General features: G+C 68.3%; 54 protein-coding genes and 1 pseudogene (1 of these 55 only partly in view). 28 read left to right on the forward strand and 27 right to left on the reverse strand.

Annotated features, from left to right (window positions below):
• The 7 genes from AB0B45_RS25465 to AB0B45_RS25495 form a co-directional block, all read right to left on the reverse strand.
• Window positions 1-994, reverse strand: the 5' portion of a protein-coding gene (locus AB0B45_RS25465) for a sugar phosphate isomerase/epimerase family protein (RefSeq protein WP_358134928.1). Its footprint begins 14 nt before the window's first position; 994 of the gene's 1,008 nt are visible here — the first part of the coding sequence; the start codon lies at window positions 992-994; the stop codon falls past the left edge of the window.
• Window positions 991-2,133, reverse strand: a complete 1,143-nt coding sequence (locus AB0B45_RS25470) for a Gfo/Idh/MocA family oxidoreductase (protein ID WP_358134930.1) — start codon at window positions 2,131-2,133, stop codon at window positions 991-993. Before AB0B45_RS25470 ends, AB0B45_RS25465 begins: the two co-directional genes overlap by 4 nt.
• The gene (locus AB0B45_RS25475; protein WP_358134933.1) at window positions 2,133-3,179 is read right to left on the reverse strand and encodes a substrate-binding domain-containing protein; all 1,047 of its coding nucleotides are present in this window, start codon (window positions 3,177-3,179) and stop codon (window positions 2,133-2,135) included. The genes AB0B45_RS25470 and AB0B45_RS25475 overlap by 1 nt, the downstream gene beginning before the upstream one ends.
• Entirely contained in the window at window positions 3,176-4,171 is a 996-nt protein-coding gene (locus tag AB0B45_RS25480) for an ABC transporter permease (RefSeq protein WP_358134935.1), read from the reverse strand. Before AB0B45_RS25480 ends, AB0B45_RS25475 begins: the two co-directional genes overlap by 4 nt.
• Entirely contained in the window at window positions 4,168-5,652 is a 1,485-nt protein-coding gene (locus AB0B45_RS25485; RefSeq protein WP_358134938.1) for a sugar ABC transporter ATP-binding protein, read from the reverse strand. Before AB0B45_RS25485 ends, AB0B45_RS25480 begins: the two co-directional genes overlap by 4 nt.
• Window positions 5,646-6,803: an ROK family transcriptional regulator gene (locus AB0B45_RS25490; RefSeq protein ID WP_358134940.1), complete on the reverse strand. Its 1,158-nt coding sequence runs from the start codon at window positions 6,801-6,803 to the stop codon at window positions 5,646-5,648. Before AB0B45_RS25490 ends, AB0B45_RS25485 begins: the two co-directional genes overlap by 7 nt.
• A gap of 187 nt (window positions 6,804-6,990) precedes the next feature.
• Window positions 6,991-7,863 (reverse strand): SDR family oxidoreductase, encoded by an 873-nt coding sequence (locus tag AB0B45_RS25495; protein WP_358134942.1) that lies wholly within the window; start codon window positions 7,861-7,863, stop codon window positions 6,991-6,993.
• Window positions 7,864-8,044: 181 nt separating this feature from the next.
• Here AB0B45_RS25495 and AB0B45_RS25500 point away from each other — a divergent pair, with 181 nt between their 5' ends.
• Window positions 8,045-9,103, forward strand: a complete 1,059-nt coding sequence (locus AB0B45_RS25500; RefSeq protein ID WP_358134945.1) for a dihydrodipicolinate reductase — start codon at window positions 8,045-8,047, stop codon at window positions 9,101-9,103.
• Window positions 9,104-9,124: 21 nt separating this feature from the next.
• On the opposite strand, the gene AB0B45_RS25505 is transcribed toward AB0B45_RS25500, so the two are convergent.
• Window positions 9,125-9,637, reverse strand: a complete 513-nt coding sequence (locus AB0B45_RS25505) for an NAD(P)H-dependent oxidoreductase (RefSeq protein WP_358134948.1) — start codon at window positions 9,635-9,637, stop codon at window positions 9,125-9,127.
• 80 nt (window positions 9,638-9,717) lie between these two features.
• A complete protein-coding gene (locus tag AB0B45_RS25510) occupies window positions 9,718-10,776 on the reverse strand; it encodes an MBL fold metallo-hydrolase (RefSeq protein ID WP_358134951.1) in 1,059 nt (352 codons plus the stop codon).
• 132 nt (window positions 10,777-10,908) lie between these two features.
• On the opposite strand from AB0B45_RS25510, the gene AB0B45_RS25515 reads away from it, so the two are divergent.
• The 3 genes from AB0B45_RS25515 to AB0B45_RS25525 all read left to right on the forward strand — a co-directional run bounded on the left by AB0B45_RS25515 (window position 10,909) and on the right by AB0B45_RS25525 (window position 15,660).
• The gene (locus AB0B45_RS25515; RefSeq protein ID WP_358135129.1) at window positions 10,909-11,025 is read left to right on the forward strand and encodes a hypothetical protein; all 117 of its coding nucleotides are present in this window, start codon (window positions 10,909-10,911) and stop codon (window positions 11,023-11,025) included.
• Window positions 11,026-11,169: 144 nt separating this feature from the next.
• Window positions 11,170-11,814 (forward strand): phenylalanine--tRNA ligase beta subunit-related protein, encoded by a 645-nt coding sequence (locus AB0B45_RS25520; protein WP_358134954.1) that lies wholly within the window; start codon window positions 11,170-11,172, stop codon window positions 11,812-11,814.
• Between the two features lie 204 nt (window positions 11,815-12,018).
• Entirely contained in the window at window positions 12,019-15,660 is a 3,642-nt protein-coding gene (locus tag AB0B45_RS25525; protein ID WP_358134957.1) for a multifunctional oxoglutarate decarboxylase/oxoglutarate dehydrogenase thiamine pyrophosphate-binding subunit/dihydrolipoyllysine-residue succinyltransferase subunit, read from the forward strand.
• A gap of 65 nt (window positions 15,661-15,725) precedes the next feature.
• On the opposite strand, the gene AB0B45_RS25530 is transcribed toward AB0B45_RS25525, so the two are convergent.
• Genes AB0B45_RS25530 through AB0B45_RS25540 form a run of 3 tightly spaced genes read right to left on the reverse strand, consistent with a single transcriptional unit; the run spans window position 15,726 to window position 18,187 of the window.
• Window positions 15,726-16,529, reverse strand: coding sequence for a hypothetical protein (locus AB0B45_RS25530; RefSeq protein WP_358134960.1), 804 nt, complete (start codon window positions 16,527-16,529; stop codon window positions 15,726-15,728).
• A 19-nt stretch (window positions 16,530-16,548) separates the two neighbouring features.
• Entirely contained in the window at window positions 16,549-17,610 is a 1,062-nt protein-coding gene (locus tag AB0B45_RS25535; protein ID WP_358134963.1) for a CU044_5270 family protein, read from the reverse strand.
• Window positions 17,603-18,187, reverse strand: a complete 585-nt coding sequence (locus AB0B45_RS25540; RefSeq protein ID WP_358134966.1) for an RNA polymerase sigma factor — start codon at window positions 18,185-18,187, stop codon at window positions 17,603-17,605. Before AB0B45_RS25540 ends, AB0B45_RS25535 begins: the two co-directional genes overlap by 8 nt.
• 157 nt (window positions 18,188-18,344) lie before the next feature.
• On the opposite strand from AB0B45_RS25540, the gene AB0B45_RS25545 reads away from it, so the two are divergent.
• From AB0B45_RS25545 to AB0B45_RS25555, 3 genes are all read left to right on the forward strand, one after another.
• Entirely contained in the window at window positions 18,345-18,524 is a 180-nt protein-coding gene (locus AB0B45_RS25545) for a DUF6104 family protein (protein WP_354921593.1), read from the forward strand.
• A gap of 100 nt (window positions 18,525-18,624) precedes the next feature.
• The gene (locus tag AB0B45_RS25550; RefSeq protein WP_358134968.1) at window positions 18,625-19,425 is read left to right on the forward strand and encodes a DUF4097 family beta strand repeat-containing protein; all 801 of its coding nucleotides are present in this window, start codon (window positions 18,625-18,627) and stop codon (window positions 19,423-19,425) included.
• Complete coding sequence (locus AB0B45_RS25555) at window positions 19,422-20,177, forward strand: PadR family transcriptional regulator (RefSeq protein ID WP_358134971.1); 756 nt, start codon at window positions 19,422-19,424, stop codon at window positions 20,175-20,177. Before AB0B45_RS25550 ends, AB0B45_RS25555 begins: the two co-directional genes overlap by 4 nt.
• On the opposite strand, the gene AB0B45_RS25560 is transcribed toward AB0B45_RS25555, so the two are convergent.
• The 4 genes from AB0B45_RS25560 to AB0B45_RS25575 all read right to left on the reverse strand — a co-directional run bounded on the left by AB0B45_RS25560 (window position 20,166) and on the right by AB0B45_RS25575 (window position 24,413).
• Window positions 20,166-21,005 carry an oxygenase MpaB family protein gene (locus AB0B45_RS25560; protein WP_358134973.1) on the reverse strand — a complete coding sequence of 280 codons (840 nt, stop codon included), beginning with the start codon at window positions 21,003-21,005 and terminating at the stop codon, window positions 20,166-20,168. The two genes, AB0B45_RS25555 and AB0B45_RS25560, sit on opposite strands and share 12 nt — an antisense overlap.
• A 78-nt stretch (window positions 21,006-21,083) precedes the next feature.
• Complete coding sequence (locus tag AB0B45_RS25565) at window positions 21,084-22,040, reverse strand: zinc-binding dehydrogenase (protein ID WP_358134975.1); 957 nt, start codon at window positions 22,038-22,040, stop codon at window positions 21,084-21,086.
• Between the two features lie 9 nt (window positions 22,041-22,049).
• A complete protein-coding gene (locus AB0B45_RS25570; RefSeq protein WP_358134978.1) occupies window positions 22,050-22,925 on the reverse strand; it encodes a hypothetical protein in 876 nt (291 codons plus the stop codon).
• 54 nt (window positions 22,926-22,979) lie between these two features.
• Window positions 22,980-24,413 carry an acetyl-CoA synthetase gene (locus tag AB0B45_RS25575; RefSeq protein ID WP_358134980.1) on the reverse strand — a complete coding sequence of 478 codons (1,434 nt, stop codon included), beginning with the start codon at window positions 24,411-24,413 and terminating at the stop codon, window positions 22,980-22,982.
• 276 nt (window positions 24,414-24,689) lie between these two features.
• Between AB0B45_RS25575 and AB0B45_RS25580 the strand changes: the two genes are divergently transcribed.
• Entirely contained in the window at window positions 24,690-25,808 is a 1,119-nt protein-coding gene (locus tag AB0B45_RS25580; RefSeq protein ID WP_358134983.1) for a serine protease, read from the forward strand.
• Window positions 25,809-25,848: 40 nt separating this feature from the next.
• Here AB0B45_RS25580 and AB0B45_RS25585 read toward each other — a convergent pair whose 3' ends face one another.
• From AB0B45_RS25585 to AB0B45_RS25595, 3 genes and pseudogenes are all read right to left on the reverse strand, one after another.
• Complete coding sequence (locus tag AB0B45_RS25585; protein ID WP_358134986.1) at window positions 25,849-25,998, reverse strand: hypothetical protein; 150 nt, start codon at window positions 25,996-25,998, stop codon at window positions 25,849-25,851.
• Window positions 25,999-26,034: 36 nt separating this feature from the next.
• A pseudogene (locus AB0B45_RS25590) lies at window positions 26,035-26,088 on the reverse strand (hypothetical protein); the annotation flags it as partial.
• 152 nt (window positions 26,089-26,240) lie between these two features.
• Window positions 26,241-26,579 carry a YciI family protein gene (locus AB0B45_RS25595; protein ID WP_358135131.1) on the reverse strand — a complete coding sequence of 113 codons (339 nt, stop codon included), beginning with the start codon at window positions 26,577-26,579 and terminating at the stop codon, window positions 26,241-26,243.
• On the opposite strand from AB0B45_RS25595, the gene AB0B45_RS25600 reads away from it, so the two are divergent.
• Entirely contained in the window at window positions 26,578-26,877 is a 300-nt protein-coding gene (locus AB0B45_RS25600) for a hypothetical protein (RefSeq protein ID WP_358134988.1), read from the forward strand. The two genes, AB0B45_RS25595 and AB0B45_RS25600, sit on opposite strands and share 2 nt — an antisense overlap.
• Here the strand turns inward: AB0B45_RS25600 and AB0B45_RS25605 are convergent.
• On the reverse strand, window positions 26,874-27,572 hold the full coding sequence (locus tag AB0B45_RS25605; RefSeq protein WP_358134991.1) for an SSI family serine proteinase inhibitor: 699 nt from the start codon (window positions 27,570-27,572) through the stop codon (window positions 26,874-26,876). The two genes, AB0B45_RS25600 and AB0B45_RS25605, sit on opposite strands and share 4 nt — an antisense overlap.
• 198 nt (window positions 27,573-27,770) lie before the next feature.
• Here AB0B45_RS25605 and AB0B45_RS25610 point away from each other — a divergent pair, with 198 nt between their 5' ends.
• From AB0B45_RS25610 to AB0B45_RS25645, 8 genes are all read left to right on the forward strand, one after another.
• Window positions 27,771-28,841, forward strand: coding sequence for a trypsin-like serine protease (locus tag AB0B45_RS25610; RefSeq protein ID WP_358134993.1), 1,071 nt, complete (start codon window positions 27,771-27,773; stop codon window positions 28,839-28,841).
• A gap of 294 nt (window positions 28,842-29,135) precedes the next feature.
• Entirely contained in the window at window positions 29,136-30,293 is a 1,158-nt protein-coding gene (locus tag AB0B45_RS25615) for a hypothetical protein (RefSeq protein ID WP_358134995.1), read from the forward strand.
• A 304-nt stretch (window positions 30,294-30,597) separates the two neighbouring features.
• On the forward strand, window positions 30,598-31,242 hold the full coding sequence (locus AB0B45_RS25620) for a hemerythrin domain-containing protein (RefSeq protein ID WP_358134997.1): 645 nt from the start codon (window positions 30,598-30,600) through the stop codon (window positions 31,240-31,242).
• Between the two features lie 471 nt (window positions 31,243-31,713).
• Window positions 31,714-33,306: a hypothetical protein gene (locus tag AB0B45_RS25625; protein ID WP_358134999.1), complete on the forward strand. Its 1,593-nt coding sequence runs from the start codon at window positions 31,714-31,716 to the stop codon at window positions 33,304-33,306.
• A gap of 452 nt (window positions 33,307-33,758) precedes the next feature.
• Complete coding sequence (locus AB0B45_RS25630; RefSeq protein ID WP_358135001.1) at window positions 33,759-35,408, forward strand: hypothetical protein; 1,650 nt, start codon at window positions 33,759-33,761, stop codon at window positions 35,406-35,408.
• A gap of 180 nt (window positions 35,409-35,588) precedes the next feature.
• Window positions 35,589-37,130, forward strand: a complete 1,542-nt coding sequence (locus AB0B45_RS25635) for a hypothetical protein (protein ID WP_358135004.1) — start codon at window positions 35,589-35,591, stop codon at window positions 37,128-37,130.
• 249 nt (window positions 37,131-37,379) lie between these two features.
• Window positions 37,380-37,640, forward strand: a complete 261-nt coding sequence (locus AB0B45_RS25640; protein WP_358135007.1) for a type II toxin-antitoxin system prevent-host-death family antitoxin — start codon at window positions 37,380-37,382, stop codon at window positions 37,638-37,640.
• Entirely contained in the window at window positions 37,637-38,071 is a 435-nt protein-coding gene (locus AB0B45_RS25645; protein WP_358135010.1) for a type II toxin-antitoxin system VapC family toxin, read from the forward strand. Before AB0B45_RS25640 ends, AB0B45_RS25645 begins: the two co-directional genes overlap by 4 nt.
• Before the next feature lie 85 nt (window positions 38,072-38,156).
• Here the strand turns inward: AB0B45_RS25645 and AB0B45_RS25650 are convergent, their stop codons facing one another.
• Together AB0B45_RS25650 and AB0B45_RS25655 are read right to left on the reverse strand one after the other, a co-directional pair.
• Window positions 38,157-39,515 (reverse strand): hypothetical protein, encoded by a 1,359-nt coding sequence (locus AB0B45_RS25650; RefSeq protein ID WP_358135013.1) that lies wholly within the window; start codon window positions 39,513-39,515, stop codon window positions 38,157-38,159.
• A 165-nt stretch (window positions 39,516-39,680) separates the two neighbouring features.
• On the reverse strand, window positions 39,681-40,889 hold the full coding sequence (locus AB0B45_RS25655) for an NADP-dependent malic enzyme (RefSeq protein WP_358135016.1): 1,209 nt from the start codon (window positions 40,887-40,889) through the stop codon (window positions 39,681-39,683).
• Window positions 40,890-41,024: 135 nt separating this feature from the next.
• Between AB0B45_RS25655 and AB0B45_RS25660 the strand changes: the two genes are divergently transcribed.
• Window positions 41,025-41,441, forward strand: coding sequence for a CGNR zinc finger domain-containing protein (locus AB0B45_RS25660; RefSeq protein ID WP_358135019.1), 417 nt, complete (start codon window positions 41,025-41,027; stop codon window positions 41,439-41,441).
• Here AB0B45_RS25660 and AB0B45_RS25665 read toward each other — a convergent pair.
• Window positions 41,411-41,707, reverse strand: a complete 297-nt coding sequence (locus AB0B45_RS25665) for a S24 family peptidase (protein ID WP_358135022.1) — start codon at window positions 41,705-41,707, stop codon at window positions 41,411-41,413. The two genes, AB0B45_RS25660 and AB0B45_RS25665, sit on opposite strands and share 31 nt — an antisense overlap.
• A 75-nt stretch (window positions 41,708-41,782) precedes the next feature.
• On the opposite strand from AB0B45_RS25665, the gene sodN reads away from it, so the two are divergent.
• The 3 genes from sodN (at window position 41,783) to AB0B45_RS25680 (ending at window position 43,511) form a co-directional block, all read left to right on the forward strand.
• Window positions 41,783-42,184, forward strand: a complete 402-nt coding sequence (gene sodN / locus AB0B45_RS25670; RefSeq protein WP_358135023.1) for a superoxide dismutase, Ni — start codon at window positions 41,783-41,785, stop codon at window positions 42,182-42,184.
• Between the two features lie 119 nt (window positions 42,185-42,303).
• A complete protein-coding gene (locus tag AB0B45_RS25675; protein WP_358135025.1) occupies window positions 42,304-42,714 on the forward strand; it encodes an anti-sigma factor in 411 nt (136 codons plus the stop codon).
• A gap of 17 nt (window positions 42,715-42,731) precedes the next feature.
• Window positions 42,732-43,511 (forward strand): RNA polymerase sigma factor SigF, encoded by a 780-nt coding sequence (locus AB0B45_RS25680; protein WP_358135028.1) that lies wholly within the window; start codon window positions 42,732-42,734, stop codon window positions 43,509-43,511.
• Here the strand turns inward: AB0B45_RS25680 and AB0B45_RS25685 are convergent.
• Window positions 43,508-43,882 (reverse strand): hypothetical protein, encoded by a 375-nt coding sequence (locus AB0B45_RS25685; protein WP_358135031.1) that lies wholly within the window; start codon window positions 43,880-43,882, stop codon window positions 43,508-43,510. The two genes, AB0B45_RS25680 and AB0B45_RS25685, sit on opposite strands and share 4 nt — an antisense overlap.
• A gap of 262 nt (window positions 43,883-44,144) precedes the next feature.
• Here AB0B45_RS25685 and AB0B45_RS25690 point away from each other — a divergent pair, with 262 nt between their 5' ends.
• The gene (locus tag AB0B45_RS25690; protein WP_358135034.1) at window positions 44,145-45,086 is read left to right on the forward strand and encodes a diacylglycerol kinase family protein; all 942 of its coding nucleotides are present in this window, start codon (window positions 44,145-44,147) and stop codon (window positions 45,084-45,086) included.
• A gap of 276 nt (window positions 45,087-45,362) precedes the next feature.
• Window positions 45,363-45,617, forward strand: a complete 255-nt coding sequence (locus AB0B45_RS25695; protein WP_358135037.1) for a WhiB family transcriptional regulator — start codon at window positions 45,363-45,365, stop codon at window positions 45,615-45,617.
• 196 nt (window positions 45,618-45,813) lie between these two features.
• Here AB0B45_RS25695 and AB0B45_RS25700 read toward each other — a convergent pair whose 3' ends face one another.
• Window positions 45,814-47,331 (reverse strand): PAS domain-containing sensor histidine kinase, encoded by a 1,518-nt coding sequence (locus AB0B45_RS25700; RefSeq protein WP_358135040.1) that lies wholly within the window; start codon window positions 47,329-47,331, stop codon window positions 45,814-45,816.
• A 356-nt stretch (window positions 47,332-47,687) separates the two neighbouring features.
• Between AB0B45_RS25700 and AB0B45_RS25705 the strand changes: the two genes are divergently transcribed.
• The 3 genes from AB0B45_RS25705 to AB0B45_RS25715 all read left to right on the forward strand — a co-directional run bounded on the left by AB0B45_RS25705 (window position 47,688) and on the right by AB0B45_RS25715 (window position 49,453).
• Window positions 47,688-48,407, forward strand: a complete 720-nt coding sequence (locus AB0B45_RS25705; protein ID WP_354921679.1) for a GntR family transcriptional regulator — start codon at window positions 47,688-47,690, stop codon at window positions 48,405-48,407.
• 370 nt (window positions 48,408-48,777) lie between these two features.
• A complete protein-coding gene (locus tag AB0B45_RS25710) occupies window positions 48,778-49,056 on the forward strand; it encodes a type II toxin-antitoxin system prevent-host-death family antitoxin (RefSeq protein ID WP_358135044.1) in 279 nt (92 codons plus the stop codon).
• A complete protein-coding gene (locus tag AB0B45_RS25715) occupies window positions 49,049-49,453 on the forward strand; it encodes a type II toxin-antitoxin system VapC family toxin (RefSeq protein ID WP_358135046.1) in 405 nt (134 codons plus the stop codon). The genes AB0B45_RS25710 and AB0B45_RS25715 overlap by 8 nt, the downstream gene beginning before the upstream one ends.
• 21 nt (window positions 49,454-49,474) lie before the next feature.
• On the opposite strand, the gene AB0B45_RS25720 is transcribed toward AB0B45_RS25715, so the two are convergent.
• Entirely contained in the window at window positions 49,475-50,080 is a 606-nt protein-coding gene (locus AB0B45_RS25720; RefSeq protein ID WP_358135049.1) for a hypothetical protein, read from the reverse strand.
• Between the two features lie 96 nt (window positions 50,081-50,176).
• On the opposite strand from AB0B45_RS25720, the gene AB0B45_RS25725 reads away from it, so the two are divergent.
• Window positions 50,177-50,950, forward strand: coding sequence for an SAM-dependent methyltransferase (locus tag AB0B45_RS25725; protein WP_358135052.1), 774 nt, complete (start codon window positions 50,177-50,179; stop codon window positions 50,948-50,950).
• A 45-nt stretch (window positions 50,951-50,995) separates the two neighbouring features.
• Entirely contained in the window at window positions 50,996-52,642 is a 1,647-nt protein-coding gene (locus AB0B45_RS25730) for an acetolactate synthase (protein WP_358135053.1), read from the forward strand.
• A 4-nt stretch (window positions 52,643-52,646) separates the two neighbouring features.
• Here the strand turns inward: AB0B45_RS25730 and AB0B45_RS25735 are convergent, their stop codons facing one another.
• Window positions 52,647-54,251 (reverse strand): serine/threonine-protein kinase, encoded by a 1,605-nt coding sequence (locus AB0B45_RS25735; protein WP_358135056.1) that lies wholly within the window; start codon window positions 54,249-54,251, stop codon window positions 52,647-52,649.
• Window positions 54,252-54,429 lie beyond the last annotated feature (178 nt).

Genomic DNA, 54,429 nt, shown 5'->3' on the forward strand with positions numbered 1-54,429 from the left:
AGGCCGCGTCGAACGCCGCCGTCGGCGGGGTGATCGCGTTCAGCTTCCTGATGTAGGCCAGCGCCTCGGGCGCCCCGTCCAGCCTGTCCATCCCCGCGTCCTCCCACTCGATCGAGATGGGTCCGCCGTACCCGATCGAGTTCAGCGCGCGGAAGCAGTCCTCCCACGGCACGTCGCCCCGCCCCGTCGAGACGAAGTCCCAGCCGCGCCGCAGGTCGGCCCACGGCAGGTGGGACGACAGCCGGCCCTTGCGCCCGTCGCCGACCCGCACCTTGGTGTCCTTGCAGTCGACGTGGTAGATCCGGTCGGCGAAGTCGAGGATGAAGCCGACGGGGTCGAGGTCCTGCCACACCATGTGGGAGGGGTCCCAGTTGAGTCCGAAGGCGGGCCTGTTCCCGATCGCCTCCAGGGTCCGCTGGGTCGTCACGTAGTCGTAGGCGATCTCCGAGGGGTGCACCTCGTGCGCGAACCGCACGCCCACCTCGTCGAACACGTCGAGGATAGGGTTCCACCTGTCGGCGAAGTCCTGGTAGCCGGCCTCGATCATGGACGGCGGGACCGGGGGGAACATCGCGACCGTGTGCCAGATGGACGACCCGGTGAACCCGACGACGGTGTCGACGCCGAGCAGCGCGGCGGCACGGGCGGTGTTCTTCAGCTCCTCGGCCGCGGCCAGCCGTACCGACTCGGGGTCTCCCGAGCCCCAGACGCGCGCGGGCAGGATCGCCTGGTGGCGGGCGTCGATGGGGTGGTCGCAGACCGCCTGTCCCGCCAGGTGGTTGGAGATGGCCCACACCTTGAGGCCGTGCTTGTCGAGCTGGGCCCGCTTGGCGGCGATGTACGACGGGTCGGCGACGGCCTGGCCGACGTCGAAATGGTCGCCCCAGCAGGCGATCTCCAGGCCGTCGTAGCCCCATTCGGCGGCCAGCCTGCACACCTCGTCGAACGGCAGGTCGGCCCACTGGCCCGTGAACAACGTGACTGGTCTCGTCATGAGATCTCCTTGTAGCAACCCTCGGCCGCGCTCTGCTCGACGGCCGCCAGCACCCGCTGCACCCTCAGCCCGTCGGCGAATGACGGGGAAGGGTCCGTCCCGTTGCCGACCGCCTCGAGGAAGTCCTTGATCTCGTGCGTGAACGTGTGCTCGTAGCCGAGCCCGTGCCCCGGCGGCCACCACGCACCCACGTAGGGGTGGTCGGGCTCGGTGACGAGCACGCGCCTGAAGCCCGTGTCGCCCGAGGACACCCACAGCTCGTTCATGGCCTCGAAGTCGAAGGCCAGGCTGCCGAGCGACCCGTTGACCTCCAGGCGCAGGGCGTTCTTGCGCCCCGTGGCGAACCTGGTCGCCTCGAAGGAGGCCAGCGCCCCCTGCGACATCCGCCCGATGAACAGCGCCGCGTCGTCGACGGTGACCGTCCCCTTCTCGGCGGTACGGCTGCCGCCGAGCCCCGAGGAGGCCGACGCCAGCGGGCGTTCCCTGACGAAGGTCTCGGTGAGCGCCGAGACGCCCACGATCGTCTGCCCCGTGACGAACTGGGCGGTGTCGATGATGTGCGCCCCGATGTCGCCGAGCGCCCCCGAGCCCGCCTTGTCCTTCTGCAGCCGCCACACGAGGGGGAACTCGGGGTCGACGATCCAGTCCTGCAGGTACTGCGCCCTGACGTGCCTGATCTGCCCGAGCTCACCCGCGGCGACCATCCGCTGCGCCAGCGCGATGGCGGGCACGCGCCGGTAGTTGAAGGCGACCATCGACCTGCCGGTCGAGGCGGCGGCCGCCGCCACCATGGCCTGCGCCTCCTCGACCGTGTTCGCGAGCGGCTTCTCGCAGATGACGTGCTTGCCGGCCTGGAGCGCCGCGATGGCGATCTCGGAATGAGAGTCGCCGGGCGTGCAGATGTCGACGATCTGCACGTCGTCGCGGTTGACCAGCTCTCTCCAGTCGGTCTCCACCGCGGCCCAGCCCATCCGTGCCGCGGCGTCAGTGGCGGCCTCGAGCGACCTGCCGGACAGCGCCGCCATGACGGGCGTCACCGGCAGGTCGAAGAAGGCCGCCACGTTACGCCAGGCCTGGGAGTGGACGCGTCCCATGAACGCGTAGCCCACCATGCCGACGCCGATGGTCGTTCGTGTCATCAGGATTCAAACCCCAGAGGTAGGTACTTCTGCACGTTCTCCTTCGTGATGGTCTCCGAAGCGAGCGTGATCGACTGCGGAACCTGGTTCTCCACGAGGTCGCTCATGCCCTTTCCCTGGGCTATCAACCTCGCGAGCTTGACGGCCGACGAGGCCATGGTCGGGCTGTAGGTGACGGTCGCCTCCAGCACCGAGTTGCCCGACTGGATCTCCCGCATGGCGTTGGCCGAGCCGGCGCCGCCCACCATGAAGAACTCGTTCCGCCCCGCCTCCTTGATCGCCGCGAGGACGCCGACGCCCTGGTCGTCGTCGTGGTTCCACATCGCGTCGATCTTCTTGTGCGCCTGGAGCAGGTTGGCCGCGACCTTGTTGCCCGTCTCGACGGTGAACTGGGCGTCCTGCTTGGCGGTGACGCTGAAGCCGTACGTCTTGAGCGCGTCGGCGAAGCCCTTGCTGCGGTCCTGGGTCAGCGGCAGGGTGGCGATGCCCTGGATCTCGACGATCACGGGGTTGATGACGCCCTTGTCCTTCAGCTTCTTGCCGATGTAGTGGCCCGCGGCGACACCCATGCCGTAGTTGTCGCCGCCGATCCAGGTGCGGTAGGCGAGCTTGTCGGGGAAGACGCGGTCGAGGTTGATCACGGGGATGCCCGCGCCGGTGGCCTGGAGCGCGATCTGATTGAGCTGCTGGCCGTCGTTGGGCAGGAGGACCAGGGCGTTCACCTTGGCCGCGATCAGCGACTCGACGGCAGAGATCTGCGCGTTGATGTCGTTGGTCGGCTCGACCGGCTTGAACTCAACGTCGGGGTACTGCTTGGCGGCGGCCTCGGCGTTCTTGGCGATGGCCGCGATCCACCCGTGGTCGGCGGCGGGCGCGGAGAAGCCGATGACGACCTTCGTGCCCGGCTGGTCGTTGCCGCCGGCGGCGGGGGCGGGCGCGGCGCTCTGCGCGGACGGCTGGGCGGCGGGCTGGTTGCTGGTGCATCCGGTGGCCAGCAGGACGGCCCCGCCAACGAGGAAACCTCTGCGCGCGACTTTCTCGGTCATGGTGCTCTCTCCTTGAGGTTTCGCCGCTGGAGAAGGACGGCGATGACGATGATCAGGCCCTTGGCGATCAACTGGTCGCTGGTGTTGAGCCCGTTGAGGATGAACAGGTTGGTGATCAAGGTGAAGATCAGCAGGCCGAGGATGGAGCCGATGATCGTGCCCCGGCCGCCGGTGAGCAGGGTGCCGCCGATGATGACCGCGGCGATCGCGTCCAGTTCGTAGAGGTCTCCATGGGTGGAGGAGCCCGTGGTGGTCCTCGCCATGATCAGGATGGCGGCGATCCCGCAGCAGAACCCCGACAGCGCGTACAGCAGCATCGTGTGCCGCCGCACGTCGATTCCGGCCAGCCGCGCGGCCTCGGGGTTGCCGCCGACGGCGTAGGTGCGGCGGCCGAAGGTGGTGCGGTTCAGCACGATCCAGCCGACCGCGACCACCAGCGCGAAGATGTAGACCAGCAGGGGGACGCCGAGCACCCTGGTGGTCGACAGCGCGACCACCGCCTCGTTGCCCTGCTGGATGAGTTGCGTCTTGCGGTCCGACATCCGCTGGGCCAGACCGCGGGCGGCCACCAGCATGGCCAGCGTGGCGATGAACGGCACCATCCGCCCGTAGGCGATCAGCAGGCCGTTGACCAGGCCCGCTCCGGTGCCGACGAGGACGGCGCAGAGGCCCATGACGAACGGCCCGTAGGACTGGGTGGCGAGCGTGGTCGCCCACACCGAGGCCAGCGCCATGATCGCGCCGACGGACAGGTCGATGCCACCGCCGATGATCACGAAGGTCATGCCGACGGTGATGACCCCGATGGTCGCGGCCAGCGAGAGGATGCTGATCAGGTTGGAGGGGGTGGCGAAGTTCCCCGGTACGGTCACCAGGCCCACGACGGCCAGCAGCACCAGCGCCGCCACCAGGCCCAGATGTCGCACCTCGCCGAACCTGGCGAACACGCCGCCGCCCATGCCCGCGGTCGCGGGAACGCCTTCGGACTTCACGCCGCACTACCTTCCATGATCATGTCCAGCACCGCGTGCTCGTCGAGCTCCTGGGCGGCGGCCGAGTGGATGACGCGGCCCTCGCGGACCACCAGCACGCGGTCGGCCAGACCCAGCACCTCCGGCACCTCGCTCGAGACCAGCAGGACTCCTATGCCCTCGTCGGCCAGCTTTCTGATCACCGCGTACAGCTCGGCCCTCGCGCCCACGTCCACCCCTCTGGTCGGCTCGTCGAGCAGGAGCAGCTTGCGGTCGTTGAGCAGCCACCTGGCCAGCACCGCCTTCTGCTGGTTGCCGCCGGACAGCGTCTTGATCGGCCGCTGCGGATCGGCCGGCCTGATGTCGAGCAGCTGCACGAGCTGCCTGGCCTCGGCGTCCTCGCGGGCCCTGTCCAGCCAGCCGAACCTGGCGTAGCGGCCGAGGCTGCCGAGCGTGATGTTGACCGTCACCGTCTGGTCGAGCAGCAGCGCCTGCGCCTTGCGTTCCTCGGGGGCCAGGCCCATGCCCTGCCGTACGGCGCGGGTGGTGGACCTGGACACGGGGCTGCCGTCCAGCAGGACCCGGCCCGTGGCGCGGCGCGCGCCGTACACGGCCTCGAGGATCTCCGAGCGGCCCGAGCCGACCAGTCCCGCCAGCCCGACGATCTCGCCGGCCCGCACCGAGAAGGAGACGTCGGCGAACACGCCGGGCGCGCCGAGGTTCTCCACGCGCAGGACCTCCGCGCCAGGGGCGGCGCCCGAGCGCGGCGGGAAGACGTACTCCACGTTGCGGCCGGTCATGAGCGAGACGACCTGCGAGGTCGGGGTGTCGCGGGCGGGCAGGCCGACCGCGACCGTCCTGCCGTCCTTGAGCACGGTGACCCTGTCGCCGATCTCCCTGATCTCCTCCAGGCGGTGGGAGATGTAGACGACGGCCACGCCCTGCGCGGTGAGCTCCCTGATGATGCGGAACAGGTTGCCGACCTCGTCGTGGGCGAGCGCGGCCGAGGGCTCGTCCATGACGATCACGCGGGCGTCGTGGGAGAGCGCGCGGGCCATCGAGACGACCTGCTTGGCGGCCGGGGAGAGCCTGCCGACCTCCTTCGACGGCCTGATCTCGCCGTGGCCGAGCCTGGTGAGGATCTCGGTGGCGGTGCTCCTGAGCGTCTTGCGGCGGGTGAAGCCGAGCCGGGTGGGCTCGTGGCCGAGCATGATGTTCTCGGCCACGCTGAGCCCGTCCACGAGGTCGAGTTCCTGGTACATGGTGGCCACGCCGAGCCTGATGGCGTCGACGGGACTGCTCGGCGCGATGGTCGTGCCGTTGAGCTCGATGGTCCCCGCGTCGGGCCGATGAACCCCTGCGAGCACCTTGATGAGCGTGGACTTGCCCGCGCCGTTCTGGCCGAGCAGGCAGTGGACCTCTCCCGCCCGCACGTCGAGGTCCACTCCGTCCAGCGCCCGCACGCCGGGGAACTGCTTGACGATGCCATTCATGATCAACATGTGAGGATCCTGTTGATGTTGTCGGGAGCGAGGTAGTGCTCGATGGCCAGCGTCCCCGCGCCCAGCGCCGCCGCCTCGACCCCGGTACGGCTCGTCACGATGACCAGCTCATGGGTGGCCAGCGGGAGCGAACGCCGGTAGACGGTCTCGCGGATGCCGGCCATCAGGTGCTCGTGCGCCGTGGCCAGCACGCCGCCGATGACGATGACCTCGGGGTTGAAGAAGTTGACGAGCCCGGCGAGCACCTCGCCGATGACCCTGCCCGCCTCCCTGACCAGGCGCAGGGCCTGGGTGTTGCCCTTCTGGACGAGCGCGACGACGTCGGAGCCCGTCTCGGCGGCGAAGCCGAGCTCGGTGAGCCTGCGGGCGAGCGCGTGACCGCCCGCGACCGCCTCCAGGCACGCGGTGTTGCCGCAGTGGCAGGCCGCGTCGTCGTGGCCGCTCACCCTGATGTGCCCGATGTCGCCGGCCGAGCCCTGCGCGCCCCTGTGCAATGCGCCGTCGGCCACGATGCCGCAGCCGATGCCGGTGCCGACCTTGACGAACAGCAGGTGCCTGACGGCGGGGAAGGCGTTGCGGTGCTCCCCCAGCGCCATCACGTTGACGTCGTTGTCGACCAGGCTCATGGCGGCGAAGTGGTCGCGGATCGGGTAGCCGTTCCAGCCCGGCATGATCGGCGGATTGTTCGGCCTGCCCGTCGCGAACTCGACCGGCCCCGGCACGCCGACCCCCATCGCGCTGAGCGCCTCGTGCGGGCGTCCTGTGCGGTCGAGCAGGTCACGGATCCTGCGGTCCACGTGGTCGAGCACGGCCACGGGTCCTTCGCCGATGCGGATCGGGTCCTCGGCCTCGGCGATCACCTGCCCCGTGAGGTCCATCAGCGCGATCCTGCAGTGGGTCGCGCCGAGGTCGACGCCGGCGACCGCGTGGTCCTCGGTGTGCAGGCGCAGCCGGCGCGGCGGCCTGCCACCCGTGGAGTCGCCCGCGTGCGTCTCCTCGACCAGCCCGCGCTCGATGAGCGCGTCGACCCGCTGGGAGATCGTGGACCTGGCCAGGCCCGTGATCCTGGCGAGGTCCGACCGTGTGGTGGCCGAGCCGTTGCCGATCAGCGTCAGAACATCGCCCGGCGAGCCGGGGACGTCACCCGTCATGCCGCGACCATAAGAGGGTACTTATGACGAAAGCAAGGGATCATGAGCCTGTAATGCGACTGATATCTGCACTTCTTCTGCTGAGGATCGAACAAAGTTGGGTCTTGACCGGCAGAACCTGTGGATCTACGACCGAAAAAGGGGACCACCCCTCCAACGAGGTGATCCCCTGGGCGTCCGAGGGCGGCTAGAGCATCGCCTTCATAGAGTCGGCCGCCGACAGCACGTAGGGCTGCTCGACCATGATCGAGTCCCAGTTGTCGGCGATCGTCTCCGGCGTCAGGTCGTCGGCCTTCCACCCCGGCCCCTCGGCGACGAACACCCTCGCCACCTTCCCGCCGCCGACGGTGAACACCTCGCCCGACACCTCGCACGTGTCGTGCGCGAGGAAGGCCACCAGCGCGCTCACCCGCTCCGCCGTGAACTTGGCCTCGAACTCGGCCGGCAGCAGCGCCTCGGTCATGCGCGTCCAGGCGACGGGCGCGATCGCGTTGGCCTTGATGCCGTTGCGCGCGCCCTCGATCGCCAGCGTCTTGGTCAGCCCGACCAGGCCCATCTTGGCCGTGGAGTAGTTGGCCTGGCCGAAGTTGCCGAACAGGCCCGCGGGCGAGGAGGTGTTGACGACGCGCCCGTAGCCCTGCTCCTTGAGATAGGGGTAGGCGGCCTGGCTGACCAGGTAGGAGCCGCGCACGTGCACGGCGAGCACCGCGTCGAACTCCTCGACCGTCATCTTCCCGAACGACTTGTCGCGCAGGATGCCCGCGTTGTTGACGACGATGTCGATCTTGCCGAACGCGTCGACGGCGGACTGGACGATCGCCTTGGCGCCCTCGGGGGTGGCGACGTTGTCGGTGTTGGCGACGGCCTCTCCGCCGTTCTTCCTGATGAGCTCGACGACCTCGGCCGCCGGACCCGCCGAGGCGCCGGTGCCGTCGAGCGCGCCGCCGAGGTCGTTGACCACGACCCGCGCGCCTCTCTCGGCCAGGAGGAGCGCGTGCGAGCGGCCGAGACCGTGCCCGGCGCCCGTGATGATCGCGACCTTGCCGTCGAACCGGAGCATGCGAACCCTCCACCGTAGGAGAACAACATTCTAGTAAGAGCACAATATCTCGATGGAGCTGTTGCGGACAGTGATCAGTCATGCGGATTTCTGCTAGAGTTCTTGACCCCGCTAGGGCGGCGGTCAAGGACGACACCCCTCCCTGTACGGCCCCGCCCACCATCCGGGCTGGAGGCCTCGCATGCCCACACAGCCGCCCCTCCGCGTGGTCCAGTGGGCCACGGGCGCTGTCGGCAGCTTCGCGCTGCGGAGTGTGCTCACCCGACCGGAGTTCGAGCTCGCGGGCGTTCTCGTCTACGACCCGGACAAGGTTGGCATGGACGCGGGCGAGCTGGTGCGCATGCCGGAGACGGGCGTCACGTGCACCGACGACGTGGAGCGGATCATGGCCCTCGACGCCGACTGCGTCCTGCACATGCCGCTGCCCGCCTCCTACTTCGGCCGCGACCAGACCTCGGACATCGAGACGATCTGCGCGCTGCTCGCCTCGGGCAAGAACGTGATCACCACCACGGGCTTCGTCTACCCGCGCTCCTACGGCCCCGGCGTCGTCGAGCGCATCGAGCAGGCCTGCAAGAAGGGCGGCACCTCGCTCCACGGCACCGGGATCAACCCCGGTTTCATGAGCGACTTCCTTCCGCTGGCGCTGACCGGGCTCTCGAGCAGGGTCGACCACGTCTACGTGCGCGAGTCGTCCGACTTCCGCGGCCACCCGTCCCGGCAGGTGGTGGTGGACCTGATCGGCTTCACCCGCTCGGCCAAGGACTACACCGCCGCCGTCCGGCCGTACCGGGCCTTCCAGCGCTCGCTCTTCGCGGAGAGCGTGCAGCTGGTGGCCGACGCGCTCGACGTGCGGCTCGACGAGGTGGAGGAGAGCGACGAGTTCGAGCTGGCGACCGAGGAGTTCGAGATCGCGGCGGGGCTGGTCCGCGAGGGCACGGTCTGCGCCTCCCGCTGGGTCTTCTCGGGGCTGGTGCGGGGGCGGCCGTTCATGACCATCGAGTGCGTCTACAAGGCCGACTCGACCAAGGTGCGCCGCTGGCCCGAGCCGGGGTTCGCGATCCACATCGAGGGGGTGCCGCAGATAATGGTGACCGTGGACGAGGTCTCCCACGGGCTCGCGGCGGCCGCGGCGCGGGCGGTCAACAACGTGCCCGCCGTGTGCGCGGCGCCGCCCGGCATCCGCACCATGCTCGACCTGCCCGTCCCGACCGGCCGTCACACCGTCACCCGCCACTGACCGCCGTCGGCGGCCGGCGGGTCAGCTGAGCGCGCCCTCCCTCGACAGGATCTGCGGCACGACCACGTCGGCCCAGGCGGCGAGCACCTCGTCGCCCGGCAGATCGGCCTCGAGCAGCGCGAGCCCAGGCGTGGGCACGGCCGCCCCGAGCTCCACCAGCAGCGGGCGGAAGTGGGCCTCCACGGCGAGGGCGTGCCTGGGGTCGCCCATGACCAGCACGGGCAGCGCCGTCTTGCCCGCCAGTGCCCTCGGCGGCAACCGGTCGAGGAACGCCTTGAGCAGCCCCGTGTAGGTGGCCTTGTAGGTGGGGCTGACCAGCACGACCACCGACGCGCTCCGCACCAGGTCAAGCGCCACCTCCAGGCCGGCGTGCGCGCCGGGGTCGAGGAGGAGGGGGGCGAGGGCCGACAGGTCGACCACGTCCCGCCCCCCTTCGTGACCGAGCCTGGCGGCGATGGCATCGGTGGCCGCCACTGCGGCGCCATGGGTTCTGGATCCCGCTCGCGGGTTGCCGACGACGGTGACGATGCTCATCGCTCTCCTCTGGCCGCTGCTCAGCCTTCGCGACCGACGCTACGCATGCGGTGAGAGTAAGTCAATTTTTCCTACTTGATTTACATAGAATGCCAGACGTCCCGCTCTCCGCGGGCGCACCTGACCCTGCCCCTGGCCTCCAGCCAGACCAGATGCGCGAGCGTCTCGTTGTTGGCCGCGCGGCGCATGAACGGCTGGATCGTCTCCCACGGCCGCGACCACGTCAGCCTGGTGGCGATGTCCCAGCAGGTGATGCCGTCGTGGGCGGCCACCACGCCCTCGATCTCGGCCAGCCGCTCCTCGTGGTGGCCGATCACGTAGTCCACCCGCTCGGCCAGTTCCATGAAGCGGTACTCGTGCGCGGGCAGCACCTCCTCCACGTCGAGCTTGCGCACGGCGAGCAGCGCGTCGAGGTAGTCGGCCAGCGGGTTGGGCCCTGACTGCGGGTGCACCGCCACGATCGGGGTGATCTTGGCGAGCACGTGGTCGCCGGAGAACAGCACCTTGCGCTCGTCGGAGACGAAGCACAGGTGTCCCGGCGAGTGCCCCGGCGTCCACACCGCCCGCAGGTCCCAGCCGGGCAGGCCCAGCCGTTCACCGTCCTCGACCAGCCGGTCGGGCCGTGCCATCGTCACCATGTGCCTGATCATCATGGACGCGCCCGCCAGCTCGCCCAGCGTGGCCTCGGGCACGCCCGACCTGACCAGCAGCGCCCTCTCCTTCTCCACCAGCGACTCGACGTACTCGTCGTCGTAGCGGTCGCTCAGCAGGCTCGCGTCGGCGGGGTGGAGCGCGATCCACGCGCCGGACGCCTCGCGGATGCGTCCGGCCAGCCCGTAGTGGTCGACGTGGATGTGGGTGACGAGCACGGCCTTGACGTCGGTGATCGCGTAGCCGGCGACCGCGAGGCCCGCGGCCAGCGCGTCGTAGGCCTCGTCGGTGTTCCAGCCCGCGTCGATGATCGCCACTCCGTCGGGCAGTTCGAGGGCGTAGACGAGGACGTAGCGCAACGGATTGATCGGGATCGGCACCGGGATCGACCACAGGCCCGGACGGACCTTCTCGACCACGGGAAGCGTCCCGTCCAGCCAGGCGGCCCGTTGAGCCTCGTTCGCCGCCGTCACCACAAACTTCGACATCTCACCATTGTTCCAGAACCATGTTCGGTTTTGGTGGCCCATGGATGAAGCCTCCAGGGCAGGACATCCGCGACAGCCCCACTGGAGGTCGTCGCCCAGGCCGCGGACGGCAGGTCCGCCGTCGACCTGGCGCTGTCGCACCGCCCCGACGTGGCCGTGGTCGACCTGGAGATGCCCGCCCTCGGCGGGCTCGAGGTCAGCGCCGAGCTGGCCGCCACGTGGATCCCGGGCTGGCCGCCGACGCCCTGACCGCCCCCGAGTGCCCGCTCACGCCGCGCGAACTGGAGGTGCTGCGGCCGGCGGGTTCGACACGCCGGTGGCGGTGATCGCCCGCCGTACGCACCTGTCGGGCGGGACGGTCCGCAACCATCGGAGTCCTTCTAGGCTGGAGAGATGATTGAAGACGTTCGCGTCCACCCTGAGATCTTCGAGCTGAGGCCCGACTTCGCCGTGCTGGTCATGACCGCGTACGGCCTGCGCAACGGTCCCACGGACGACCGCTCGCGCGCCTGGCTCGAGGAGGCGTCGTCGCATGCCGTACGGCAGGAGAAGATCGACCCGTGGCGCGAGGCCTACCGGGCCTTCGGCGCCAAGCCGCAGCGGACCAGGCCCTCGGTCGACGCGCTGACCCGCCGTCTGCCGCTACCCGAGATCAACCTCGTGGTCGACGCCTACAACGCCGTCAGCGTCAAGCACGTGCTGCCGATCGGCGGCGAGGACCTGGGCCACTACCGGGGCGCTGCGCACCTGATGCGGGCCAGGGGCGACGAGCCTTCTGAGGAGGCGCTCGGCACGCCCGACGCGGGCGAGGTGATCTGGCGCGACGACGTCGGCGTCACCTGCAGGCGCTGGAACTGGCGTCAGGTGGTGCGCACCAGGATCACCGAGGAGACCACCGACGCGCTGTTCCTCCTGGAGCGGCTCGAACCGCTCTCGCTGGAGGAGCTGAAGGAGGCCGGGGAGGAGCTCGCGGAGCTGCTCACGCGGATCACATCGGACATTAAGGTCGAAACCCGACTCATTGTTAGCAGGAGGTAAAACCTCCCCCTGATCGTTGATACCGAATGGTAACAATGGCTGCACCCCCAGGAATGACTAGGGAGGCGTGACCACTTTGGACTCTCCTGAGAGGATCAGGCGGAGTGGTGTGGCCTCAAGGGCGCACTCTGCCGGTCGAGGCGAGTAGCCTTGGACAGGTTCTCTATCATCAACGCCGATCTGCGGAAGAGGGCGATTTCCGCCGTGTCGTCTGAGTCGTCGCGGACAAACCCGCTGGCAAGCTTTGGGCAGAATGAATGGCTTGTCGACGAGCTGTACCAAAAGTATCTCCAGGACCCCGAGTCTGTAGACAAGGCTTGGTGGAACTTCTTCGCTGACTACAACCCTGACTATGGACCGGGCAGAACCCCGGCCAGGGAGGCGGCGAACGGCACAGCGACCGCGCCTGCCCCCGCTGCTCCTAAGGCCGCCGTGACTACCACCGCTACTGAGAAGCCCAAGGTCTCCACTCCCGTGCCCGCCGGCGCGGAAGAGGTCAAGCTGCGCGGTGCCTCGGCCCGCACGGCGGCGAACATGGACGCCTCGCTGGTCGTGCCGACGGCCACCAGCGTCAGGGCCATTCCCGCCAAGCTGCTCATCGACAACCGCATCGTGATCAACAATCACCTCGCGCGCGGTCGCGGCGGCAAGATCTCCTTCACGCACCTGATCGGCTACGCCATCGTCAAGGCGCTGAAGACCATGCCGGAGATGAACTTCTCCTACGCCGAGGTCGACGGTAAGCCCACGCTGGTCAAGCCCGAACATGTCGGCTTCGGCCTGGCGATCGACGTGCAGAAGAGCAACGGCGAGCGCCAGCTCCTCGTGCCGTCGATCAAGGCCGCGGAGGACATGGACTTCCGCCAGTTCTGGATGGCCTACGAGGACGTCGTCCGCAAGGCCCGCTCGGGCAAGCTCGGTGTCGACGACTTCGTCGGCACCACGATCTCGCTGACCAACCCCGGCACGATCGGCACCGTCCACTCGGTGCCGCGCCTCATGCCGGGACAGGGCACGATCATCGGCGTCGGCGCGATGGACTACCCGGCCGAGTACCAGGGCGCCTCGCCCGACACGCTCTCGCGCCTGGCCGTCTCCAAGGTGATGACCCTCACCAGCACCTACGATCACCGGATCATCCAGGGCGCCCAGTCGGGCGACTTCCTGCGCACGATCCACCGGCTGCTGCTGGGCGAGGGCGGCTTCTACGACGAGATCTTCGAGGCGCTCAGGATCCCGTACGAGCCGGTCCGCTGGACGCGGGACGTCTCGGCCTCCCACGACGACGACGTGGCCAAGTCCGCCCGGGTGATCGAGCTCATCCACGCCTACCGGGTCCGCGGCCACCTCATGGCCGAGACCGACCCGCTGGAGTACAAGCAGCGCAAGCACCCCGACCTCGACATCCAGTCCCACGGCCTGACGCTGTGGGACCTGGAGCGCGAGTTCGCCACCGGCGGTTTCGGCGGCCGCCCGCTGATGAAGCTGCGCGAGATCCTCGGCGTGCTGCGCGACTCCTACTGCCGCACCGTCGGCATCGAGTACATGCACATCCAGAACCCGGAGGAGCGGGCCTGGATCCAGGCGCGGGTGGAGAAGCCGCACGCCAAGCCCGACCGCGAGGAGCAGCTCCACGTGCTCGCGCGCCTCAACACGGCGGAGGCGTTCGAGACCTTCCTGCAGACGAAGTTCGTCGGCCAGAAGCGCTTCTCCCTGGAGGGCGCCGAGTCCCTCATCCCGCTGCTCGACTCGGTCATCAGCGAGGCCGCAGGCGAGAGCCTCGACGAGGTCGTCATCGGCATGGCCCACCGCGGCCGGCTCAACGTGCTGGCCAACATCGTGGGCAAGTCCTACGGCCAGATCTTCGGCGAGTTCGAGGGCAACATCGACCCCCGCACCGCCCACGGCTCCGGCGACGTGAAGTACCACCTGGGCGCCAGCGGCACCTTCACCGCGCCGACCGGCAAGACCATCGTCTCCTCCGTGGTCGCCAACCCCTCCCACCTGGAGGCGGTCGACCCGGTCCTCGAGGGCGTCGTCCGCGCCAAGCAGGACCTGCTGGAGCGCGGCGAGGAGGGCTTCTCCGTCCTGCCCGTGCTCGTCCACGGCGACGCCGCCTTCGCGGGCCAGGGCGTCGTGGCCGAGACGCTCAACCTGTCGCAGCTGCGCGGCTACCGCACCGGCGGCACCGTGCACATCGTGGTCAACAACCAGGTCGGCTTCACCACCTCGCCCGCCTCGTCGCGAAGCAGCGTCTACGCGACCGACGTGGCGCGGATGATCCAGGCGCCGATCTTCCACGTCAACGGCGACGACCCCGAGGCCGTCGTCCGCGTCGGCAGGCTGGCCTACGAGTACCGCCAGACCTTCCGCAAGGACGTCGTCATCGACATGGTCTGCTACCGCCGTCGCGGCCACAACGAGGGCGACAACCCGGCCTACACGCAGCCGCTGATGTACGACATCATCGACGCCAAGCGTTCGACCAGGAAGCTCTACACCGAGGCGCTGATCGGCCGCGGCGACATCACGGTCGAGGAGGCCGAGTCGGCGCTGCGCGACTACCAGGCGAAGCTGGAGCAGGCCTTCACCGAGGTCCGCGAGGCTGCCAAGCACCCCGCCGACTCCGGCGAGCTGCAGGTGCGCACCACCGAGATCGTCAAGTGGTCCCACGCGGACACGCCGACGGCGATCTCCGACGAGACGCTCAAGCGCGTGGTCGACACCCAGCTCAACCTGCCCGAGGGCTTCACCCCTCACCCGCGTCTCGCGCCGATCATCCAGCGTCGCGGTCAGATGGTGGAGCAGGACAGCATCGACTGGGCCATGGGCGAGACCATCGCCTTCGGCTCGCTGCTCATCGACGGCCACCCCGTCCGGCTGGTCGGCCAGGACTCCCGCCGCGGCACGTTCGTCCAGCGCCACGCGGTGCTGGTCGACCGTCTCACCGGCGAGGACCACACGCCGCTCAAGACCTTCAACCATGGCACGACCAAGTTCTACGTCTACGACTCGCTGCTGAGCGAGTACGCGGCGCTGGGCTTCGAGTACGGCTACAGCGTGGTCAGGCCCGACGCGCTCGTCGCGTGGGAGGCGCAGTTCGGCGACTTCGTCAACGGCGCCCAGACGATCATCGACGAGTTCATCTCCTCCGGTGAGCAGAAGTGGGGCCAGAAGTCCGGCGTCGTGCTGCTGCTGCCGCACGGCTACGAGGGTCAGGGCCCCGACCACTCCTCGGCCCGCATCGAGCGCTTCCTTCAGGTCTGCGCGCTCGACAACATGACCGTCGTCCAGCCGACCACCCCTGCCAACTACTTCCACCTGCTGCGCTGGCAGGTCGAGTCGGGCAGGCACAAGCCGCTGGTCGTCTTCACGCCCAAGTCGCTGCTGCGGCACAAGAAGGCGACCTCGAGCGCCGCCGAGTTCACCTCCGGCACCTTCCAGCCGGTCATCGGCGACACCACGGTCGACCCCGGCAAGGTCACCAAGGTCGTGCTGTGCTCCGGCAAGGTCTACTACGACCTCGCCGCAGCCCGCGAGAAGTCGCCCGCCGCCGACAACACGGCGATCGTCCGCATCGAGCGGCTCTACCCGTTCCCCGAGGACGAGCTCAACGCCGAGCTCGCCCGCTACAGCCCCACAGTGGAGCTGGTCTGGGCGCAGGACGAGCCGGTCAACATGGGGCCGTGGCCGTACCTCACGCTGAAGCTGGCGGAGAACCCAGACCTGTTCGGCGGCCGCCGCCTGCGCAGGGTCTCCCGCACGCCCAACAGCTCCCCCGCGACCGGCTCCCACGCCGCTCACGACAGGGAGCTGGAGGAGATCCAGCACGCGCTGTTCGGCTGACGCACGATCGAACGCCCCGGCCTGTGACAGGCCGGGGCGTTCGGCTTTCCCGAGGGTGCCGGGTTCTACCAGGTGAAGGCCAGGCCGTATTCGGCGTAGACCTTCTGCTGGAGCTTCCATGCCTGCGGCGCGTAGGCGGCGTAGAAGTCCTTGCCGCATTCCAGGTCCTCGAGCGCGGCCTTGACCTCCTTCTTCAGGTACGGCCTGGCCTGCGCGGGCGTCATGCGCGGGAACACGATCTTGGCCTGGGCCGGCGCGCGTACACCCTGCTCACGAGCGACCTCCGTGCGCTCGTCAAGGAAGGCCTTGCGGCCCCGCTCGGCCAGGTCCGTCGGCTTGGCCGAGGTGACCTTGAGGCAGGTGGCGAAGGACCCGCCCAGCTTGATCAGGTTCGGGGCGCCGTTCAGCTCGGTTTCGGCCAGCTTGTCGTAGGCGCCGTCGAGCTGCGTGTAGTAGTCATCAGTCGAGCTGACGTCCTTGCCGAGAACGGTCTTGACCGACTCGACGAAGCACTTGTCCTGAGCGGCCTGGTATGCCTTGTGCTTCGATTCGGGCAGGGCCAGGATGATCTTGTCGTTCGGGTGATCCTTTCCTTCGTGGCTCTTGGGGTAGACGTGCCACGACCAGACGCCGAAGCCCTCCTTGGCCCGCTTGGCGCGCATGGCGGCGTAGTCGCCGTTGAGGGCTTTGCGGTCGGCGTCGCTCCTGGTGTCCTTGTCGATGTCGGCGGGCAGGTACTCCAGGCCCGCCGCCTTCATGCAGGAGACCTGGGCCTGCTCCAGCTTGACCGCGTTGGCGTGGGCGGTGTCGTACTCGGGTGAGGGGGTGACGGCGACAGCCGCCACCAGCAGGGCGTTGAGCAACAACATGGTGCGTGTTCTTCCTTTCCTAGCAAGGAATCTGGAGACGGGAAGCGTTGGGTGACGGCTCGGGCATCGAGGCGGCCGCCTCGACCCCGAGCAGGGCGGTGCCGGTGACGGTGCCCTTCGGCACGACGTACGCGCGGCCGCCGGGTGTCTCTGTCTTGTCCTTCGTGATGACGTAGCGGATGCCGAGGTAGCGGTAGGTCTCCTTGTCGAAGACCAGCTCGGAGCGCATGTACTCGTCCTCGGCCATGCCAACGGCAATGCCGGGCCTGCCCGCGGCGTCGGTCACGTCGGGGAAGAGACTGATGCCCTCGAGCCCCGACGCCACCTCGAACAGGGGCGCGGCCAGGCTGGGCCTCGCGGCCGACATGCGGATCAGGTCACTGATCGTCAGCCACAGGCGAAGGTGGCCGGGTCCTCCCTGTTGCGCGGCGACCTGCTCGATCCTGGCGCGCAGGGCGGTCGGGTCGGTGGGCCAGTCGCCGAGGCGCAGGTAGGAGAGCCGGTCGTCGGGGGCCTTGTCACAAGAGGACGTGTAGACGCTTTCGTCGAGGCCGTACCCTCCCTGCACCAAGGGGACGGGCCTGCTGCCCGGGTTGGGGGTGGCGCCCTTCCGCTGCTCCCTGACGAGCCACGGCTTGCCCGGCTCCGTGGGCTCCCACATGTCCTCGGCGACCGTGAAGGACAGGTGGTCGGTGCCGGTGCGGTCCTCACGCACGATCGCCGTGTGGCGTGCACCCAGCGACCTGACATGGAGGTACTGCCCCGGCTTCAGCTTCAGGTCGACCTGTTCCGACGCGGCACCTGCCGCCCTTTCGAGTAGTTCCTGCGCGCTCGCGGGCGGAGCGCCACCGGGGACGAGCTGGGCGGCCATGACGATCGCGGCCGCCGCGAGGACGACGGCCACGCCCTTCGACAGCAGGCCCGGCTGTCTGGCCGCCATGCGGGGGAGCCGGCGCGGCCCCCGCGCGGGCCGGTCGTCCGTGTAGGCCCGTTCCATGAGGGCGCGGGAGCCGGCGAGGTCCTGTGCCGACCCTTCGGGCGTGCCCGCCCACAGGCGGCGCAGCGCGTCCATTTCATCCATCGAGACCGTCCTTCTGTGTCGTGTCCTCGAGTGCCTGGCGGGCCTTCTTCCTGGCTCTGTTGAGCCGCGACCGGACCGTCCCCACGGGGATGTCCAGAGCCCGCGCGACCTCCTCGTAGCTCAGTCCCACCCACGCGATCAGCAGCAGCACGTCGCGGTCGCCGGACTTCAGCCCGGCCAACGCGGCGACCAGCGGCCGGTTCACCGTCAGCGTCGTCACGCTGTCTTCTACGAGGCCGCCGGTGATCTCCATGGGGTCCACGCCGCCGCGCACGTAGGCGCGGTAGCGGGTGACCTCCTCCCTGCGCCGCTTGCCGATCACATTGGAGGCGATGCCGTACAGCCATGGCCTGGCGTCGGCATGCTCCAGGTCGTACCGGTGGCGGTTCTGGAAGGCGGCCAGGAACGTCTCGGAGACGATGTCCTCCGCGGCGTCGAGTCCGAGCCGCCGCACCGCATACCTGTGCAGCGGCGGGGCGTGGCGGTCGAACACCGCGGCGAACGCCTCGGGCTCCTGCCACGACCACCGGATCAACTCGGCGTCGGCGACCTGGGTGGTCGCGGCGGACTGCGACATATGGTGCCTTTCGGTGCGGGTGGGGCGAACGCCTGTACTTACCAGCCCGCGCACAAAAGGTTCACGGCGGGCCGAGGGGCAGGCGGAGCACCTCCGGCCACTCGTTAGAGTTACTTCACGGTCGCGAGACCGCCTCGACCGAGTGAACAGGAGAGCGATGTACTTCACCGACCGGGGGATCGAGGAGCTCGTCGAGCGCCGCGGCGAGGAGGAGGTCAGCATCCTCTGGCTGGGCGAGCGGTTGCGCGAGTTCGTGGACCTCAACCCCGACTTCGAGACGCCGATCGAGCGCCTGGCCACGTGGCTGGCCCGCCACGACTCCGACGACGACGAGTGACGCCTGGTTCTCGACACGCCAAACGCGATACATCTTGATGTTTCGCCAAACGCGACATATCGTGTCTTGTATGGGACGTGTCGGGACGAAGGACGGAACCATGTCGCAATGGACGATCGAGAGCCCCCAGCAGCTCACGTTCGACGCCGTGCGCGCTCTCAACGTGCGGGTGGTCGCGGGAAAGCTGGCCGTCCTGGCCAGCGAAGGACCACCGACGCTCGAAGTCGCCGAGATCGACTCCTCACCGCTGATCGTCACCCATGACGAGGACGGCACGCTCACCGTCGCCTACAAGGACCTCACATGGGACGGCCTGCTCGGCTGGCTCAAGCGGTCGGGCAAACGCGCGACCACCCTGACGATCACCGTTCCCAAGGACTGCCCGCTCAGCGTCGGCGTCGTCTCCGCCTCGGCCGTCGTCGCGGGGTTCGAGCACCGCACCAACGTCCGCAGCGTCTCCGGCGAGATCGTCCTGGACGGCGTCAGCGGCGACGTCAACGCCGAGACCGTCTCCGGCGACGTCGAGAGCAGGGCGATGGAGGGCGACCTGGCGTTCAAGAGCGTCTCCGGCGATCTCGCGGTCGCGGGCGGCACGCCGAGGAGGCTGCGCGCCAACACCATCTCCGGTCGCATCACCGCCGACCTGGCCCTGCGCCCGACCGGGCATGTCACGTTGACCAGCGTCTCCGGCGACATCATGGTCCGCCTGCCGTACGACGTGGAGAGCGATGTCACGATCCGCTCCACCTCGGGGCGCCTCGACTCGGCCTTCGAGGAGCTGCGCTCGGGCGGCAATCCCGCGGCCAAGTCGCTGTCAGGAAGGCTGGGTGGTGGAATGGCCTCTCTCACGGCCAACACCGTCTCGGCCGATGTCACGTTGCTCAAGGGGGAGAAGGAATGAGCCCGGTATTCGGCCACGGCAGGCTCCGGCTGTACCTGCTGAAGCTGCTGGAGGAGAGCCCTCGCCACGGCTACGAGGTGATCAGGCTGCTCCAGGACCGCTTCCTCGGCGTCTACTCCCCCTCGCCAGGCACGATCTACCCGCGGCTGGCCAGGCTGGAGGAGGAGGGCCTGGTCACGCATGAGCTGGTCGACGGCAAGAAGGTGTTCTCGATCACCGACAAGGGCCGCGCCGAGCTCAACTCCCGCCTGGACGAGCTGGCCGACCTCGAGCAGGAGATCACCGACTCGGTCCGCGACATCGCCCGCGAGGTCAAGGAGGACGTCCGCGAGACCGTCAAGACGCTCCGCGAGGAGCTGACCGCGATGGCCAAGGACGTCAAGAGGGGCGGCCGCGACGAGGGCCGCCGCATCCGCGAGCAGCAGAAGGCCGACGTGCTGCGGATCAAGGAGCAGCAGAAGCGCCAGTGGATGGAGCACGCCGCCCAGTGGCAGAGCCAGGGCGAGCGGCTGAGCAGGGAGTGGCGGCGCGTCTGGACCCAGGTGTGGAGCGATCTCGGCGGCTCGCCCGGCGACAGCACACCCGACAACACGGCCGGACTCGACGCCGAGCTCGGCGAGCTGCTCGCCGACTTCGTCGCCAAGGTCCGAGAGGAGGCCTCGGAGAGCCGCCTCACCCGCGAGACGCTGTCCGACTGCCGGGAGGCGCTCGACGCGGCCGCGGAGCGGATCCGCGACTCGCTACGCGGATAGCAGTTCCCGCCGGTCGCGCGCGGCCCGCCTGGCCCGGTAGGCGATCGGCATGTAGCGGACCCGCTCGGGCAGGCGAGGCGTCAGCGCCGCGACCGCCCGCCCGAGCCGCCGCAGCCGCCGCTCGTCCTTCTGCGACCACTCGAGCCCGAGCACCTCCCGTACGGCAGGCGGCAGGGTCCCCACGGTGACGAAGTAGTTGAACTCGCCCGACCCCATCCCCACGGGCCGCCAGACTCCGCGCAGCGGTCTGGGCACCATCGGCGGCGCGGGCGTGCCGCGCATGGTGGCCAGCACCTCCAGCGCGGTCGGATGCGGTTCGAGCCGCTCGGCGACCATGCGGTCGAAGTAGAGCCAGAAGTCGTCCAGCGTCGGCGGCACCTCCCGCTCCGGCACCCGCAGGATCTGCCCGAGCCGCCGCGACTCGGCGTAGAGCCTGCGCTCCTTCTCGCCGGAGTACGGCGTGCCGAAGTAGCGGTTGAGCACGACGAAGCGCTCGAACAGCGTGAGGTGCACCCACGCGTAGGCCTCGCCGTTGAGCGCGTGGTAGGAGCGGCCGCGCTCGTCGGTGCCGCTGATCCGCGCGTGCATCTGCCTCAGCCGCCTGCCCTCGCGCTCGGCTTCGGCGCCGCCGTACACCCACTTCTGGACGGAGGTCAGGGTGCGGGTGAGCCGTCCCCACGGGTCCTGCTTGTAGGTGGAGTGCTCGGCCACCGCCGCGCCCACGGCGGGGTGCATCGTCTGCAGGACGAGCGCGCTGCCCGCCACGAGCAGGTTGCGGTATTCGCCTGCGGTGTCCCAGTGGATCGTGCCGGGACGGAACGGCTCCATAGGTCATGACCTCCCGGGTGATACACCTTCTCTCTCTTTGTATCACCCGGGAGGCGGCGAAGTAACCCGTCACTTATCTCAGAGGGTGAACACGACCTTTCCGAACAGCTCGCCCTCGTGCATCGCGGCGAACCCGTCACGCGCCTCGGCCATCGGCATGGACCTGTCGATGAGCGGGCGCACGCCGGTCTGCTCCAGGAAGACCGCCAGGCGGCTGAGCTGGTCGCGGGTGCCCATCGTCGAGCCGACGACCGACAACTGCAGGAAGAAGACCCTGTTCAGGTCGGCGGGCGGCACCGCGCCGCTCGTCGCGCCGGACACGACGATCCGCCCTCCGGGGCGCAGCGACTTCAGCGAGTGGTCCCACGTGGCCTGACCCACGGTCTCCATCACCGCGTCGACCCGCTCAGGCAGCCTGGCGCCAGGCTCGAAGACCTGGTCGGCGCCGAGCCGGACCGCCCGCTCGCGCTTCTCCTCCGAGCGGGAGGTGGCCCACACCCTGAACCCGGCCGCCCTGCCCAGCGCGATGACCGCGGTGGCGACGCCGCCGCCCGCGCCCTGCACGAGCACGGTCGAGCCCGGCTGGAGTCCTGCCTTGTCGAACAGCATCCGGTAGGCGGTCAGCCAAGCCGTCGGCAGGCACGCGGCCTCCTCGAAGCTCAGCGCGGCAGGCTTGGGCACCAGGTTGCGGCGCGGCACCGCCACCTTCTCCGCGAACGTGCCGTCGTGGACCTCCGACAGCAGCGACCGCTTGGGGTCGAGCGTCTCGTCGGCGCCCTGCCCGATGACGGAGTGGACGATGACCTCGTTGCCGTCCTCGTCCACGCCCGCCGCGTCGCAGCCGAGCACGATCGGCAGCCGGTCCTGGCGGATGCCGACACCCTTGAGCGTCCACAGGTCGTGGTGGTTGAGCGCGGCGGCCCTCACGGACACCGTGGTCCAGCCGTCGGGCGCCTGGGGATCTGGATGCTCACCGAGCGTCAGCCCGGCCAGCGGGTCGTCGGGATCGGTCTGTGTAGCGGTAACGGCGAACATGGCCGCACCCTACTCGGTGAGCTTCACCTTGATCCCGCGCAGCGCCGCCCGTACGAACGCTTCCTGCCCCGCGGCGGAGACGAAGACGTCGCCCCTGCACACCCCGTCGGCGTACGTGGCGTCGCGCCGGAGCTCGGGCGGGATGCCGCTGTTGCGCTCGCAGTCGGGGGTCAGCACCAGGGACACCAGCTCGTCCCGCCCTCCGAGCAGCTCGCCGCCGAACAGCAGGCCGGGGCCCGCGGGCTCGCCGCCGAGCCGGTCGCCCGGCTTCGACAGGTGGACGGGATCCCTGGCCGACAGCACGAGATAGCCTTCGCGGGTCACCCTGCCCTTGAGCGCGTGGGCCCACTCCATCCGCTGCTCGAAGGTCAGCCCATCGCGGCGGTCCTGCAGGGCGATCCGCCACCTGCCGAACTCGAAGATCAGCACCTGCCCGTCGCGGGCGGTCCACAGGGAGACGTTGCCGGTCATGCTCCTGATCCGCGTGCCGCCCTCGGGCAGCCCGTCGAGGGGCGCGTAGAGCTTGCGGAACATCGCCCGCTCGCCGCTGATCCACGCCCCCTGATAGGGCCTGGACCCTCGCGCGGCCAGCCGCAGCACGGCAGGGTAGCGGACCCCGGCCTTCGTTCCGTCGGGGAAGACCACGTCGATGCTCTCCTCGTCGCCCACGGTCCTCGCCTCGGCGCGCAGGATGTTGGGCGCACGGTCCTGCCGGTCCGTCGCGGACCCTGGAGCGGCGGCCGGCGGGGGCCCCGCGGCCGGCCGGTCGTCCGGGCCCCTGCTGATCAGCAGGCTGACGGCGGGGACGGCGAGGACGGCCGCCAGGACCACGATGCCGATCCATCGCCTGCGCCTGGGTGTGCCTGCCTCTATGACGTCGCGCACACCTCCATTCAGTTGACCTCCGCCGCTCCACGCAAGACCTCCGGCATGATCGGTTCACCATACGGCCGTGTTGACCTTGCCGTCGGTCGTCAGCCGCACCCTCTGGCCCACCAGCTGCCTGTCTATGGCGTCGGCCAGCAGGTCCGCCTGCCGTACCCATGCGTGGGCGCGCCCGCCTTCGGGCAGGTCGACCACGAGCAGCCCCTTCGACGCGGACCCGTCGCGCTCGTGCGCGACCGTGTACCCGGCCACCGTCGCCTCTCCCGCGTAGGCGGACACGATCGGGACGGGCGGCGCGATGTGGACGGGCTCGGCGCTGCCGAGCCTCCCGCCCGGCACGCTGGACCACACGGCGTAGGCGTGCTTGGTCAGGTGCATGCCCACGCCGCTGACCAGGCCGTGCCCGCCGTCCCTCAGCACTCCGGCCATCGTCGCCGTCGAGTGCAGGACGTAGCCGCTGGCCGGCCCGCCCGCGTACGGCAGGCCGCCGGTGACCGTCAGCCCCCGCCGGTCCAGCGGGTCCAGCTTCAGCGCGTCGCACGCCATCCGCAGCGCGACGGCGAAGCAGCTGTAGACGTCGAGCGCGACCAGATCGTCCAAGGACAGCCCCGCCCGCGAGAACGCCGTGGCCGCCGCCGCGCCGAGCGCGACAGAGGAGCCGAGCGAGGGCCTGGCCGCCACCTCCCACGTGTCCTCGGCGTATGCCCACCCGCGCAGGTAGGTCCGCTGGTCGCCGGGCACCCCGAGCCGGTCGGCCAGCCCCGTGCTGACCAGCACGAGCGCCGCCGCCTGGTCCACCTCCATGACCGCGACGGTCTTCTTCGTGTACGGCCAGCCGACGAAGCGGTTGTCAGGACCCGGCGTCACCAGCTCGTCGGGCGACAGCACGGAGCGGTGCCAGGCGTGCGGGTTGACCGCCGCGACCTCGGTGAACGGGGAGAGCAGCTCGCCCCGCGTGGCCCGCTCCTCCGCGATCCCCTCCCGCCGGGCGGTCTCCATGATCGCGTAGGTGTGGACGGGCAGGAAGAGCTCGTGCGCCAGCTCGGCCTGATGCGGCCCCCTCTCCCATCCGTAGGGCGGCTTGGGGTCGGCGGGATGGCTCCACTTCACGTGCTCGCCCGCCTTGCGGTAGGCGCGCCTGGTGGCCAGCGCCTCGGCGCCCACGACCAGCGCCGCGTCCATCTCCCCCGCGGCGATCCTGCCCGCCGCCTCGCCGATGAGCAGGTGCGGCGCCGTACCGCCGACTCTGGAGTAGGCCCGGTGGCGTGGGGCGGCGCCGAGCCGTTCGGCCAGGCGCGCCACGGGGTCGTCGTACTGCCACGAGTCGGTGTAGACGATCTGGACGGAGTCGAGCCGCGCGCCGGTCAGCCGCGCGTCGGCCAGCGCCTGCCGCGCCACCGTCTCCCACAGGGCCAGCGGCTCGGGTCCCGGCTGGTCGCGAACGGTGAGCTGGGCGACTCCGACAAGGCAGGGGGTGCGTGGATCCATGGCGCCGATACAACCAGAGCAATGTTCGGTATGTAAAGACTGAGACATTTGTTAATGGTGTGGCCGGCGATATTCAACGCCGCCCGCCACCTGCGGAAATACCATTCTTGAATACATGCGGATTGGTTATTTCAATAACGGAATGGAACCGGCCCAGACTTTTTCACGTCGTTTCCTGGTTCACGCCTTGCGCCATTCAGTAGCGTCCTCAACGTTTTCCTGGCCCACCGGGGCACCGTTCCCCGCTCTGGGCCGCCGAGAACCGGAAGGAGCTCCATGTTTTCCCGAGCAAGGCACCTCACGGTCGGCGTCGTGGCCATCGGTATGGCCGCGGGTCTGATCAGCGCGACCGCGGCCGAGGCCGCGGCCCCCAGCGACGTCGTCTCCAAGGACGCGACCACCTCAGCAGGCAGCGCCATCGCGTTCTGGACGCCGGACAAGCTCCGCGCGGCCACCGACATCGACGACGACCTGTCCATGGACGTGAGGGGCGCGAAGGGCGCCAACTCCACCCCTGACGGCCCTCCCGGATCCGTCCCGCCGATCGGCCAGGAGAAGGCCAAGGCCACCAAGACCAAGCAGGTCAACCTGCCCAACACGGTCGGCCGCATCTTCTTCACGCTGCCCGGCGCCAACGAGAACGACAGCAGGAGCTGGAAGTACTGCTCAGGCACCTCGGTGCAGGGCAAGTACCGCAACCTCGTCGCCACGTCGGCCCACTGCGTCTACGACGTCAAGCACAACGTCTTCTACGACAACTGGGTGTTCATTCCGTCGTACTGGGACGGCAACAACAAGTGGGACGGCAAAACCCCCTACGGCATTTACGCCGCCAAGACGTTCAACGCTCACGACGACTTCGTCGTGAAGGAGGACTACGACTACGACTACTCCTTCGTCAACGTCTACAACGGCTTCAAGCCGCAGTGGCAGAAGGACGACAAGGGCGTCTGGCGCGTCGTCAAGAAGAACGTCGGCAGGCTCGGCGACAACGTCGGCGGCCAGGGCTTCACCTGGAACCGCAGCACCAAGGCCAAGGTGTTCTCCTTCGGGTACCCGGCAGGCGAGCACCCCGACGGTGACAAGCCCTTCACCGGCAAGACCATGAAGTGGTGCTACGGCACGACGGCCGCCATGCCGCCCGCGCCGAAGTTCCGCATCGAGGAGCACATCGGCTTCAAGTGCTCCTTCACCGCCGGCGCCAGCGGCGGACCGTTCCTCTACAACTACAAGAACTCCACCAGAACCGGCTACCTGTACGGCGTCAACAGCGTCGCGTGGGACACCGACGGCAATGACCGCTACGACCGCATCTCCTCGCCGTACTTCAACGGCGACACCTACAAGGTGTACAAGGCCGCGGCCAACCGCTGGAGCGGCAACCAGCCCAGCTAGCCGAGGGCAGCACCTGCGGCACCAGGGGTCCCGGTCCTTCTCAGGACCGGGACCTTCCCTTCTCCTCCAGGTAACGCCGCTCGGGCAGGCTGGCCGTCAGCACCGCCGCCCTGGCGTAGGACTCGCGCGCGGCCCGCTCCTCCCCCGCCATCTCCAGCAGATGCGCCCGTACGGCATGCAGCCGGTGCACGGTCCTGGCCAGCCTGATCGCCTCGCCGGTGAGGTCGGCGCGGTGCAGGTCGGGACCCGAGGTGGCGGTGTAGCCCTCGTTGAAGATCAGGTAGAGCGTGCATGACCACGTCGAGCCGGTTGGGCGTCGTCAGGCCTCCTGCACCGCGTCCTCGCACGCGTCGAACTGGCCGTAACGCCGCACGAGCACGCCCAGCACCTGCGGCGCGAGCTCCCTGAACAGGTCTTCCCTCATCCCCCGCGTCATTCCTCGAAGACGGGGCGCAGCTCGATCGTGCCGCCGTAGGTCACGTCGGGCCAGCGCTTGGCCACCTCGAGCGCCCGCTCGGGCGTGGCGCAGTCGATCACGCAGTAGCCCGCCAGATACTCCTTCGACTCCAGGAAGGGCCCGTCGGTGACGGCGGGCACGCCGTTCCTCAACGTGATCGTCCGGGAGCCCGCCTGGTCGGCGAGCGCCTCGCCGCTCACCCACTCGCCGCTCGCGGTGAGCTCGGCGACGAGGTCCTCCACCGTCGCCATGGCCTGGTCGATGTTCTCGCTGACGGCCTGGGCGGCGGCGGCGTTCGTGTAGATCATCAACATGTACTTCACGACTTCGACGCTACATGTCGAGCGGGAGACACCGGCTCCGGGCGGCCTGGCGATCTCGGTCGTCGGGCTGCTGTTCATCGGGCAGGCGGAGAGCGTCGTCGCGGTGTCGGCCGGGTTCGCCTCAGGCCTCGATCCGGTACGGCCGGAGCCGGCGCGGGCGTTCACCACCGGCATGCACACGGTGGCGATGCTCAGCGCCGTCCTGCTGCTCGCCGTCGCCGTCGTGACCGTGGTCCTGCTCAGGCATGTCCCGACGCACGAGAACGCGCCCGAGCAGGTCACTGTCTAGAAGCCCCTGTCGAAAGGCCGTCTCCTGTGGTTCGCCGTCCAAGGGTCGCGATCCGGAGATCGCCGTCGAGCGGCCGCCGCCAAACGGTCTCCCTCCGGAACTCGCCGTCTCGAGGCCGCCGCGGAGAGGTCGCGATCCGGAACCCGCCGTCTCGAGTCTGCCGCCGAATGGTCGCGATCTTGAGCTCGCCGTCTTGAGGCCGACGCCGAATGGTCGCGATCTTGAGCTCGCCACGCCGCCGCCGAGAGGTCTCCGTCCAGAGGACTCCGTCGAGACGACGTCGAGAAGGCGAAGACCGAGCCCGTCTCGGACCGCATCACGCAGGGGTTGCTGAAGGTGTGCCGGTACCTGATCTCCCTGCCCTCCCACGTGCCGGTGGCGGTCGCCTGGACGGGGTCGTACTCCATGGTGCACCTGACGCCCGGGTCGGGCTCGAGCTCGGCGGGGTCGCCGCCGACCGCGGCGAGCTCCGCGCACGCCTTCTGCGGCGTCGGATGCGTCGAGGCGTCGTACGGCTCGCATGCCAGAAGCACCAGGCGCGAGCCCGCGCTCAGGACGATCACCCGCTTCTGCTTGACCTTCTTCATGATCATTTTGGAGAACACCGATAGCGGGTCGGGGTCGGCCGTCGCGGGCACCGAAGATGTAGCGAAAGCCGTACAGCAAAGCACGGCCACACATGCGAGTCTTCTCATGACAAGAAGCCTCGCTTGTGCCGTTGACCTGCGACAACGACCGACGCGCGGGATATTGAGCGCCTATCAGGCGATGTCCTCATACATGCGCTCGCCTTTCTTGATCAGATAACGATCGCCAATCCAGGCTGCAATAGCGCTTACGATCTGGAAAAATCGCTCGTTACGGTCCAAGGAAGGCATTTCATGATCCCCCGCATGAGGCAACTCGCGATCGCCGCTGCCAGCGGCGTTCTGCTGATGCTGCCCGGAATCACGGGGGTCTCCCACGCCGCCGCCCCGCAAGCGCCCGACTACGTCTACTCCGAGCCACTGGCCAGGTCCGACGCCGAGATGCGCAAGGTCGCGGAGTACTGGAAGCCCGAGCGCCTCAAGGAGGCCGACAACTACTCCCCCGCGACGCCCGGCACCAAGGCGTCCTCGCCGTCGTCCTCGCCCTCCACGTCGGCGGGCTCGGTGCTCACCAACGGCGTCGCCAAGAAGCGCGCGCCGCGCGATATCGCGCCGACCGCGCCGGTCAAGGGCGGCGCGGCCAAGACGATCGGCAAGGTCTACTTCCAGCTGGGCGGCAAGGAGTTCTGGTGCTCGGCCAGCGCGGTCGCCTCCAGGAACCGCAGCCTCGTCGCCACCGCGGGCCACTGCGCGTGGGACCCGCGCCTCGGCAAGAGCACCAACTGGGTGTTCGTCCCCAACCCCGGCAAGGACGGCGACGCGCCCTACGGCGTCTACGTCGGCTCGACGCTCCACATGCACGAGGACTGGGCGGCCATCGGCGACTACGACTACGACTACGCCTTCATCTCCGTGCACCGCGGCTTCCGCTGGACGACGGAGAACGGCAAGTCGGTCATGAAGGACGTCGGCCGGCTGGAGGACAACGTCGGCGGCCTGGGCCTGACGGTCGGCAAGAAGACCGGCACCCAGATCAACGCCTTCGGCTACCCGGCGGGCGCCCAGCCCGACGACTCGCACCCGTTCGACGGCCGCACGCTCAAGACGTGCGACGGCACGACCAAGCGGACCGTCAACCCGACGCGCAACCTGCAGTTCGGCGTGCTGCTCACCGGCTGCGACTTCAGCGCGGGCGCCAGCGGCGGACCATGGATGCTCGGCTACAGGCCGTCGTCGGGTCTCGGCTACCTCAACGGGGTCAACAGCCTCACGTGGAACCTGGACGCGGTGGGCAAGTACGACGCGGTGTCCTCGCCGTACTTCACCACGACGACGTTCGAGGTCTACGACCACGCGGCCAACGACTCCATCACCTGAAATTTCGGTATTTCGGACGCCCCCTCGAGCAAAATGTGACCCAGATCACACGAACTCGCGGCAACCATTTGATCACTCACGCGTCAGAGGCGTGCTGATCAGCACAGACCACACCAGGTCAGTTGATCTCAGGCAGGTCACGGTCCGAGCGGTACGCCCGACTTGTCCGTTGACTTGATCAAGGGGAAATTCACATGACCAAACCCTCCGCTGTAGGTTCCTCGCTATCCGTTTGCTGACTCTTCAGGCGCAACAGGCGTCACGGTCAGCGCAAAGGAAACCTGGAGTTATACCTTGAAGCGCATCTTCCTCCCGGCTGGTGGTGCGATCCTGGCCACCGGTCTCCTGGCCGCTGGCCTTTCCACCGGCACCGCCCAGGCCGCTCGCGACATCGCCTCCGACCCCATGGCGAGGAACACCGGCGACGCCGCCTCCATCGCGACCTTCTGGTGGAAGTCGAACGGGGCCGCGCTCCGTCAGGCCAGCGCCTACTACTGGGACGCCAGCGAAGTCAAGAAGCTCGTCACCAAGGGCGGCTACACCCCCGACGGACGTCCCGGCATGGTGGCCCCGACCGGTAACTCCACCAGCACCGGCACGGCCCAGAACGTCAACATCCCCCGCACCATCGGCAAGGTGTTCTTCCTTGACGCCAGCGGCAAGCCCCGCTGGTGCTCGGCCACCTCCATCCAGGGCAACTACCGCAACCTGGTCTCCACGGCCGGCCACTGCGTCTACGACACCGACGGCAACGCCGACACCATGTCCAAGTGGGTCTTCGTCCCCGGCTACTACCAGGGCAAGACGCCGTGGGGCATCTACGTCGGCAAGCAGGCGTTCACGCACTACGACTTCGACGTCTACGAGGACTACGACCGCGACTACGCGTTCGTCACCGTCTACAACGGCATCCGCTTCACCGGCGTCAAGCAGGTCGACAGCCGCGACTACAACCGCTTCGTCGGACCCAAGTTCGGCGGCCGCTACATCCTGCTGTCCGAGGACGCGGGCCGTCTCGGCGACAACGTCGGCGGTCAGGGCTTCGCCTACAACCAGCCGACCGGCAAGGTCGTGCGCACCTTCGGCTACCCGTACGCGCCCCACCCCGACGGCAGCAAGCCGTACACCGGCGTCACCCCCAAGAACTGCTACGGCAAGACGTCGGCCAAGACCGTGGGCGCAGCCGACAAGAAGATCGAGGAGCACGTGGCGCTGAAGTGCCCCGTGACCCCCGGCTACGACGGTGGCCCGTGGCTGCTCAACTACAGCAACGCCAAGCGCCTCGGTTACGTGAACGGTGTCACCAGCACCTTCAACGACCAGGACGGCAACGACCGCGTGGACTACATCTCCTCGCCGTACTTCGACGGCGAGACGGCCGCTGTGTACAACGCGGCCAAGAACATGGCGTCCGGGAAGATCGTCGGCCCGAACGGCGAGCTGCTCAAGTAACACCCAGCGTTTCCTGAGAAGGGCCCGGCACCTCCCCCCGGGCCCTTTCTCATGCCCAGCCCCATCTCCCCCTGCCCCATACCCCCGCACATCCCGCCCGCCCCCACACCTCTCCGCCTCCTCCCGTCCCGCACCCCAACCCCCATCTCGCGCACACGCCCGACGCACCCCCGCACCCGCGCTGCCCACCCTGCTCCCGGCAACCCCCGGCACCAGAGGTTCTCCCGACGCCTCCCCCCGAGACCGCCAGCCGACCCCCTCCGCAGTGCCTCACGCCATCCGTTCGCCGGCCGTCACGAGCCGGATGGACGGTCGCGAACGCCCATTGACGGCTCCACCAAAGGGTGATGAGATCCCGGGTCAGCGTCGCAGTGCACCCGGCAAAAGACCGTCGCGGGCATGGAGGCGCCGGAAACATGGGAATCATGTGCAACCACCACCCACCGACCCCACCGGACGCCTCGAAGCGTTCGGCACCCAACTGATCGACGTTCACTTGTGGCTCCGCGAAGAGCTCTCCAAGTTGCGAGACAGCCTCGACGGCAACGCCCACCGCCCGCGCGAGCTGCGCGCCCACTGCCTGACCTTCTGCTCGGCTCTCGAAAGGCACCACACGGGCGAGGACAGCGCCGCGTTCCCCGTCCTGGCGGAGGAGTTCCCCGACCTTCGCCCCGTACTGGAGAAGCTGCAACAGGACCACCACCTGGTGGCCGACATCCTCCGCAGAATCGAGACCCTGGTCGGCGACGTCCAGGCCGAGCCCGATGAGGTCGAGGCCCAGCGGGTACGCCGGGAGCTCGACGGCCTGGCCGCCATCATGGAGTCGCACTTCGCCTTCGAGGAGCGCCAGATCACCGCCGCCCTCAACGAGCTGAAGGCTCCCCGGTGGGCAGAATCGCCCCCCGACTTCCTCAAAACCGCCGGCACCGCCGTACCCACATCGGACTGAACGACCAACCGGGCCGCCCCACGGGGCGGCCCGTTTCTTCTGTCCCACCATGGACCGTGCCAAGGCGATCACTCAGCGTCAGGACAAGCGCCCGAAACGTAGCCCAAAGTCGGTTTCCTGAACGTTTCCTGGCAAGATCGAGTGATATTAGACGGAGCGGGTCCCGATTCGGTGCCATCAGGTTCCTGTGATCTGAGTCACATCCAGCCCATCACGCAACGTGTCCCCTCACTCACTCCACTTTCGTCTCATGCGCCACAACCCCGCGAGACCCTGCGAAAACGTGGCGCGACGATCACTCACCGCGATCATGTCTGACAGATAACAGAAAGGTCACGCCGGTAAGGGCACTTCCCAGATGCCACGAAACGGCTTCCACCTGCGAAGATCACCGCGTTATGGTCCTTGCTATCCCTTTACTGACGCATGGGACACATGTTGCGTCCCACGACAGAGCAAGGAGCAGTTCCCTTGAAGCGCATCCTCCTCCCCGCCGGTGGCGCCGTTCTGGCCACCGGTCTCCTGGCCGCCGGTCTTGCTGGTACCGCTCACGCCGCCCCTGACGTCGCCAGCGACCCGATGGCGAAGAACGCCGCGGTCGCCAAGGCCGTCGCCCAGTACTGGGCCGAGTCGAACGGGGCCGCTCTCAAGGCCGCCACCGAGTCGAACGTGTGGGACAGCAAGGACGTCGCCAAGCTCAAGACGACCGGCGGCTACAGCGCCGACACCAAGCCGGGTGTCGTCGCGCCGATCGGCGAAGAGAAGAAGACCACGGCCAAGGTTCAGAACGTGAACATGCCGAAGACCATCGGCAAGGTCTTCTTCGTCAACTCCAAGGGCGAGCGCAAGTGGTGCTCGGCCACCTCGATCCAGTCCAAGTACCGCAACCTGGTCTCCACGGCCGGCCACTGCGTCTACGACACGGCCGGCAACGCCGACACCATGTCCAAGTGGGTCTTCGTCCCCGGCTACTACCAGGGCAAGACGCCGTGGGGCATCTACGTCGGCAAGCAGGCGTTCACGCACTACGACTTCGACGTCTACGAGGACTACGACCGCGACTACGCGTTCGTCACCGTCTACAACGGCATCAACCTCAGTGGCTCCGCTCCGGCGCAGGTCACCAAGGGCGAGTTCGAGAAGCACGACGGCCCCAAGTGGGTCACCGAGAAGAACATCACCAAGGACGAGTACGTCGCCGGTGTCGAGAAGTACGGCATCAACGGCCCGTTCCAGTCGAAGGCCCTCGACCCGCAGATCGAGACCATCGGCAAGCCGGCCGATGTTTCCTCGAAGAACATCGAGGACTACATCCTCGGCAAGGGCCCGACCAAGGGTGTCCAGCTCACCGGTGCCGAGGTTCTCAAGTCGGCTTACGACAAGGCCGGCGACGGCTGGGACAACGGTGACAAGTTCGTTCGCCTCAGCACCAAGCTGCCCATCAGCAAGGAGGAGTACGAGCGCCTCCTGAAGGCCAAGGCTGATGGCAAGTTCGACGGCGAACTGACCACCGACAAGGCCAACGGCGCCGACATCGCCTGGTACAAGCAGCAGTTCTTCGTCAAGAAGTGGGTTAAGACCACCGAGCAGTTCCGCTACTGGGTCGAGACCTACTACGTCCAGGACGTGAAGGCTGCTGACGCCGGTCGCCTCGGCGACGCCGTCGGCGGTCAGGGCTTCGCCTACAACCAGCCCACCGGCAAGTACGTCCGCGTCTTCGGCTACCCGGCCGCGGCGCACCCCGACGGTCACAAGAACTTCACCGGCATCACCCCCAAGTGGTGCTACGGCAAGACCACGGCCAAGACCGTTGGTTCGTCCGCCAAGAAGATCGAGGAGCACGTCGCGCTGAAGTGCTCCATGACCGAGGGCGCCGACGGTGGCCCCTGGCTGCTCAAGTACAACAACACCAAGCGTCTCGGCTACGTGAACGGTGTCACCAGCACCTTCAACGACCAGGACGGCAACGACCGTGTCGACTACATCTCCAGCCCCTACTTCGACGGTGAGACCGCTTCCGTCTACAAGGCCGCTGCGAACGTGTGGTCCGGCAAGATCGGCTAGTGGCGTGACCGAGCCGGAGCGTTGATTTCCGGCTCACCCAGCAACACAGAGGGGCCCGACAGCCGTCGGGCCCCTCTGCGTTTCGTCGGCATTCGGAGACTTGAGCGAATTTGCTGGGCTCTTCGACGCACCACAGCCCGAATCGGTGCCATCAGGAGAATGTGATGTGCGTCACACGACCTACTCACTCGCCGTGACGGGGGCACTCCAACCTCATTGGCCACACTAACAACACCTTTATGATGATCTGCGGAAACACCCCTTAAATCACCGCAGATACGCAGCGTGCGCTTCAGCCTCTTAAACATCACAGAACGATCACGCCCGACTTGTGCGGCCTTTTCCCGCCAAAGCGGCTTCCGGTTTCCAAGATCGGCACTGTATGTTCCTGGCTATCCCTTTACTGACGCCTGGGACGCAAGAGGCGTTCCACGACAGCGCAAGGAGTTACCTTGAAGCGCATCCTCCTCCCCGCTGGTGGTGCCATCCTGGCCACCGGTCTGCTGGCTGCCGGCCTCGCCGGCACCGCCTCGGCCACCCCGGCTCCGACCGACGAGTACCTCGCCAAGAGCGCTCAGGACGTCGCGAACATCATCGACTTCTGGACGAAGTCGGACCACGCCGCGCTGAAGCAGGCCACGGCCTACCACTGGGACTACAAGGAAGTTAAGAAGCTCGTCACCAAGGGCGGCTACACCGCCGACACCAAGCCGGGTGTCGTCGCGCCGATCGGTGAGGAGAAGAAGGTCGCGGCCAAGGTTCAGAATGTGAACATGCCGAAGACCATCGGTAAGGTCTTCTTCGAGGGCCGTGACGGCAAGCTGTACTGGTGCTCCGGCACCTCCATCCAGGCCAACTACAAGAACCTGGTTGCGACCGCCGGTCACTGCGTCTACGACCTTGCCGGTAACGACGAGGTTGTCTCCCGCTGGGTGTTCGTCCCGGGTTACTACCAGGGCAAGACCCCGTGGGGCATCTACGTCGGCAAGCAGGCCTTCACGCACTACGACCTGGCTGTGTACGAGGACTACGACCGCGACTACGCGTTCGTGACCGTGTACAACGGCATTGGCGCCAAGTCGGGCGGCAAGACTCAGGTCAGCAAGGGCGAGTACGACAAGCACGTCGGCCCCAAGTGGACCGACCGCAAGTACTACGACTTCAGCGACCCCAAGCAGAAGGCTGAGTGGGAGGCTGGCCGCAGCAAGTTCGGCGCCAACGGCCCGTTCCAGTCCGAGGTTGCGGACGCTGACAAGGTCGAGCACGTCGCTCGCCCGGACAGCGTTAAGAACTACGACACGTTCAAGCCGTACGCGGAGGCTGCCGGCAAGGACGGCGTCAAGGCTGTCAAGGTCTCCGTGACCGATGCCCAGTACACCGCTGCACCCGGCAAGAACGACAACGGTGTCACGGACGGCACCGAGGCTGCGCACTTCAACAACGGTGCGAAGTGGGAGCGGAAGTCCGAGGTCATCTCCAAGGAGACCTACGAGCGTCTTCTGGCGGACAAGGCCAACGGCAAGTTCGACGGTAAGCTCGAGGTTCTCCCCAGCAACACCGGCTGGCAGAAGACCGAGTACTGGACGGTCCTCTGGGTGAAGTCCACCGCGAAGACCGTGTACTACGCGGAGAGCTACTTCATCGAGGACGCCAAGCTCCTCGACCTGGGTCGCCTCGGTGACAACGTTGGTGGTCAGGGCTTCGCCTACAACCAGCCCACCGGTGGCGTCGTCCGTACCTTCGGCTACCCCTACGCTGAGCACCCCGACGGCTCCAAGCCGTACACCGGTGTGACGCCGAAGCACTGCTACGGCAAGACCAGCGCCAAGCTGGTCGGCTCGGCCGCCAAGAAGATCGAGGAGCACGTCGCGCTGAAGTGCGCCGTGACCCCCGGCTACGACGGTGGCCCGTGGCTGCTGAAGTACAGCAACGCCAAGCGCCTCGGTTACGTTAACGGTGTCACCAGCACCTTCAACGACCAGGACGGCAACGACCGCGTGGACTACATCTCCAGCCCGTACTTCGACGGTGAGACCGCGACTGTCTACAAGGCCGCCGCGAACACCGCCTCGGGCGCGATGTTCCCGTTCCCCAAGCCGTAACACGCTTGAACTGAGCCGAGGGTCCAAACCTCAGCTCGCCTTGCTTCACCCGAAGGGCTCGGCTTCTGCCGGGCCCTTCGGCCTTTTCTGGAGAAAATCCTCAGGAAAGATCCCTTACGGGAGTGACGCGAGGGTCGATAGGGTCCTAACACCCCTTTGTTAACTCTGTGGAGCCTTCCGTTGAAGCGCCTGCTCATCCCCCTCGCGGCCGCCGGTCTGACCGCTGCCGTGCTCGCCGCGCCCGCCGCCGCCGCGCCGAATTGGGTCACCGACCCGCTGGCCCCCAAGCCCGCCGACGCCTACAGCAACGCCCTGTTCTGGCTGGACGCCAACGGCGCCGCGCTGAAGAAGGCCACCCAGTACCACTGGGACAGCAAGAACGTCACCAAGCTCGTCAAGGTCAGCGCCGACAAGCCCGATGACGGCAAGCCCGGCATCGTCGCGCCCACCGGCACCGCGACGACCGGCGCCAAGGTGAAGAACGTCAACCTGCCCAGGACCATCGGCAAGGTCTTCTTCATCGACCTCAAGGGTGAGTACCGCTGGTGCTCGGCCACCTCGATCCAGTCCAGGCACCGCAACCTGGTCGCGACCGCAGGGCACTGCGTCTACGAGCACGGCCGTGACGTGTTCGCCAAGTGGGTCTTCGTACCCGGCTACTACCAGGGCAAGGCGCCGTTCGGCGTCTTCGCGGGCGCCTACGCCTTCACCACCTACGACCTCGACACCTACGACGACTACGACGGCGACTTCGCCTTCGTCGCCGTCCACAACGGCTTCGACCTGCCTGGGACGCGCGAGGTCACCAAGACCGAGTTCTCCGACTGGGCCGGCGACAAGTGGATCCAGCACGAGGAGATCAAGGAAGACGAGTACAAGGCCGGCTTCGACAAGTACGGGGCCGCCGGGCCGTACTGGTCCAAGGACTTCGACGTCACGCCCGAGAAGGTCGGCCACGACTACAAGGGCGACAAGACCCTCACCAAGGTCGAGGTGACGGAGAAGGAGTACGGCGATGCCGCTCCCAGCACCCCTGCCAACGTGAACGGCGAGCAGTACGAGAAGGTCGGCCCCACGGCGATCAGTAAGGAGAAGTACCAGGAGCTGAGCAAGCTCAAGGCCGACGGCAAGTTCCCCGGCAAGCTCGACGCCGAGGCCAGGAACGGAGCCGAGATCGCCTGGTACGAGACCCACTACTACACCAAGCAGTGGGTGAAGGCCGGCAAGACCGTCCGCTACTTCCGCGACCGCTACATCCTCGGCATCGCCAAGGACACCGGCAGGCTCGGTGACGCCGTGGGCGGGCAGGGCATCGCGTGGAACCAGCCGCAGGGCCAGCCTGTCTTCGCCTTCGGCTACCCCGCGGACGAGCACCCCGACGGCAGCAAGCCGTACACCGGTGTCACGCCCAAGCACTGCTACGGCAAGACGGGCACGAAGACCTACCAGGTGAACAGCTTCAGGGTCGAGAACCACCAGGTCCTGAAGTGCTCCATGACCGGCGGCGCGGACGGCGGCCCCTGGCTGCTGAAGTACGACAACAGCAAGCGCCTCGGCTACGTCAACGGTGTGACCAGCCTGTTCCACGACCAGGACGGCAACGACCGGGTCGACCTGATCAGCTCGGCGTACTTCGACGGTGAGACCGCTGACGTCTACAACAAGGCGCAGTACGCGGAGACCAAGAGCATCATCGGCCCCAAGGGCGAGATGCTCAGCTGAGTGCGCGACGGCCCGGCTCCCTCCGAGCCGGGCCAGTTTCCAGTAACGGCGGGCAACCGCTTTGGACTCCGAACAGCTCGTCAGCGGTCGTGACCACCGGCGCACGGCCCTCCAGCACAATGACCGACAAAAGAACACAGCGTCGGGCGGCTTGATAGAGTGTCCGACATGATGGTTGAGCCAGGCACCAAGCAGCCTCGTCCCGCCCGCGCTCGGCGAAGGAGCCGGCAGGCCGTCACCTCGCTGACCATGAGAGAGCTCGGCAAGCTCAGCGCCGACGACATGGCAGCCATCGACCACCCCGTTCCTGTGACCAGCAACGGCAGGCCCGTTGCCTGGCTCGTACCGCTTGGTCCAAGTGAGCGCCTTCGCGCCGAACTGATCGCGAGCGGAGACATTGTTCCTCGACGCCGCGAGGACCTCGACGCGTGGCAGCCAGCTCCGGCTGTAGAAGGGGAGCCGACCCTCTCCGAAATCCTCCTCGCGATGCGCGAGCAGGAGCGGACATGATCTACCTTGATTCCTGCGCCTTGGTGAAGCTGGTCCTCAGCGAGAAGGAGACGGCCGCACTCGACCGGTTCCTTTCCCAACGCAGATCCGAGATGATCACTTCTGAGCTTGCGCTGACCGAAGTGATTCGCGTTGTTCGCCGCTCCTGCTACAGCGACCAACGCGAACTGACCGTTGACTCCACGGTCCTACACGATCGGTTGGCGCTGACGGCCGACCTTCTTGATCGAGTCGACCTGATCGCCGTCAACCGCGACCGCCTCATTAAAGCGGCGACCTTCACCAACGATCCCTTTGTTGGCACCCTCGATGCGATTCACCTGGTAAGCGCCCAGTTGATCCAAACAGCGCTCAAGGCGTTCATCACGTACGACAAGGCGCTCTCCCGCGCGGCCACGCAGGCGGGACTGCCGGTCGTACAACCCACGTGAACCGACCCGCTTGACTGCTCTCATCCACGATCCGACCTCGCGACAAGCACCGCCCAACATAGGGACAGGGTTTCAGGTGCCGGCGTCAGACCGGGGTGAGCTCCTTGACGCGTTCGTTCAGGGCGACCACCGGTGGTTCCGATCGGTACGGCTCCAGCCGCCGCCGCAGGTCGAGCGCATAGGAGCGGCTCCTGACCGACTGGAGCTCGTTGGCCAGCCCCAGCGCCTGCGTGGCCGTCTCGCAGGCCTCCTCCAGCTCCCCGCACTGCAGCAGCCCGGCCGCCAGCAGCGAGAGGTTGAACATCCGCCCTCGCACGTACCGGCCGTCCATCTCCAGCGATCTGCGCGCATATCGTACGGCTCGCGCGCCCTCCCCCAGATCCCGATAGCAGTGGGCGAACTTGGCCGCCAAGTAGGCCTCGTCGAAGTACGACAGCCAGGCGGGCTCCTCCCCCGGCGTCCGCCGCGCGAAGTCGCGCTCGGCCGCGTTGAGTGAGGCGGCGCACGAGGTCTTGTCGCCCAGCCCCGCGTGAGCGTGAGCCTCGAGGACGTGGCAGGAGGCCATCAGCGTGTGGATGCCCGCGCGCAGCGCGGACTGCTGGGCGGCGCGGGCGAGGTCGAGGGCGTGGGCGGACTGGCCCATGTAGAGGGCCTGGTGGCTCATGCCGGCGAGGATCTCGCCGCCGAGGCCGTCGTCGCCCGCGCCACGGGCCAGGCGGAGGGCCTGGATGAGGTAGCGCTGGGCGAGGCCGTGCTGTTCGAGGTCGTAGGCCATCCAGCCGGCCAGCCTGGTCAGCTCGGCGGCGGCGGAGGCGAGGCGCTTGCCCGTGCTCTCGCCGTACGAACCCTCTTTGAGCAGTGGTGTGACCGCGGTGTCGAGGTACTTGACCACCGCCGAGCGGACCCTGCCGCCGCCGAACCTGTTGTCGAGCGCCCCGAACGAGCGGGTGACCTCGTGGATGGCGGCGATGTCGGCCATTCCCACCCTGCGCCCGCCCGCCGCCGAGGGATTGCCCTCGGAAGGGAAGGTCAGCCAGCGGATGGCTCCGACCGATCCCGCCCCGATCGCGAACGTGGAGTCGACCAGGAACCTTCGCCGTTCCACATCCGCCCGCCACAGAGCTGTCACTGTCGCAACCCCCTCCTGCCACGTGTGCGTGAACTCCTGCCCGAGGTGGAGGGGCGTGGTGACGACCGGCATGCCGAGGTCTTCCGGCGTGACGGGGCGGCCGAGGCGCAGCGCGAAGATCTCGGTCAGCAGGCAGGGAACGGGGTCGCGCGGCCGCTGACCACCGATCCACCGCAGGACGGAGCTGTGGTCGTACTTCAGGCCTGGCGCACCTCGGGCCGCGCCCAGGTCGTTGAGCCTGCGGGCCAGCCCCTTGTGGGAGAAGCCCGCTTCGGCGATGAGCGCCTGGAGCGGCCGGTTGGCGTTACGTTCCATGGGCCCCTCAGCGGAGAGTCGGGCACGTCATTACAGAGAGCTTTAGTTCTAGCACGGAACGTAACACTTGTGTCGCCTTTCCCAAAGGGAACGTCAAAACTCCTCTGGGAGGGCGGAGGACGCAAAAGGCCCCCGGCGGCGAGGCGCCGGGGGCCGAGCGAACTGCTAGAGCCTGGCCACGCCGTCCTCGCGGGCCTGGGCGGCCACCGCTGCGATGACGGCAGGGGCCACCCGGGGGTCGAACGGGCTGGGGATGACATAGTCCTCCCGCAGCGCGTCGCCGACCACGCCCGCGAGCGCCGTCGCCGCCGCCACCTTCATGTTCTCGGTGATGGTGGAGGCCCGGACGTCCAGCGCACCCCTGAACACGCCGGGGAACGCCAGCACGTTGTTGATCTGGTTGGGGAAGTCGGAACGCCCCGTCGCCACCACCCGCGCGTAACGGGCGGCCACCGCGGGGTGCACCTCGGGCGTCGGGTTGGACAGCGCGAACACGATCGAGTCGGGCGCCATGGAGGCGATGGCCTCTTCCGGCACCGTCGAGCCCGAGAGGCCGACGAACACGTCGGCACCCGCCAGGGCCTCCTCGGTCGAGCCGGTGAGCCCGCCCCTGTTGGTGTCGGCCGCCAGCGCCTCCTTGAAGGGGTTCAGGCCTGAGCGACCCGAGTAGATCATGCCCCGCGAGTCGGACACCGCGATGTCGCCGATGCCCGCGTTGAGCAGCATGCGGGTGACCGCGACGCCCGAGGCACCGGCCCCTGCGACGACGGCGCGCAGCGCGCTGAGCGGGCGCCCTGTCAGGCGGGCGGCGTTCTGGAGCGCGGCCAGGACGACGATGGCCGTGCCGTGCTGGTCGTCGTGGAAGACGGGGATGTCGAGCAGGTCCCGCAGCCTGTCCTCGACCTCGAAGCAGCGGGGTGCGCTGATGTCCTCGAGGTTGATGCCGCCGAAGGACGGGGCGAGCCTGGCGACGGTCTCCACCAGGGCGTCGACCGAGGTGCAGTCGAGGCAGATGGGCACCGCGTCGACCCCGGCGAACTCCTTGAACAGCAGCGCCTTGCCCTCCATGACCGGCATGGCGGCCGAGGGGCCGATGTCGCCGAGCCCGAGGACGGCGGTGCCGTCGGAGACGACCGCGACGACGTTGGACACCCAGGTGTAGTCCCTGGCGAGCTCGGGGGACTCGGCGATGGCCATGCAGACCTTGGCCACCCCCGGGGTGTAGGCGAGGGAGAGATCGTCCGCGTCGCGGACGGGGATGGTGGAACGGACCTCGAGCTTGCCCCCGCGGTGCAGGGCGAAGGCCGGATCCAGGTCGAGGGAATCGAGAGAGACAGAAGCGGGCGTGACAGCCACAGCGACCCCAGTAGTCATCGGAATGGGCACGAACCAGACGCCGCACGAAAGGTGTCGTGGAGCGGGCGTCTTCGTGAGGGGGGTACGGGGGTCACCCGTTTTTTGATTCTGCCACATACTGAGACGCGCGCATGTGTAAGGAGTGTTAACAGGTTGGATCTGACCTCATACGCGGAGTTGGCCGTCCTTCTGATCAACGGAGAGCTTCCTGATGAGAACGGCCTGCGCGAAGAGCTGGCATCGGTCTTCGCGCTGGCCGACGCGGGCAAGCACGACGAGGCGGTCGAGCTGCTCAACACCCTGCTCGCGCGGCATCCCGTGCATCCGCAGATCTCCGCGCACGACGGGCAGGGCTGGCATCTGCACCTGTCGGAGGGCGGCATGGTGATGGGCCTGGCCGCCGTGGTCACCGACCTGGGCGTCGACAGGCTGGGCGTCTGCAGGGCGGCGCGGTGCTCGAACGTGTTCGTCGACACCTCGTCCAACCGCTCGCGCCGCTACTGCTCCGAGCGCTGCGCCAGCAGGGCGAACGTCGCCGCCTACCGTGCGCGCCGCAAGAGCGGCCAGTAGCGCAGCACGACGCGGCCCACGATGTCGTCGACGGGCCCGAAGTCCCAGCTGTCCTTGCGTCCCGAGGCGCGCTGGTTGTCGCTCTCCAGCCACCACCCGTCCGCCCCGTGCCATTGGGCGCGTTTGACGATCAGCCGCGAGGGCTCGCCGGGGAGTCTGGCCACGACCAGGTCGCCGGGGTGGACCGCGGCGCCACGCCGTACCAGCAGCCAATCTCCCGGCTGCAGCGCGGGCTTCATGGAGTCTCCTTCGACACGCACCCTCATGGGCTGGTGATCTCCCCACACGAGTAAGGTCGGTAACTGGACCAAGCTGACACAGCATCAAGGAAGGACTTTCTGATGCTCGCACGACTGCTACGACCCAAGCACGTCGCTTCGGCGCACTGCGACCTCCCCTGCGGCGTCTACGACCCCGCCCAGGCCCGGATCGAGGCCGAGTCGGTCAAGGCGATCATGGAGAAGTACGCCGGCAACGAGGACCCGGTCTTCCGCGCTCGCGCCCTCACCATCAAGGAGGAGCGCGCCGAGCTCGTCAAGCACCACCTGTGGGTGCTGTGGACCGACTACTTCAAGCCTCCGCACCTGGAGACCTACCCGCAGCTGCACCAGCTGTTCTGGGAGGCCACCAAGCTCGCGGGCGCCGCGGGCGGCAAGGGCACGGTCGACGTGGGCAAGGCCGACGAGTTGCTCGGTAAGATCGATGAGATCTCCAAGATCTTCTGGGAGACGAAGGCGGCCTGAACAGCCGTTGAAGGGCCCCGCTCCCGCGGGGCCTTTTTCGTTGGTTGGCGCGTCTGAGGACACCAATCGGCTCCAGGTGGCGGTAAGTTGCAGAGAGCGTCCTATACGCGAGGAGGAACGTGACCGAGGACACCGAGGCGCGCGTGATCCGCGATGTGGTGAGCGTCAGGCTTCCCGCCGCGAGTGCGTACTTGTCCGTGCTCCGTACGGCGACCGCCGGCCTGGCTGCACGGCTTGACTTCACGCTCGACGAGATCGAGGACCTGCGCATCGCCGTCGACGAGGCCTGCGCCATGCTGCTGAACGAGGCGGTGCCTGGCACTGACTTGACGGCCGAGTTCGAGCTGACAGGGCAGGAGATGCAGGTCAGGGTGGAGGTCGCGACCGTGGGCAGTACGGCGCCGAAGCGCGATGACTTCGCGTGGATGGTGCTGACCGCCCTGGCCGACGACGTGGACGCGGTTACCGACTCCCCCGACCGCACGGCGATCGTCCTGCGTAAGCGCCGAGGCGCAGCGAGGCCGGCGTGACGGAAAGGACTGGAGCCATGGCCGCCAGCGACCACGCCGTGCCCGACAGGGTGCGCGCCCGCATGCTTTTCGCCGAGTTGGCCGAGCTGGGCCCCGACGAGCCGCGCAGGCAGCGCATCAGGGACGAGCTGGTCGAGCTTCATCTCCCCCTGGTGGAATACCTGGCCCGTCGCTTCCGCAACAGGGGCGAATGGCTCGACGACCTCACCCAGGTCGCCACCATCGGCCTCATCAAGTCGATCGACAGGTTCGACCTGGCTCGCGGGGTGGAGTTCTCCACCTACGCGACTCCGACGATCGTCGGCGAGATCAAGCGTCACTTCCGCGACAAGGGCTGGGCGGTGCGGGTACCGCGCAGGCTCCAGGAGCTCAAGCTTTCGCTCACCAAGGCGATCAGCGAGCTTTCGCAGCGTGAGGGACGCGCGCCGACGGTGGCGGAGCTGGCCACCTACCTGAAGATGACCGAGGAGGAGGTGCTCGAGGGTCTGGAGTCGGCCAACGCCTACTCCACGGTCTCGCTCGACGCCCCCGACTCGGGCGACGACGACGCGCCGGCCGTGTCCGACTCGCTGGGCATCGTGGACGAGTCGCTCGAGGGCGTCGAGTACCGTGAGTCGCTCAAGCCGCTGCTGGAGCGGCTGCCCCCGCGCGAGAAGCGCATCCTGCTGCTGCGGTTCTTCGGCAACATGACCCAGTCGCAGATCGCCACCGAGCTCGGGATCTCCCAGATGCACGTCTCCAGGCTGCTGGCCCGCACACTCGCGCAGTTGCGCGAGGGGCTGACGGCCGAGGACTAGCCGCCGTACAACGCCTTCGTGGTCGGCGGCGCGAGCAGCGTGGCCAGTCCAGCGATCGCGACGACCAGCAGTGGTATGCCGATCGCGGGCTGGCCCGACTGGATCACCGTCACCGACACGGGGATCATGAAGATCTGGGTCAGCACGCCGGGCGCCCTGCCCCAGCGCTCCGCCCTGAGCAGCCCGCCCCACGCGACCCAGATCAGCCCCGCGCCGATGAGCATGCCGAACGCGGCCTCGGCGATGGCCGCGGTGGTCTCGCCGGCCTGCCCCGCCAGGGTGCCGACCGCCGCGTAGATCCCGAGCCCGAGCGTCACCAGCCCTTCCAGCGCCACGATCGCGGCCGCCACCGTCAAACTCCAAGGGCGCATGCGTGTGTTCTTTCCTCTTGTACGGCAAGCGGGGTCAAGGCCACGGCCGGTCACCGGTGACCGGCCGTCCTCCACGCTACTCCAGCGGGACTTCGGCTGGTCGCCGTCACATCGGGATCGTCGGACCGGCTCCATCATCCCGCCTGTCCACCTCGGTCTCCCAACCGGCCGCCCCTGGGCGGAAGCCACCCGAAGCGACATGTAGGTCAGCAATGACCGTTTACGGACAAGACGGACATGGAACGTTGGCTACGCTGACCGTATGCGCGCGATGCTCCTGGTCAACCCCAAGGCCACGACAACGAACCACCGCACGCGAGACGTGCTCATCCGCGCCCTCAGCGCGGCCGTCGACCTGACGGTCGAGGAGACCGGCTACCGAGGGCACGCGGCCGCGCTGGCGAGCACCGCGCACGCCAAGGGCTACGACACCGTCGCCGTCCTCGGCGGCGACGGCACGGTCAACGAGACGGTCAACGGCCTGCTCGAAGGCGAGGGCCACGACCAGAGCGAACGCCCGTCGCTCCTGGTGATCCCCGGCGGCAGCGCGAACGTCTTCGCCCGCGCGCTGGGCCTGCCGAACGACCCCGTCCAGGCCACGGGCGCGGTGCTGGAGGCGCTGCAGGAGGGCCGTACGAGGTCTGTCGGTTTGGGTCAGGCCCTTTGGGACGACCAGAGCCGCTACTTCACCTTCTGCTCGGGGCTCGGCTACGACGCCGAGGTGGTGCGCGCGGTCGAGGGCCTGCGCGGCGCCGGCCGCAAGGCGAGCCCCGCACGTTATGTGAACACCGCCCTGCGCCACTACCTGTCCACGGACAAGCGGCAAGCGGCTATGACCGTCAAGGGCCCCGGCATCCCGACCGCCGAGGGCGTCTTCATGGCGATCATCTGCAACACCTCACCGTGGACCTATGTCGGCCCGCACGCGGTCTCACCGACCCCGTGGGCGAGCTTCGACACCGGACTCGACCTGCTGGGCCTCCAGCGCATGGGCCTCCCCTCGATGGCCTCGATCATCCGCCAGATCCTCACGGAGCGTGACACCCTCCCCAGGGGGAGGCACCTCGTCCAGCTCCACGACGAGGCCGAGTTCACGATCTCCGCGGAACGTCCCGTGGCCTTCCAGCTCGACGGTGACTACCTCGGAGAGCGCGAGTCCGTAACGTTCCGGTCTATCCCGAACGCGTTACAAGTGCTGGTCTAAGCGGTTACATTCGGTCATTGTGTGATGCATCCGACATCCATATCCACCAAAACTTCGACCCAAACCTCTTGCGTGTACTAAGCGTGGCTGGAAGTCTCGTCATTGACGTCGGAACGTAGGACCTTTGAACCACCAAGGGTTCCTACCTGCGACAGCGCGAACACCCCGGGTCTCCTCAGGATTCGGGTAAAGGCTCGCGCTAGTTAGTGAAAGACTTCACAAAGTAGACCGCACGGAGTCGGCTAGCGGCGACTCCATCTACGAAGGAGTGGACGCATGGACTGGCGCCACCGAGCTGCCTGCCGTGACGTGGACCCTGAGCTGTTCTTCCCGATCGGCAACACGGGCCCGGCCCTGATGCAGATCGAGGAGGCCAAGCAGGTGTGCCGTTCCTGCTCGGCCGTTGACTCGTGCCTGAAGTGGGCCCTCGAATCCGGACAGGACGCCGGCGTGTGGGGCGGTCTCAGCGAGGACGAGCGTCGCGCTCTCAAGCGCCGCACGGCCCGCGCCCGCGCTCGCGCCACCGCCTGACCACAACGTCTCCATGACGCCTGGCGAGTGAGACTTTTCCTGCCAGGCCCGCGACCCCGAGGGGTCGCGGAACACGAGACCAGGGTCCGCGCTCCGCATGTCGGGCGCGGACCGAGGTCTTTCGCGGACCCGCCGCTCAGGGTCCACCGTCGGCCTCTGAGCGCTCGCTTCCTGATCGGGGCCGTACGCCCGCCCGTCACGAGGCCGGCAGCGGGATCGACAGCGTGACCTCGGTCCCCCCACCCTGACGCGGCTCGATCGACAGCTTGCCCGACAGCTCCCCCTCCACCAGCGTCCGCACGATCTGCAGGCCGAGGCTGGTGGTGTTGTCCAGGTCGAAGTCCGCCGGCAGCCCGCGCCCGTCGTCCCACACCACGACGTGCAGCCGGTCGCCCCCCGACTCCACCACCACCTGGAGCCGTCTGGGCCGCCCGTGCTGCAGGGCGTTCTGCAGCAGCTCGGTCAGCGCCATCGCCAGCGGAGTCGCGATGAGGGAGGGCAGCACCCCGAAGGTGCCGATCCTTCGCGGCGTCACCGCCGCCTCGGGCGCCGACACCTCGCCCGCCATGGCGATGACCCTGTCGGCGATCTCGTCGAAGTCGGCGAACTCCTCCGGAGCCATCGACAGCGTCTCGTGGACGATGGCGATCGAGCCGACCCGCCGTACCGCCTCCTCCAGCGCCTCGCGGCCCTCGGGGACCTGCAGGCGGCGCGCCTGCAGGCGCAGCAGCGCGGCGACGGTCTGCAGGTTGTTCTTGACGCGGTGGTGGATCTCCCGGATCGTCGCGTCCTTCGTCATCAGTTCGCGCTCGCGACGCCGCAGCTCGGTGACGTCGCGGATGAGCACCAGGGCGCCGATGCGGCCACCGCCGACGATCAGCGGGATGGCCCTCAGCTGGACGATCGTGCCGCCCGACTCGACCTCGGTCTCCTTGGCCGCGCGGCCGCTCGCCACGATCATCAGGTCTTCGTTGATCGGCTCGTCGGAGTAGCAGAGCGTGGCCGTCAGCTTGCCGAGCTCGGCGCCCACCAGGTCGGCGTGCAGGCCGAGCCTGCGGTAGGCCGACAGAGCGTTCGGCGAGGCGTAGGTCACCCTGCCCGCGCGGTCGAGCCGCAGCAGGCCGTCGCCGACGCGGGGCGAGCGGACCAGGATCGGCTCCTCCCCTGAGAACGGGAAGCGGCCCTCGGCCACCATCTGGGCCAGGTCGGAGGCGCTCTGCAGGTAGGTGAGCTCCAGGCGCGAAGGGGTGCGGGCCGACGACAGGTTGGTCGAGCGCTGGATCACGCCGAGGAAGCGACCCTCGCCGTCGGGCATCGCCCGCCGTACCGGAATGGTCTCCTCGCGGACCGGCACGCCGGTGGACCAGTCGGGGTCGCCCTCGCGGCAGATGCGCCGCTCGTTCCACGCGGTGTCGATGAGGCCGCGCTCGCCCTTGGCCGCGACGCTGCCGACGATGTCGTCGTGGTAGACGGTGGGTCCCGTGGTCGGCCGCATCTGCGCGATCGCGATCCAGCCGCTGTCGCTCTGCGGCTGGTCGTGCTCCCCCGCGGGCCCGACCTGGCTCCCGCGGTGGAGCAGCGGAGCCCACAGGATGAGGTCGGCGAACGACAGATCGGCCAGCAGCTGCCAGTCGGAGACCAGCGAGTGCAGCCAGTCGAGGTCCGCCGCGTCGAGCGCGGTGTGGCGGACGACGAGGTCGCTGAGAGTCGGCACGAGTGCATCATGCGTGGTTTCGGCCACAACAACCAACTCGCCCTGCGCAAAGTGCGGCTACAGCGCTTTTGGGGCATCTCACATTGTGAGCACCATCACACCGCGGAGCGCAGAAAAGTGGTCGAGGCCTTGATCGGGCGCGCAAGACCAGAGGCGGTTATCACCGCACTCACGGCCATGGATATCCTTCACAATCAGCCCGAGCAGCCCATATATGCGTGTGCGAGGGCCCAACGGATCCGGGTGCCCGCAAGCCACTCTTGCTTGCGGTTGACCACTCGGGCCAATCTGAGTTCCGATGATCTCGCGGTGATCAGACACGCCCTCACCGCCGTGGCTGGAGTGAAGGTGAGAGCGTGACAGAAGAGTCCCCTCGCGTACCTAAGTACTACGACGTCAAACGGAGCCTGCTGGAGCTCACCAAGAGCCTCACGCCGGGCAGCTCGCTGCCGCCCGAGCGGACGCTCGCCGTGCGCTTCGAGACCTCGCGCACGACCGTCCGCCAGGCGCTGACCGAGCTGGTGGTGGAAGGCCGACTGGTACGCATTCAGGGGAAGGGCACGTTCGTCGCCCAACCGAAGGTGGCCCAGGTGCTGCAGCTCACCTCCTACATCGGCGACCTGCGCACCGCCGGGCTCGAGCCCGACACGAAGATCCTCGACATCAGCTACATCACCGCGGACGAGGCGCTGGCCAGACGGCTGGCGATCAACCCAGGCGGCAGGGTGCTGCGCATCCACCGGCTCCGGCTGGCCAACGGCGAGCCCGTCTCCATCGACACCACCCACCTGTCGGCGCGCCGCTTCCCGAGGCTGCGGCGGGAGCTCGAGGTGCACTCGTCGCTGTACGAGACGCTGCACAACGCCTACAACGTGCGGCTGACGGACGCCGAGGAGGTCATCGAGACCGTCCTGGCGACGCCGTACGACGCGCAGATGCTGGGCGTCGATGTGGGCCTGCCGATGCTGCTGCTCACCAGGCACGCCTTCGACGCCGACGGCAACCCGGTGGAGTGGGCCCAGTCCCTCTACCGCGGCGACCGCTACAAGTTCGTCACCCGCCTGCGGCGCCCCTGAAAGGCAAGGTCCCTCGCCTCCGGCTCGGGGCCGGCCTTCCCCAGGGGCTCCCGACCCCGTCCCGCCCCCCACCACGCATCCCGGTATCCCGACCGCCTGTCCCGAGGACGGAGCCTTGATGTGGTCTCGCACCCGTGTCCGCCCAGTGGCCGAAGACCGACGTGCGCATCGGCAAGGCGGCGGGGCTGCGCGGCCTGCCCACCAGGACTAAATCATGGTCAGGCGACGCTCGACCGCGTCGGGGGATCACTCCCGCCACCGTCCCGACGTTCCGAACCGTGCTTGGTGTGGCTCTTGTCGTCAGGGTCGTCGCCCATCTGACAACACAACAGGCGTAGCACTTGACGCTACAGCGTGCTACGTTCACTGCATGAGGACAATTACGCAGCGTGAGTTTCGCAACAACTCCGCAGCCGTTATGGATGCGGTGGAAGCGGGCGAGATCTACCACATCACTCGCAATGGCATCGAAGTCGCCGAGCTACGGCCTTTGTCCCGCAAGCGGCGCCTGACCGCGGAGGAACTGGTCGCCCGTCATCGTCGGCTACCACGCGTGGATTACAGTCGCATGCGTCAGGAAGCCGACGAATTCTTCGGGACGGAAGATCGGCTCGGCAGCGACGACCCTTGGGAAGGCAACCATGCCTGACCGTGATGAGTCGGGCGTACTCGACACCTGCACCTACATCGATCTGGATCTCATCGACCCAGCACGGCTGCCGGCCATCCCGGAGATCACCGCCATAACTCTTGCCGAACTCCACCAGGGCGTCGCCATGGCCAAAGACGCTGGAGCCAGAGCCGCACGCATGGAGAAACTGGGGGCAGCCGTCACCGACTTCGAACCACTGCCTTTCGACAGCGACGCCGCCGCCCGCTACGGGACTCTGGTAGCCCTCACGATCGCCGCCGATCGTGACCCTCGTCCCCGCAGAATGGATCTGATGATCGCAGCGGTGGCATCCACCAGAGGCCTGCCGCTCTACACGCGCAACGACACCGACTTCAAAGGGCTCGAAAGCATAGTCACCGTCGTGGCCGTGTGATGGGGCACAATGCCCTCCACGTTACGAGCTCTGGCAGGACGCCTCGGGAAGCCAGCAGACCTTGCCGGCCATCTCCCTGGCGTCCCCGAGCAGCGACTTGAACTCCCCCATCGGCAGCGAAGGGGTCGGCCACGCCGTCTCCGTGTAGACCATGACCGCCGCGCCCCTGCGGACCGCGACCTGCCTGAGCCCGCCCTCCCAGTACCTGGCCCCCACCCTGATGGCCTCGTCGCCGAGCTTGAGCGGCTTGCTGTAGTAGGTGATCTTCTCGATGCCCTCACCGCGCGAGGCGCACTTCTTCAGCTCGGCCCGCATCGCGTCCATGGCGGCACGGGCGCCCGGCTCGTCCTGGTAGAGCGCCACCTGCTCGCCGCCGAGGTCGATCTCCTGCTGCCGGTAGATGGTCCTGGCCGCCACGCGCCCCTTCTCGACGCCCCCGCGCTTGTTCCAGTAGCTGTCGTGGCAGGCGTCGATCATGAGCGGCGTCGACGCCCGGTCGGACACCTCCCAGATGTCCCAGCCGCTCGACCTGTTCTCCCACAGCAGGAAGCCCTTCGGCAGCCTCGTGGCCGCGCTTCCCATCAGCATGCTCGCGGCGGTCACGACCGCCGCCCCCGTCGTCATCATCCCCATACCTGATAGACGCGACGCCGCCGGCGGAAGTTGGCGACGAAGGGGTAGCAGCGGCGTCACCTGTTCGATGTAGATCGCTAGATTGGGGCGATGAGCGAGATCGACACCAGCGTGCCGCACTCGGCCAGGATCTGGAACCACTGGCTCGGCGGCAAGGACAACTACGAGGTCGACAGGATCGCCGGCGAGGAGTTCCTGAAGGTCTTCCCTGGCATGGCGGCGGGCGCGCGGGCCTCCAGGGCGTTCCTGCGGCGGACGATCACCTGGCTGGCGGCGAAGGCCGGCGTCAGGCAGTTCCTCGACATCGGCACGGGGCTGCCGACGGCTGACAACACCCACCAGATCGCCCAGCGGATCGCGCCTGAGGCCCGCGTCGTCTACGTCGACAACGATCCCCTCGTGCTCGCCCACGCCCGCGCGCTGCTGACCAGCACGCCCGAGGGCGCCACCGACTACATCGACGCCGACGTGCGCGAGCCGGACGCGATCCTCACCGTGGCCGCCAAGACGCTCGACTTCGACGCCCCGATCGCGCTCAACCTGAGCGGGATCATGGGCCACGTGGTCGACGACGAGGCGGCGCTGTCGATCGTCGGCCGACTGCTCGGCGCGCTTCCCCCTGGCAGTTACCTTGCGCTCAACGACGGCACGAACGTGCACAGCGAAGCGAACAGGCTGGCGCACCAGCAGTACAACGAAAGCGGGGCGCTGCCGTACATCCAGCGCAGTCCCGCGCAGATCGCCAGATTCTTCGACGGACTGGAACTTGTCGAGCCGGGATTGGTGTCGGTGTCGCGGTGGCGCCCCGAGGGGATCACGCCTCCCGAGGTGGACGGGTACGGCGCCGTCGGCCGTAAGCCCTGACCACTCACCTGTTTGGAACGGTGAGCGGCTGGTAGGTTCCCGGCCATGGAGTCTGCGAAGCACGCTGGCGACGCCGCCGTCGCCGTCGCCAAGGCCTACGGCATCGAGACCATGTTCACCCTCTCCGGCGGGCACGTCTTCCCCCTCTACGACGGGGCCGTGCACGAGGACGTGCGCATCCTTGACGTCAGGCACGAGCAGAGCGCGGTGTTCGCCGCCGAGGCGACGGCGAGGCTGACCAGGAAGCCAGGCCTCGCCGTCCTCACCGCGGGGCCCGGCATCACCAACGGCGTCAGCGGCATCGCGACCGCGCACTTCAACGGCTCGCCCGTCGTGGTCATGGGCGGCCGCGCGCCGCAGTCCCGATGGGGCAGCGGGGCGCTGCAGGAGATGGACCATCCTCCACTGCTGCAGCCGATCACCAAGCTGTCGTTCACGGCCGCCGCCGCCGACTCGATCGGACAGGACGTCGAGCTGGCCTTCCGCACGGCCATCGCCCCGCACAGGGGCCCGGTCTTCATCGACTTCGCCATGGACCACCTGTTCTCTCCGTCGGAGATGCACCAGGCGGAGACGCAGACTCCCTCCCCTCTCGAGCCTGACCCCGACGCGATCGCGCGCGTGGCGGCGCTGCTGGCCGAGGCGGAGCGCCCCGTGGTCGTGCTCGGCTCCGACGTGTGGATGGACCGTGCCGAGGAGGCGGCCCGCGACTTCGTGGAGGCGTGGCGGCTGCCCGTCATCCCCAACGGCCAGGGCCGCGGCATCCTGCCCTCAGGTCACGAACTGCTGGTCACCCGTGCCCGCGGTCTCGCCTTCGGCCAGGCCGACCTGGTGATCGTCATCGGCACCCCGCTGGACTTCCGTCTCGGCTACGGCTGGTTCGGTGGCAAGGAGGGCGCGCCGCTGGCCCGTGTCGTCCATCTCGCCGACGCCCCCTCGCAGCTGGCCACCCACATGCAGCCCGCCGCCTCCGCCGCGGGTGACCTGTCGCTGGTGTTCTGGAGCCTCGGCACGGCCTGCGGCGACGCGGGCGTGAAGCCCTCCCGCTACGCGCCATGGCTCGAGACGCTCTCCCAGGCGGCAGCGGCGGCCATCGCGGGCGACGCCGACCTCCTGTCGGCCTCCTCTGACCCGATCCACCCCCTGCGCGTCTACGGCGAGCTGGGCAAGGTGCTCGGCGACGACGCGGTGGTGATCGGGGACGGCGGCGACTTCGTCTCCTACGCGGGCAAGTACGTCGAGCCCCGCCAGCCGGGCAACTGGCTCGACCCAGGCCCCTACGGCTGCCTCGGCACGGGGCTCGGCTACTCCATCGCCGCCCGCCTGGCCCGCCCCTCCTCGCAGGTGGTGCTGCTGCTCGGCGACGGCGCGGCGGGCTTCTCGCTGATGGACGTCGACACCCTCGTCAGGCACGACCTGCCGGTGGTCATGGTGTGCGGCAACAACGGCATGTGGGGCCTGGAGAAGCACCCCATGCAGATGCTGTACGGCTACGACGTGGCCGCCGAACTGCGCCCCGAGACGCGGTACGACCAGGTCGTGACCGCGCTCGGCGGCGGTGGCGAGCTGGTCACCAAGCCGTCGGAGATCGGGCCCGCGCTTCGGCGGGCGTTCGACTCCGGCGTGCCGTACATGGTGAACATCGCCACCGACCCGCAGGTCGCCTACCCCCGCAACACCACGGGGGTCTGAGCTGCTACGACTTGCCGGTGGCCGTCGGCGAGTGCGAGGTGCTGGGCGTCGGGCTCGGGGACGGCGACGGGCTGGGCGACTTGCCCGGCGGGCACTGGTCACTCACGGTCGACACTGTCACCGTCCTGCCCTTGGCCAGCGGCTCGCGCGGATCCGGCTCCTGGTCCGAGACCTTCGGGCAGCTGTCCGGCTCCATCACCATGACGGCCTTGATGTGGATCGTGTAGCCCGACTTCTCCAGTGTCTTCCTCGCCTGCTCCACGTACATGTCCAGGACGTTCGGCACCAGCGGCTGCTTGACGTGCGTCGGCGTGGGCGTCTCGCTGGGCTCCTCGACGACGGCCTGCTTCGTCGTCGGCGGTGTGGAGGGCCGCCTGGTGGGCTCCTCCGTCGGCTCGGGCTCCTCCGTGGGCTCGGTCGGCTTCGGCGGCTTGGTCGTCTTCGTGGTTTTGCCCGGGGTCGTCTTGGTGCCCCCTGCGACCGGCGAGGTGGTGACCGCCGTCGCTCCTCCGGGCTCGTCGCCCATGCCGGTGAGCGCGACGGCGCCCGCGCCGACGCCCAGCACCGCCACCGCGGCGATGCCCGCCACCAGCACGCCCCTGCCGCCGCCTGCTTTGGCGGCCTTGGCCGCCCTGCGGGCGCCGCGCCGCGACCCCTCAGTGGCGACCGTCGACTGGTCGGGCGGCTGGATCGCTCCCGTGGCCGGTGACGGCGCGGCCGCCGCGGCCCCCGTCACCACCGACAGGTCGGTGAGCGAGGGCGGCGAACCGGCGGCGTGGGGCGACCGCGCGGCCTGCCTGGCCGCCGCCGCCATGGCCGCGGCGCTGGGGTGGCGTCGCACCGGGTCCTTGGACAGCGCCCGCTCCACCACCGCCCGCACCGCGGGCGGGATCTCGGCGGGCAGCGGCGGCGGAGCCTCCCTGATGTGCTTGAGCGCGATCGTGACCGGGCTGTCGCCATCGAACGGGCGCACGCCCACCAGGCACTCGTAGGCCACCACGCCGAGCGCGTAGATGTCGACGGCGGGCGTCACCGGCGCGCCCTCGGCCTGCTCGGGCGCGCAGTAGGCGGCGGTGCCCAGCACCATGCCCGCGTCGGTGAGCCTGTTGGCCACGTCCTGGCGGGCGATCCCGAAGTCGGTCAGGACCAGGGTGCCGTCGCGCTGCACGAGCAGGTTGCCCGGCTTGACGTCGCGGTGCACGATGCCCTGGTCGTGTACGGCCTGCAGCGCCGACGCCGCCTGGGCGATCAGCTCCATGGCAGGTTCGGGCGCGATGCGCCCCAGGCGCTGCAGTAAGCGATCGAGCGGTTCGCCGTCGACGAACTTCATCACCAGATAGACGGTCGCCCCCGCACCCGCCACCTGGTGAACCCCGTAGTCGTAGACGTCGACCACACCGGGATGGTTGATCGTCGCCATCGCCCTCGCCTCGCCCTGGAAGCGAGCGACGAAACCCGGATCGTCCGTGCGGCCCGGAAGCAGCACCTTGACGGCGACGGTGCGCGCGAGGACGATGTCCTCGCCACGCCACACCTCACCCATGCCGCCGGCGCCGATGCGGGTATCCAGGCGATATCGCCCCGCCAGCGTCGTCCCTTGGGCCACCATGTCTCCCCCGTTACCCCCTGTCGTCTGGAACCTCTCCCACCCCAGGGTTCTCCAACAAAGCGGATTTGTATCGCGGCGAGGTAACGCAGAGGTCACGGAATTCTGAGAAGTGTACGGCTTGCACCATTCCGTCACCACAAAATTGCCGCAAGCCGTACAAACCTATCCTGAGGCCTCG

This window comes from Nonomuraea sp. NPDC049152 (assembly GCF_040648355.1).
Classification (GTDB): Bacteria; Actinomycetota; Actinomycetes; order Streptosporangiales; family Streptosporangiaceae; genus Nonomuraea.

What these genes read in the sequence shown, in the direction of transcription:
- AB0B45_RS25690 (WP_358135034.1), top strand. Translation starts at nt 44,145, where the DNA reads ATGCGCGCGATGCTCCTGGTCAACCCCAAGGCCACGACAACGAACCAC.
- AB0B45_RS25565 (WP_358134975.1), bottom strand. Translation starts at nt 22,040, where the DNA reads ATGTTCGCCGTTACCGCTACACAGACCGATCCCGACGACCCGCTGGCC.
- AB0B45_RS25640 (WP_358135007.1), top strand. Translation starts at nt 37,380, where the DNA reads ATGAGAGAGCTCGGCAAGCTCAGCGCCGACGACATGGCAGCCATCGAC.
- AB0B45_RS25550 (WP_358134968.1), top strand. Translation starts at nt 18,625, where the DNA reads ATGTCGCAATGGACGATCGAGAGCCCCCAGCAGCTCACGTTCGACGCC.
- AB0B45_RS25560 (WP_358134973.1), bottom strand. Translation starts at nt 21,005, where the DNA reads ATGGAGCCGTTCCGTCCCGGCACGATCCACTGGGACACCGCAGGCGAA.
- AB0B45_RS25595 (WP_358135131.1), bottom strand. Translation starts at nt 26,579, where the DNA reads ATGTTGATGATCTACACGAACGCCGCCGCCGCCCAGGCCGTCAGCGAG.
- AB0B45_RS25715 (WP_358135046.1), top strand. Translation starts at nt 49,049, where the DNA reads ATGCCTGACCGTGATGAGTCGGGCGTACTCGACACCTGCACCTACATC.
- AB0B45_RS25600 (WP_358134988.1), top strand. Translation starts at nt 26,578, where the DNA reads ATGTACTTCACGACTTCGACGCTACATGTCGAGCGGGAGACACCGGCT.
- AB0B45_RS25695 (WP_358135037.1), top strand. Translation starts at nt 45,363, where the DNA reads ATGGACTGGCGCCACCGAGCTGCCTGCCGTGACGTGGACCCTGAGCTG.
- AB0B45_RS25620 (WP_358134997.1), top strand. Translation starts at nt 30,598, where the DNA reads ATGGACGGTCGCGAACGCCCATTGACGGCTCCACCAAAGGGTGATGAG.
- AB0B45_RS25610 (WP_358134993.1), top strand. Translation starts at nt 27,771, where the DNA reads ATGAGGCAACTCGCGATCGCCGCTGCCAGCGGCGTTCTGCTGATGCTG.
- AB0B45_RS25655 (WP_358135016.1), bottom strand. Translation starts at nt 40,889, where the DNA reads ATGACTACTGGGGTCGCTGTGGCTGTCACGCCCGCTTCTGTCTCTCTC.
- AB0B45_RS25530 (WP_358134960.1), bottom strand. Translation starts at nt 16,529, where the DNA reads ATGTTGTTGCTCAACGCCCTGCTGGTGGCGGCTGTCGCCGTCACCCCC.
- AB0B45_RS25650 (WP_358135013.1), bottom strand. Translation starts at nt 39,515, where the DNA reads ATGGAACGTAACGCCAACCGGCCGCTCCAGGCGCTCATCGCCGAAGCG.
- AB0B45_RS25605 (WP_358134991.1), bottom strand. Translation starts at nt 27,572, where the DNA reads ATGAGAAGACTCGCATGTGTGGCCGTGCTTTGCTGTACGGCTTTCGCT.
- AB0B45_RS25735 (WP_358135056.1), bottom strand. Translation starts at nt 54,251, where the DNA reads ATGGTGGCCCAAGGGACGACGCTGGCGGGGCGATATCGCCTGGATACC.
- AB0B45_RS25725 (WP_358135052.1), top strand. Translation starts at nt 50,177, where the DNA reads ATGAGCGAGATCGACACCAGCGTGCCGCACTCGGCCAGGATCTGGAAC.
- AB0B45_RS25575 (WP_358134980.1), bottom strand. Translation starts at nt 24,413, where the DNA reads ATGGATCCACGCACCCCCTGCCTTGTCGGAGTCGCCCAGCTCACCGTT.
- AB0B45_RS25710 (WP_358135044.1), top strand. Translation starts at nt 48,778, where the DNA reads ATGAGGACAATTACGCAGCGTGAGTTTCGCAACAACTCCGCAGCCGTT.
- AB0B45_RS25520 (WP_358134954.1), top strand. Translation starts at nt 11,170, where the DNA reads ATGATTGAAGACGTTCGCGTCCACCCTGAGATCTTCGAGCTGAGGCCC.
- AB0B45_RS25685 (WP_358135031.1), bottom strand. Translation starts at nt 43,882, where the DNA reads ATGCGCCCTTGGAGTTTGACGGTGGCGGCCGCGATCGTGGCGCTGGAA.
- AB0B45_RS25510 (WP_358134951.1), bottom strand. Translation starts at nt 10,776, where the DNA reads ATGTCGAAGTTTGTGGTGACGGCGGCGAACGAGGCTCAACGGGCCGCC.
- AB0B45_RS25535 (WP_358134963.1), bottom strand. Translation starts at nt 17,610, where the DNA reads ATGGATGAAATGGACGCGCTGCGCCGCCTGTGGGCGGGCACGCCCGAA.
- AB0B45_RS25545 (WP_354921593.1), top strand. Translation starts at nt 18,345, where the DNA reads ATGTACTTCACCGACCGGGGGATCGAGGAGCTCGTCGAGCGCCGCGGC.
- AB0B45_RS25680 (WP_358135028.1), top strand. Translation starts at nt 42,732, where the DNA reads ATGGCCGCCAGCGACCACGCCGTGCCCGACAGGGTGCGCGCCCGCATG.
- AB0B45_RS25490 (WP_358134940.1), bottom strand. Translation starts at nt 6,803, where the DNA reads ATGACGGGTGACGTCCCCGGCTCGCCGGGCGATGTTCTGACGCTGATC.
- AB0B45_RS25540 (WP_358134966.1), bottom strand. Translation starts at nt 18,187, where the DNA reads ATGTCGCAGTCCGCCGCGACCACCCAGGTCGCCGACGCCGAGTTGATC.
- AB0B45_RS25730 (WP_358135053.1), top strand. Translation starts at nt 50,996, where the DNA reads ATGGAGTCTGCGAAGCACGCTGGCGACGCCGCCGTCGCCGTCGCCAAG.
- AB0B45_RS25580 (WP_358134983.1), top strand. Translation starts at nt 24,690, where the DNA reads ATGTTTTCCCGAGCAAGGCACCTCACGGTCGGCGTCGTGGCCATCGGT.
- AB0B45_RS25665 (WP_358135022.1), bottom strand. Translation starts at nt 41,707, where the DNA reads ATGAGGGTGCGTGTCGAAGGAGACTCCATGAAGCCCGCGCTGCAGCCG.
- AB0B45_RS25475 (WP_358134933.1), bottom strand. Translation starts at nt 3,179, where the DNA reads ATGACCGAGAAAGTCGCGCGCAGAGGTTTCCTCGTTGGCGGGGCCGTC.
- AB0B45_RS25505 (WP_358134948.1), bottom strand. Translation starts at nt 9,637, where the DNA reads ATGAGCATCGTCACCGTCGTCGGCAACCCGCGAGCGGGATCCAGAACC.
- AB0B45_RS25470 (WP_358134930.1), bottom strand. Translation starts at nt 2,133, where the DNA reads ATGACACGAACGACCATCGGCGTCGGCATGGTGGGCTACGCGTTCATG.
- AB0B45_RS25555 (WP_358134971.1), top strand. Translation starts at nt 19,422, where the DNA reads ATGAGCCCGGTATTCGGCCACGGCAGGCTCCGGCTGTACCTGCTGAAG.
- AB0B45_RS25645 (WP_358135010.1), top strand. Translation starts at nt 37,637, where the DNA reads ATGATCTACCTTGATTCCTGCGCCTTGGTGAAGCTGGTCCTCAGCGAG.
- AB0B45_RS25485 (WP_358134938.1), bottom strand. Translation starts at nt 5,652, where the DNA reads ATGTTGATCATGAATGGCATCGTCAAGCAGTTCCCCGGCGTGCGGGCG.
- sodN (WP_358135023.1), top strand. Translation starts at nt 41,783, where the DNA reads ATGCTCGCACGACTGCTACGACCCAAGCACGTCGCTTCGGCGCACTGC.
- AB0B45_RS25720 (WP_358135049.1), bottom strand. Translation starts at nt 50,080, where the DNA reads ATGATGACGACGGGGGCGGCGGTCGTGACCGCCGCGAGCATGCTGATG.
- AB0B45_RS25500 (WP_358134945.1), top strand. Translation starts at nt 8,045, where the DNA reads ATGCCCACACAGCCGCCCCTCCGCGTGGTCCAGTGGGCCACGGGCGCT.
- AB0B45_RS25495 (WP_358134942.1), bottom strand. Translation starts at nt 7,863, where the DNA reads ATGCTCCGGTTCGACGGCAAGGTCGCGATCATCACGGGCGCCGGGCAC.